The following is a 56043-nucleotide window of genomic DNA, read 5'->3' as shown; positions in this document are numbered from 1 at the left end:
GCCGAGCACGGCGTCGAGACCGCCGAGGCGAGCCAGCAACGGGGCGGCCCCAACAGCTTCAGCAGCGGCGACGAGGCGGCGATCGGACGCTTCAGGACGGAACAGGGACAGGTTCTCGCGCAGAGTCCCGGCGAAGATGTAGGCCTGTTGCGGCACGAGCACCAGATGCCGGGGCCGGTCTGCCAGTTCTCCGGCTCGCACGCCGCCCAGCCGGACTTCGCCGCAGTGCGGTGCCAGCAGACCGGTGAGCAGACCGGCGAGAGTCGATTTCCCGATTCCGCTCGGGCCGACCACCGCCAAATGTTCGCCCGGCAGCAGATCGAGGTCAAGGCCGCGGACGACGGGTTCCGGCGCCGCGCCCCAGCGAAACGTCAGGCCGCGCACGGTGAGTCCGATGCCGGCGGGACTTTCAGTCGCCAGGGGACGTTCGGGCGGGGCAGTGGTTTCAGCCAGCCGACGCAGCGCGACGAGCAACCGGAGGACAACCGTGGACGCGGTAGCGGCGAGCCCGCGCAACGCGGGTTGCAGGGTAGTGGCCAGGTAGACGAGCGCGCCCAGCGCGGCCCCCGCGGTCAGCTCGTCGCGCGCGACCATCGACGGCGCGAGGGCGAGCGCGAGCACCAGCGGGACGAACCCGCCGAGTGCCACGATCAGCGACCGCAAGGCCGCCGACCGAGCTACCCGTACTGCCGCCGCGGCTTGACGGTCCACCGCTTGATCCGCAGTCAGCGCGGCGACCGGCTCGGCTCCGCAGGCGACGACATCCCGCATCCCGGCGAAGATCGAACCGGTGGCGCCCGCGGTGCCTTCGTCAGCCAGCGTGAGCGCGCGTTGCCGCCGGGCGAGGGAGGGCAGCAGCGCGGCGAATCCGGCCAGTGCGAGCAGCACAGGGACGACGACCGGCAACGCCAGCGACCCAGCGACGGTGATCAACCCGGCGATCGCCGCCGCGGTCGTGACGATCATCCCGCGAGCCTGCACCAGGAGCCCGCCAGTGGCGTCGCGCACGACTTCGACGTGCTGGGTGATCCGTGCTACCCCTCGCGCGTCCGGCCCGCTCCGCGGCGGCGCGGGATCATGCAGCACTCCGCGGACGACAGCGGTCACCAGCGCGTCGCGGAGAGGCTCGACGACCTTGCCGAGCTGCCGCCACACCAGCCGGGACCCGAACGCGCCCGCGAGAGCGGCGAGGCCGAACACGCCGAGCCAGCCGAGGCCGACGCCGGGCTTGCCCGCGGCGAACCCGCTGTTGACGGCCAGTTCGACGAGCCGTCCGGAGAAGAACGCGGGCAGCCCTTCGAGGACGGAGCAGGCCAGGAGAACCAGTCCGCCGCGCCACTGCCCGGCGAGCGCGTTCCAGTAGAGACGGCCGACGCTCATGCTCGCCCCGTGGGGACGGCGCGGTGATGTGGGCGGATCAGACAAGCTTCATCGGCCGAGAAGCGGTCAGCGCGGCGTGTTTCTTGGGCACGGCGGAGCAAACTGGGTGCGGGAGTGCTTGAAGCCCGACGCGGCGGCCCCAGGCACGGGACCCGGCGTTGTCCGGCGAGAGCGTTCCACCAGCGCGGCATCACGTTTCCTCCGTGAACACCGCGCGATACCCCGGCAGCTGCCAGAGCCGCGCATGCGGCCCGACCGCGCGGACCTGTCCCGCCTCCAGCCACACCACCACATCCGCCCGCGCGGCCATCGCGGCCCGGTGCGTGACGACCACTCGGGTCCGGCGGCCCAGCTCCGCCGTCACGGCGCGTTCGGTGATCGTGTCCAGGCCGGCGGTGGCGTCGTCGAGCAGGAGCACCCGCGGGTTCCGCGCGAGCGCCCGCGCGAGGCCGACCCGGGCGCTTTCCCCGCCGGACAACGGAGTTTCGGAGAGCAGGGTGTCGTAACCTCGCGGCAATCGCACGAGGACGTCGTGAATGCGCGCAGTCCGGCAAGCCGCGTCCACCGCCGGGACGCTTGCCCAGGAACCATAAGCAACAGCATCGGAAACGGTCACCCCGAGCAGCGCGGGCTCAGCGGAGGCATACCCGACCACAGCCCGAAGTTCTTCCGGGCGCAGCACAGCGAGGTCGCGGCCGTCCAGCAGGACCTGTCCGGCGTCGGGACGACGGAGACCGGCCAGCAGACTGATCGCAGTGGACTTCCCTGAACCGGAACTCCCTACTACAGCGGCGAAACAACCACCGGGAATGGTGAGGTCGACGTCAGCCAGCGCGCCGTGCACGGTGGCGCCGCGGAGTTCCAGCGTGCCGTTCCCGGGCAGCAGTCCGAGGACGCCGCGAGGCGGTGGCTCGGTGTCGAGTACCTCGGTGATCCGGTGCGCCGCCGAGCGAATCCGGGAAAGCGTGGTGAGCAAGGGAATCTGTGTCACCAGACCGAGGCCGAGCGCGACGTAGCCGAGGGCGGCGAGGACGTCTCCGGCGCTCAACCGTCCGTCCAGGACGCCGAAACCAGCGGCGGCGAGGGTGACGATCTCGACCGTGGGAAGCAGCAGACCGGCCCGCCACACCATCCGGGCTTGGGTGCGCCACATGCCCTGGCCGGCGAGATTCAGCCGCGGCAACGGACGCAGCACCCGGGCGGCCTCGGCGTCAGCGGTGCCGGACGCAGCGATCGTCCGCAGCCCGGCGGCCGCGTCGAGCAGCCGGGCGGACAGTTCGCCGGAAACCTGCTGGTAGGCAAGAACATCCTTGGCCGTGCCCCGCAGGTGCGATCGCGCGAGCAGCAGCGCGAACGGCAGACTGCCGAGAAACACGAGCGCGAGCCGCCAGTCCAGAAGCGCGAGCAGGACCACCGCGCCGGACGACATCAGCCCGGTCGCGACCAGCTGGACCACGACCGCGGCGATGCCACCGGCCGCCGCGCAATCGCCGGTCACGCGGCTGACCGCGTCCCCGGCCGCGAACGGCGAATGGGTGCCCAGCGCGAGCAGCCGGTCGGTCACCCGGCGGCGCAGCCAGGCACTCGCGTTGCTGGTAAGCCGGGCGGGAAGGAGCATGGTGACGGCGTCCGCGGCGATCTCCGCGACGCCCACGACGAGCAGCCACACCACCGCACCCGCACTGCTGCGCCCGCCAAGCACCGCGTCAGTCGCGCCGGCGAGCGCGCCGGGCAGGAGCAGCCCGGCCCCGGCGGCGATCAGCGACGTCACGACGACCGCCGCCAGCCGGGGCCGGTCCAGCAGGGCGACCGAGCGCAGCAGGCGATCGGCGGATCCGGCCATGTCGCTCCTCTCGCGCGGTTGCCGTCGAATGCCAGCTCACCCGGCTGCTTTCGCGGGCATCCTGGGGTTGGTGGTCGGCGGCGAACGAGTCGAGGCGGTCGCCGCATCAGCGGTCATGGGATCGCCGACGTCCGCCTGATCGCCGACCGATGCGTGGTCGGCCAGGCCTCCGACAGCGAACCCCGTCGAGGCGACTCGCCCCATCGGCGGCTCTCGGATCGCAGACGTCCGCCTCACCACGCCCGATACGGCCGTCATCGGGCTCGCAGCAGGCCAACCCCTCGACGACCGAACCGCCAAGCCAACCAGCCGCATCAGCACCGCCGCATCACCAGCCTCGACGAGATCGGCGCCGGTCGCAGGGGGCAGAATGAACGGGGCGGGAACGGCGCACTTGGCCTGCGCCGTTCCCGCCCCGCCCGCGGTCAGTAGCAGAGGAGCAGGCTGAGCGTGCTGTCGCCGCAGTACGCGCTGTAGTGGCTGTGGCCGTGGTGGTCCAGTCCCTGGCCTTCGAGGGCTTCCGGGGCCTCCAACGCCTGCAGCTCCAGGACGTGTTCCATGGGTGTTCCCTTCTCTCGGGGTCCGCCGGCGCTCATCGGCCGGAGGTGTGCGGGGACGGCGCGGAGCCCAGGAAGGGCAGCAGTTCCGCGCGGTCCAGTAGTGCGGCGAGCGTGCGGAGGACCCCCGCGCTGCCGGTGCTGACGTCGGTCGACAGGCGAAGCAGCTGGTTCCCGGGGAAGGCGAGCCCGCCGTGGTACGGGACGCCGTGCCAGGCCAGCCGGGACAGGTGCAGGCCGATGGCTTCCCGGTCCGGCTCGTCGGCGAACGACAGCGCGGCGGCGAGTCCGCATCGGCCGTAGAGGAGGCCGGGGTGGATCACGAACTCCCCGCGGCACGCCGCCCGCAAGCCGGGCAGGCTCTGGGCGACCGTCGACTCCGGCAGGCGCCGGGCGACCTGCTCGGCGACCAGCAGGATTCCGGCGCTGCCGATCGCGGCGTACGGCAGGGTGCGCAGGGTTCCGTCGCGGACCTGCAGCGACCCGTCGGACGCCGGGGCGCATTCCTCCAGGTCGCGGGCCAGCACCCGGTCGGCGAGGGTGAGCCAGGACGGCTCGCCGGTGTGCTCGTACAGGCGCAGGAACAGCAACGCCGGCCCGGACCAGCCGCTCAGCAGGCCCGCCCTGGCGAAGCGGCCGGGCGGTTCGGCGGTCTCGAAAGCGGTCGCGAGCCGCAGGGCGATGTCCAGGGCTTGGCGGCCGAACTCGTTGTCGCCGCGGGACGTCGCGAAGTGCAGGCGGGTGAGGCCGATCCCGGCGAGCCCGCTTTCCAGGCCGTGGTCGGTGGTCTGGTCGGCCAGCGACTGCGACGCGGCGAGCAGTTCGTCCGCCTCCGCCGCGTAGCCGAATTCCTCCAGGACGTACGCGATCCCGTGACTGCCGTCGAAGAAACCGGGCCGGGAGGGAGGTTGCCGCCGGACCGCGGCCAGCAGCCACTGTTCGTACTCGGGATAACGGCCAGCTCCGGCGACGTGCAGCGAGTGCAGCACCCCCGCGGCTCCGACGCCGAATCCCGCCCCGCCGGAGCGGAACTGTTCGATGTCGCCGGGGAACAGCCGGTCGAGGCGGTCCGGCGTGGCGCTCGCGAGGATGCCTTCCGCGATCTGCTTGCGCACCAGCGACCAGTCCGGCCGCGGTTCGTCGAGCGCGGTGTGCGTCGCGGCGGGCGGGTTGGTGCGCGGGGCGAGCACGGAGACGACGCGGTCGGCGTACCCGTCCGGCAGGTCGAACCGCTGCTGGGCGAAGTCCGCGATCCCGCGCAGTTTGCTCGGCGCGAGTTCGAGCAGCATCACCAGCGGAAGGAAGAGCCACAGCCGGAGCGCGGCCAGGGCGTGCTCGTCGATCTCGAAACCGTGCCGGTCGGCGGGCGCGCGGAACCCGGGAGCGCCGAGCCCCGGCCGGTCGCCGGAATCGGCGTCGACGGCCAGCTCGAAGTCGATCAGCGACACCCGGTCCCGCTCGTCCACGAGGATGTTCTTCCCGTGCAGGTCGCCGAACACGATCCCGTGCCGGTGGATGTCGGCGAGGATGCGCTCGACCTGGGCCAGCACGGCCAGCACGCGGTCGCGGTAGGCCGCGAGATCGCCTTCGGCGCGGGAGCCGCTGGTGAGCGGGTAATGCCGGGCGAGCCAGCTGCTCAGCGCGATGCCGGGCAGGTGCTCCATCGCCAGGTAATGGTGCTCCCACACGGTGAACTGCTCGTACACCCGGGGGATCCCGGGAACGTCCGCGAGCCGTTCGAGGACCTCGCGCTCGTGGTTCAGCCGGGTGACCGCGTCGGCGCCGTCCCGGTCCAGCCCGGCGTGCGGGCGCGCCTCCTTCAGCACGACGGTTTTCCGGTCGGCCCCTCGTTCGGCCAGATAAACGCCGCCGCCGTTGGAAAAGTGCAGGGAACCGGTCACCCGGTACGGGAATCCGGCGCCGTTCTTGCGCGCGGCCAGGCTGTCGGACAAACAGGACGGGATCGGCACCCAATCCGGCGTGTAAAAGGACGGCTCGCGCCGGTCGGGCACGAGAGTGCCATCCGGATGGCGGATTGCGAGCACCCGCGTTCCGGCGTGTTCCGTCCACTGTTCGGCGAATCCGCCGTACCGGACGTAAAGCGGGCCCTCGCGGTAGCGGAGATCGCTCAGAATATACGCGCCGTGCTCGCCTTCCAGCTCGGCGGAAAGGTCGTGCAGTATCCGGCCGAGCGCATCCTCGGACTCCGGGTAAATCGTGACGAGCTTGCCGCTTCCCTCGCGCGGCGCGTATTTCGAATTGCGGCTGATCAAGATCGCCCGGGAGCGCAGGTGCTTGTACGCGACCCGACGCTCCACACAGTACTGATGCACACGAGTCAGCACTCCCGCCGCGTTGTCCAGACCTGCGGAGACGTGGATTTTCCAGCCCTGGGCGGGAATCTCCTGCCCAGTCGGGCGCAGCGAACGCCAGATCCCGCGGTGCTCGACCGTCCACTCGGGTCCTAGCCGCGGCAGGCCCGCGGCCAGGTCGCCTGCCGCGCCCGGGGTTTCCCGCGGTTCGTCGAAGAACAGCGGATCGGCGAAGCAAAAAGCCTCGTACCGGACGTCCATGAAAACGAACCCTTCCCTTTCCCTGGGAAAAACCGGGCGACTGCGATGTCGGACGGTGACACCATTCCCGCACGGAGGAGGTCCCCCGGCCAATCCGCCAACCCGGGGGTTCGCCGCGCCTCATCAGGGTGACGGAGGCGGGTTCGGGCCGCGTTGACGGAGACTGCGCGTGAGTTATCCCTACCCGATCGGGGTGTAACGATGTCGGTTTCCGGTCGGCCGCCCAGGTCGGCGCGGAAAGAGCCGGAGAAATTGGCGGAAGGCCATCAACCCGTTCCGGTGAGCCCGCTTCCACCCGTCGTCCGGCGCGAACCCGGTACCGGCTGGTCCGTTCGGGGTCGTGGTCGCGCATTCGCGTCGTTAATGTGGTGCGTTCGTTACCGGGGAAAGTGGGGTGGTCGTGATTCGTGGCTCTGGATTCCCGGGCTCGCTGCGTTTGCGGCCTGGTTGTGCGTGAGGGGCCCCTTGCGAAACCGTGGTTGCGTGGGGCACCCCGAAGCTTGATTGTGCTGACGGTCTGGGGGTGCTTGTCAAGGCGGGAAAGATGCCTTGACAAGCACCCCCGCGCCGCGTTTTTGGCTTCGTATCGGGGGCGGGGGAGGTGTGAACTGGCCCCTGAAAGTTGGACTGGCTGAGTAAAGGTTAGGCCGTGAGGGCCTGGGCTCGGTATTCGGCCGGGCTCAGGCCCTTGAGGGTGGTGGAGATGCGGGTGGTGTTGTACCAGTGGATGTAGTCGTGCAGTGCGGCGGTGAATTCCTCGATGGTGTCGAATCTGTTGTGGTGGAACAGTTCTTCTTTGAGGTGGCCGAAGAAGTTCTCGGCGATCGAGTTGTCGAGGCAGGTGGCGCGGCGTGACATGGACTGGGTCAGGCCGGCGTCGGCGAGCAGGGTGCGCCAGGAGTGGTGCCGGTACTGGAAGCCCTGGTCGGAGTGCACCAACGGGCTGGCTCCGGCGGGCAGGGTCGCGATCGCGGCGCGCAGCGAGGAATGGGTCAGCTCCAGCGACGGGGACGGCCCGCAGGAGTAGGCGACGACGGACCGGTCGAACAGGTCGACGATCGGCGAGAGGTAGAGCTTGCGGTCGCCGATGCGGAACTCGGTGACGTCGGTGACCCATTTGGTGTCCGGGGCGTCGGCGGTGAACCGGCGGTCGAGCAGGTTCGGCGCGGTCGTGCCGGGCTGCCCGAGCCAGGACCGGTGCCGGCGGGGCCGCCGGATCTTGCAGGCCAGGCCGAGGGCGTTCATGACCTTGAGCACGGTCTTCTTGGCGACGTGCCAGCCGTCGCGGGCCAGGACCGCGTGGATGCGCCGGTGCCCGTAGCGGCCGCGGGCGGCCGCGAAGGCCTCGGCGATCGCGGTCTTGAGCTCGGCGTGCGGGTCGGGCCGGTCCAGGCGGGCCTGGTGGTAGAAGAACGTGGACCGGGCCAGGCCCGCGGCCGCCAGCAGCGCCGGCAGCGGGTGGTCGGCCTTGAGGGCGGCGACGGCCTGGGTTTTCACCCTCGCCCCTGATCCCTCAAGGCCCGCAATTTTTCCAGGTAGGCGACCTTCGCCGACAACAGCTGGTTCTCCGCCCGCAACCGCTCCAGCTCGCCCGGCCCGCCCGGGTCGACAGGCTTGGCCGGTCGGCCTTTCCGCTTGGGCCGCAACGCGTCCTCGCCGTCGCGCCGGTACGCCCGCGCCCACGACTCGACCAGCTTGGGCGAGGACAGGTCGTGCTCGCGGGCCAGCTCGAGCGCGGTCGCCTCGCCGCCGACATAGCGGGCCACGACCTCGAGCTTGAACTCGAACGCGAACGACCGCCGGTCCGGTTTGTTCATCAGCGCCCCCGCGCTCCGCAGCGTCCAACGATCACGCAAGCGTTGCACCGCCGTCGCCGACACGCCCAACCGGGCCGCGACCGCCTTGCGGCCGTGCCCGGCCTCGAACAACGCCACAGCAGCCTCCCGCTGCCCCTCAGACAACGAACTGCACGAATACAACCAACACACTCCCCGCAAGCCGGAACTCGATTCCCAGTCCAACTCCCGGGGAGCAGTTCAGTCCCCCCCCTCAGGGTTCCCCTCACGTCATTGCGGGGCTTGACGGATTCAGAAGACGGTGGCGGGTGATCGTTGTGCGGGTGGCTGACCTGCGGTGATGGGCGTGGGTGCTCCGGTTTGGCATCCCTGGCCGGGTCGTTGTCCAACTTGCGCACTACCCGCCTGGGGGTGCGTCGCGCAGTCTTTGGGACACCGCTTCAAAGGGCCGGAGCGGAGGGAAGTTCAACGGTGAACTGGAGGTGCCCCGATGGGCACGTCGCTGCATCCGCCGCAGCTGGTGACGGGGTCTCGGACTCTCTACCTCGTTTGGGCGCCGGAGGATCCCGAGGGCGTCGCGGAGCTGGTTCCGGCCGGGCTCACGCCGGCCGCTGATCGGTCGTGCTACATCAATCAGTACGTGGTCGAGGGGGACGCTCAGACGTCCGCGGGCGACGGGGACGACGCGTTCGGTGCTTACTCGCTGACGTATCTCGGGGTGAATCTGTCCGGCTTGGACACTGAAGCGGGAGTCCCCGGGCGGTGGTGGACCGATTATCACAACAGTTCCGAGCCGATGATTCGTTACGCCCGGGAGCACGGCGTTCCGGCGGGTGCGCCGGGGGAGACGACGCTTGATCTCGACGGGGATCGGCTGGTCGCCACCACTTCCGTTGAGGGGCGGCCGATTATCCGGACTACCGCGCGTCTCTCGATCGGCACGCCGCAGCGGGTCACCGGGCAGCTGCGGTACATCACGAGGCGCGATGGCGAATTCGTCAGCGGGCGGTACGCCTACGTCGCTGACATCGCCGAGGAATTCGCGGTCGAATCCTTCGAGTTCCTCGACAAAGAACACCCTGCCTACCGGTTGCGGCCTGCCCACCCCTTGCAGGTGACGTTCGGGTTCTACTCCCCGGCCATGTCCTTCGTCTACCCCGGCGGCGAAGGGCCGCTGGGTTCCGAGCACGGCAGCTAAAAACCAACAAGGAGCACCGGCAATGGCTCTGCTGGACCGAGCACAGTGGTACGACATCGCCCGCGACACTCAATGGACTCCGCGTTACGTCAGCGAAGCTGAGTTGTTCCCGCCGGAGTTGTCCGGCGGCGAGGGGTTGCCCGACGAGGTGTGGGCGACCTATGACGAACCCTACAAGGTGAGTTATCGCGAATACGTCGACATTCAGCGGCAGAAGGACGCCGGGGCGTATTCGGTCAAGGCGGCGTTGGAGCGCGCGGATCTCTACAATAAAGCCGACCCGGGCTGGATTTCCATTCTCAAGGAGCACTACGCGGCCGTCGCGCTCGTCGAGTACGGGGCGTCGTTCCAGGAGTCTCGCTTCGTGCGCTGGTCGAAGGCTCCTGGCATGCGCAACATGGCGACCTTCGGGATGCTGGACGAGATCCGGCACGGCCAGATCCAGCTGTACTTCCCGCACGAGTACGTGAACAAGGACCGCCAGTTCGAGTGGTCGCACGCGGCGATGTTCACCGACAACTGGGTCACCCTCGGCGCGCGGCACTTCTTCGACGACGTGATGATGACCCGAGACGCCGTGTCGACCTCGATTTTCGCGAACTTCTCCTTCGAGACCGGTTTCACGAACCTGCAGTTCATCGGGCTTTCCGGCGACGCCGCGAAGGCGGGCGACTTCACGTTCTCCAAGCTCATCCAGAGCATCCAGTCCGACGAGGCCCGGCACGCGCAGCTCGGCACGCCGCTGCTGCAGATGCTGATCGAGAACGGCCAGAAGGACGTGGCGCAGAAGAAGATCGACATCGCGTTCTGGCGCTCGTACCGGCTGTTCACCATTCTGTCCGGAATTCCGATGGACTACTACGTCCCGCTGGACGTGCGCGAGGCGTCCTTCAAGGAATTCATGGAAGAATGGATCGTCACCCAGTTCATGCGCTCGCTGGAGGACCTCGGCCTCTCCAAGCCGTGGTACTGGGACATTTTCCTGCGCGACATCTCCGAGCACCACCACGGCCAGCACCTCGGCACCTACTCGTGGCGGCCGACGCTGTGGTGGGACCCGGCGGCGGGCGTCAGCCCGGAGGAGCGCGACTGGCTGGAGGAGAAGTACCCCGGCTGGAACGGCACCTTCGGCAAGGTGTGGGACGTCCTGATCGACAACTTCGCCCACGACCGTCCGGAAAAGACGGTGCCGGGCACGCTGCCGATCATCTGCAACGTCTCGCAGCTGCCGATCGTCGGCACGCCTTCCCAGACGCTGCGCGACATTTCGCTGGTCCACGAAGGACGGCGCTACCACTTCGCGTCCGAAGTGGACAAGTGGATCTTCGAGGACGACCCGGAACGCTACCGGCACCACAAGAACCTCGTCGACCGGTTCCTCGGCGGCGAGATCCAGCCCGCGGACCTCGGCGGCGTCCTGGAGTACATGGGCCTCGGCTCGGTCGGCCCCGGCGGCGACGACGCGCACGGCTTCGCCTGGGTCGACACCTACCGCAAGCAGCTCGTCAAGGCCGGCTGAAAGGAACGCTGATGGCCACCATTCCGCTCGCCGTGCACTTCGACGGCGACTTCGTGCTCAAACTGCTCCCCGCGGACAGCGAGCACACGATGGACGAACTCGCCGCCGCGGCGGCCGAGAACTCGGTCGGCATCCACGTGCCCGACCAGCCCGGCCGGACGCTTCGCGTGCGCCGCCAGGGCGACGCGCAGCCGTTCGAGCGTGCCAGCACCGTCGCGGCGGCCGGTCTCGGACCGACCGAATGCGTCGAAGTCTATTTCGAGTGAGGAGGACCGGATGAGCACCGCTGAACCCATCGCCGACCCGGTCGGCCCGGTCCTTCAGGTCGGCGAGGTGGCGCGAGCCGTCGCCGACGCCGCCGTGACCGACAACCCGGGCTGCCGGGTCGACATCCGCGACCGCGGCTCCTACGTACGGGTCGAGGTCGAGGGCGGCGAATGCGTCCTGCGCCGCGAGACCATCGCCGAGGAACTCGGCCGCCCGTTCAAGATGTCGGAGCTGGAGCTGATCATGCCCTCGTTCGTCGGGCGGATCGAGACCGGCGGCGACGTCTTCCGCTTCTACCTGGGCACCGCAGCCCGCAAGGAGGCCAGCTCGTGAGCACCCCGCTCAAGCCGCTCAAGACCTGGGGGCACCTCGCCGCCCGCCGGCGCAAGCCGAGCGAGTACGAGATCGTCTCGACCAACCTGCTGTGGCACACCCGCGACCCCGAGCAGCCCTGGGACGTCGGGCACACCGGGTTCATGGCGGACTTCTACCGCCAGTACCGCAACCAGAGCCCGATCACGCACCCGGACTGGAACGCTTTCCGCGACCCGGACGAGCTGGTGTACCGCACGTACAACATCCTCCAGGACGGCCAAGAGTCCTATGTGGACGGACTGCTCGACCAGCACGACGCGGAGGGCCACGACCGTGGCCTCTCGCCGGAGTGGGTGGCGATGCTAGCGCAGCTGTACACGCCGAGCCGGTACCTGCTGCACACCATCCAGATGGCCAGCGCGTACCTCGTGCACATGGCCCCGGCCAGCACCATCGCCAACTGCGCTGCGTTCCAGGCCGCCGATTCGCTGCGCTGGCTGTCCAATGTGGCCTATCGCACCGCGGAGCTGTGCCAGGCGCATCCGACCGCGGGGTTCGGCGAGCGCGAACGCGAACTGTGGGAGGAACTTCCCGCCTGGCAAGGGTTCCGCGAGCTGATGGAGAAGCAGCTGACCACCTTCGACTGGGCTGAGGCGTTCGTCGCGCTCAACGTGGTGGCCAAGCCCGCGTACGACGAGATCGTGCTGCGCCAGCTCGGCGTCAGCGCCCGGCGGCACGGCGACGTGCTGCACGCGCTGCTGGCCGAATCGGCGCTGCGGGACAGCGAGCGTTCGCGGCGCTGGACCGAAGCGCTGGTCGCCCAGATGTCCGAAGTGGACTCGAACGTCACGCAGCTGCGCGAGTGGGTCGCGAAATGGCAGCCGCTCGCGGTCGCCGCGATCGAGGCTTACGGCGCCGAGGTGGCGGAGAACGCCGAAGCGGCGGAGAACGCGATCGGCGCGGTCCGGGCGTTCCAGCGGCAGCTCGGCATCGGAGGCTGAACCGGCCATGACGACCGAACACCAAGTCCTCCTGCGGGGGACCGGCGTTCGCTTTCCTTGCGCGGAGGGCGACACGCTGCTGCGTGCCGCCCTCCGCGCGGGGGTCGGTCTCAGCTACGAGTGCAACAGCGGAGCCTGCGGAAGCTGTCGGTACGAACTGCTGGAAGGCGACGTCCGCACGCGCTGGGCGGACGCACCCGGACTCAGCGCCCGCGACCGGCGCAAAGGCCGCCGGCTGGCGTGCCAGAGCGAACCGGCCAGCGACTGCGTGGTCGACTTGAGCTCCGTGCCGGAACCCGCGCCGCACCGGCCGATCCGGCAGCGCGCCCAGCTGCGCGAGGTGCACCGGCTCACCCACGACATGGCCGAATTCGTGTTCACCGCCGAAAAGCACGCCGCGTTCAGCGCCGGCCAGTACGCGATGCTCGGGTTCCCCAGCGGGATCGAACGCGCGTACTCGATGAGCAATCTCGGCAACTGCCAGCGGGAATGGAAATTCGTCGTCAAGCGGTCGCCGGGCGGGAAAGCGACGTCGATCCTGTTCGACGGGCTCGATCTCGGCGAGACGATCGAGCTGGACGGCCCGTACGGACAGGCGTACTATCGCGCTGGCGACAACCGCGACATCGTTTGTGTCGCAGGAGGTTCCGGCCTCGGCGCGATGGCGAGCGTCGTGCTCGGCGCCGCCGCGCAGGCCGACGCCGGCGAGCGCACTGTCCATTTGTTCTGCGGCGGCCGTGCTCCGCGCGATGTGCACATCCCGGAAGCGATGGCGATGGCGCAACGACGCCTGCGCGCCCTCCATGTCCACACTGCGGTGTCCGAACCGGACACTGCGGATTCCGGATCGCACCAAGGATTCGTGCACGAGGCCGTGGTCGCGAAGCTGGGCGAGACGCTGACTGACTTCACCTACTACGCCGCCGGGCCGCCCGCGATGACCGACGCGCTCGCCCGCGCGCTGGTGCTGGACGGCGGGCTCGACGCCGACCGGCTCCATTTCGACCGGTTCAGCTGAGAAAGGAGCTTCCGCATGGGTTACGTGCGGGTGTGCAGCCTCGACGACGTCTGGGAAGGCGACATGGAGTCGTTCGAGGTGGGGGACAAGGAGGTGCTGATCGCCCACCTCGACGGCGGCGACGTCGTCGCGACCCAGGCGATCTGCCCGCACCAGCAGGTCGAACTGGTCGAGGGCGAACTGGACAAGAAGACCCTCATGTGCAAAAGCCACCTGTGGACGTTCGACCTCACGACCTGCCAGGGCATCAACCCCGGCCACGCGCGACTCGCCCGGTACCCGGTGCGGCTCGAGGGCGACGACGTCTACATCGACCCCGACGGGGACACCCCGAAGATCGCGCATTCCTGACGGATCTCCCGGAAGACCTCCTGAAAGACCGCCTGAAAGACAAGGAAAAGCACTCATGGTTGCCATCAACTGCGACATGGGCGAGGCCTACAGCATCTACCGCTGCGGCGACGACGAGGGCATCATGCCCTACATCACGGTCGCGAACGTCGCCTGCGGTTTCCACGCCGCCGACCCGGTCGTCATGCGGCGGACAGTCGCGCTGGCGCACGAGCATTCGGTGAAGGTGGGCGCCCACCCGTCGTTCCCGGACCGCGACGGGTTCGGCAGGCGGGAGCTGAAGATGGAGCCCGAGGAACTCACCGCCGCGGTGGTGTACCAGGTGGGCGCGCTGACCGGTTTCCTGGCCGAGCACGGCATGCCGCTCAACCACATCAAACCGCACGGCGCGCTGTACGGGTTGGCGTCGCGGGACGAGACGGTCGCGCGGGCGATCGCCGAGGCGGCCGACGTGTTCGACGTGCCGTTGATGGGCATGGCCAACACCATGCACGAAAAGGTGTGGGGCAAGCGCGGCCAGGGCTTCATCGCCGAGTACTACACCGACCTCGACTACCGGGCCGACGGTTCGCTCATCATCACCCGCGAGCACGTCGCCTACGACCCGGCGATCGCCGCCGAACGGTCCGTGCGCGCGGTGACCGAGGGGCTCGCGACCTCTGTGGACGGTCAGGACATCCCGATGCGCGCGGACTGCATCTGCGTGCACTCCGACACTCCTGGCGCGGTGGATCTGGCGAAAAGCGTGCACGACGCCTTGACGCCGTACCTGACCTGATTTCAACTGACTGTTCCTGCCGAACCGAGCGCGAGGTGACGCTGATGTCCCGTCTCGAAGTGGTTTCGCCCATCCCCGGGGTCTTTTACCGCAGGCCCGATCCGGACAGCCCGGATTTCGTGAAGCCCGGCCAGCAGGTCGGCGCGGACGACACGGTCGGGCTGGTCGAGGTGATGAAGTCCTTCTACCCGGTGCCCGCGGGCGCGGCGGGGACCGTCGTGGAGTTCTCCGCCGACGCCGAGGCGGTCGTCGACGCGGGCCAGCCGCTCGTGGTGCTCGAGGTGGACGCATGAAACGGGTGCTGATCGCCAATCGCGGCGAGATCGCGGTCCGGATCATCCGCGCGGCCAACGACCTCGGGATCGAGACGGTCGCGGTCGTCAGCGAGGCGGACCGGAGCGCGACGCACGCGCTGCTCGCCGACCAGGTCGTCCCGATCGGCCCGGCCCCGGCGACGAAGAGCTATCTGGTCGCGGACGCGATCCTCGCCGCGGCAAAGGAAACCGGCGCGGACGCGGTGCATCCGGGCTACGGATTCCTGTCCGAGCGCGCGTCGTTCGCCGCGGCGGTGGCCGACGCGGGGCTGACGTTCGTCGGCCCGGAGGCCTCGGTCATCGAGCAGATGGGGGACAAGGTCCGCGCGCGGCAGGTGGCGCAGGCGGCCGGGGTGCCGACGGTGCCGGGGACGCCCGGCGGAGTGTCCGATGTGGCCGAAGCCGTCGCGGCGGCGGGCGAGATCGGGTATCCGATCATGCTCAAGGCCGCGGCTGGCGGCGGCGGGCGCGGGATCCGGGTGGTCGCGAACGAAGCCGAGTTGAAAGTCGCGTTCCCGCAGGCTTCCGGCGAGGCGGCGAGCGCTTTCGGTGACGGGCAGATGTACCTGGAGCGGTTCGTGCGGGCCGCGCGGCACGTCGAGGTGCAGGTGCTCGGCGACGGTTCCGAGACGGTGCACGTGTTCGAGCGCGAGTGTTCGTTGCAGCGGCGGCGGCAGAAGGTGGTCGAGGAAGCTCCGTCGCCGGGGATCGACGAGCGGATCCGGACCGAGATGACGTCCGCGGCGGTGCGGTTGTGCAAGGAGGTCGGCTACCGCAGCGCGGGCACGTGCGAGTTCCTCGTGGACGACGACACCGGCGAATTCTTCTTCATCGAGATGAACACCCGGATCCAGGTCGAGCACCCGGTCACCGAGCTGATCACCGGGATCGACCTGGTCGCCGAGCAATTGCGGATCGCGGCCGGGGAACCGTTGCGGTTCAAGCAATCCGACGTGACCAAGCGTGGCCACGCCATCGAATTCCGCGTCTGCGCTGAGGATCCGGACCGCAATTTCCTTCCTGGTCCTGGGAAGATCGGCGACGTGCGGCTTCCGGGCGGCCCGTGGGTGCGTACCGACACCTGGCTCGCACCGGGCAGCCAGGTCCCGCCGTTTTATGACTCCTTGGTGGCCAAGGTGGTCGTGTGGGGCGAAGACCGGCCGACCGCGTTGCGGCGGGCGAAGCGGGCACTGTCCGAATTGGTCGTCGAAGGCGTTCCCACCACCACGACGCTGCTCATCGAACTCCTCGGGCAGCAATGGTTCGCCGACGGCGCGTTCACCACCGGGACGCTCGAAGAGTGGCTCGTCCGGCGAGCGGAGGCGGGCGCATGAGCGGCGCGACGCCCGCCCGGTACAGCTGGGGCGGGGACGAGCACATTTTCGTCGAGCTGGCCGAGGAAATGAGCCTGCAGGCCAACTTCCGCGCGATGGCGATCACCACGTCGCTGCGCGAGAACCGGCTGGACGGCGTCGTGGAGATCTGCCCGGCGAACGCGTCCTATCAGGTCCGGTACAACCCGGATGTCATCGAACCACGCACGCTGATGGCGCATTTGCGCGACATCGAGGAGAAGGTCGGCGACGCGGCGGACTTCAGTCTCGCCACTCGCGTGGTCGAAATTCCGGTGCTGTACCAGGATCCGTGGACTACCGAGACGCTGATGCGATTCCGCGACCGCCACCAGGACCCGGACGCGACGGACATCGAGTACGCCGCGCGGATCAACGGATACGCCGGCGCGGAGGAATTCATCGCGGCACACAGCGGCGCGCCGTGGTTCGTCTCGATGGTCGGGTTCGTCGCCGGGCTGCCGTTCATGTACCAGATGGTGCCTCGGGAACGGCAGATCGTCGTGCCGAAATACCTGCGACCGCGTACGGACACTCCTAAGCAGACAGTCGGCTACGGCGGCTGCTTCAGCTGTATCTACTCGGTCCGCGGGGCGGGCGGATACCAGATGTTCGGCATCACGCCCGCGCCGATTTACGATCCCGCGCAGGAACTTCCGGACTTCGGCGATTTCATGGTGTTCTTCCGGCCCGGCGACATCGTCCGGTTCAAGCCGATCGACCGTGACCAGTACGACGACTACGTCAAGGAGGTCGAGGCCGGGACGTTCCGGATCCGTTCGCGCCCGGTCGACTTCGGGCTGCGCGAGTACCTCGACGACCCGGACGGCTTCACCGCGGGACTGATGGAGGTGCTCGATGCCGATTGAGGTCCGCCAGCCCGGACTGGCCACGACGATCCAGGACTCCGGCCGCAACGGCTACTACGACGTCGGCATCCCGCCGTCGGGCGCGCTCGACCAGTACTCGTACTCGGTCGCGAACCGCCTGGTGGGCAACGATCCCGGCGAGGCCGCGCTCGAGTGTGTCTACATGGGACCGGAGCTGCATTTCACCGAGGAAACGGTCATCGCGATCACCGGCGCCGAACTTCCGCCGAAACTCAACGGCGAGGAACGGCCGTTGTGGGAAGCGTTCGCGGTGAAAGCGGGCGACGTGCTCACGTTCGGGTTCTGCAAACGCGGCGCTCGCGCGTACATCGCGGTAAGCGGCGGCATTGACGTCCCTTTGGTGCTGGGCAGCCGATCCACTTATGGGCTGGGCAAACTCGGCGGGATCAGCGGTGCGCCGCTGGTCGCCGGGGACGTCATCCCCGTCGGCACCGGCGCTGGTGTCCCCGGTCGTTCACTGCCGGAACCCTTGCGCCCGGCTTTGTCGAAGGAAATCGAAGTCCGCGTGGTGATGGGACTCTACGACCACGTGCTCACCGACGCGGGCCGCGCGACATTCCTGGACACCAACTGGACGCTCACCCCGGTCGCGGACCGCGTCGGATTCCGTTACCAGGGCGCGCAATTGGAAACGAAACCGCGCACGCCGCCGTTCGGCGCCGGACAGGACCCGTCGAACATCGTGGACGCGCCTTATCCGATCGGCTCGATCCAGGTCCCCGGCGGTGTCGAACCGATCATCCTGCACCGGGACGCGGTGTCCGGCGGCGGGTACATGATGGTCGGCACTGTCCTCAGCGGAGACTTGGACCTGGTGGCGCAGTCCGCGCCGAATACCAAGACCCGTTTCGTGGCGGTCGATCTGGACGAAGCGCTCGCCATTCGCCGCGATTACCGCACCCGTACTCAGCAGGCCGCTGATTCCCTGAGCTGACAAGGAGTTCTCATGCCCCACGTTCAGATCGACTGGTTCCCCGGTCGCACCACCGAGCAGAAACGCGAGCTGGCCGAGGTGCTGACCCGCGAGATCTGCCGCGTCGGAAACTGCGCCCCGGAATCGGTCGGCATCGTGTTCACCGACGTCGACACCGCGAACTGGGCGCGGGCGGGCAAGCTCTTCTCGGACAGCTGATGGCCGCCCTTCGCTCCCACGTCCTGCTCGACGCCCCCGCCGACGCGGTGTGGCAGGTGATCGGCGACGTCGCGTCCGTCGCCGACTGGTTCCCGTCGATGAAGTCCTCCACCGGCGATACCCAGCACCGCACCGTGGTCCTAGGGGACGGCTCGGTCCTGGAAGAAGCCGTCGTCACGCATGACCCGGTCCGACGGCGGCTGCAATACCGGGTGACCGGCGGCGATCTCCCCGTCACCGCGCACCTCGGCACCGTAGACGTGCTGGAGATCGATCCCGGCCGGTCGATCGTCGTATACAGCACCGAAATCGCGCCGGACTCGCTCGCCGACGCCTTCGACGCCGCGATCAGCGAGGCCGTCGCGGGCCTGCCCACCCATCTGTCCTGAGGTCCGTGAAGGACTCCTCGAAGGAATCAGATTCCGTCAAGGAGTCCTTCACGGACGTTCCGCGAGCCGGTAGCCGGAGCCGTGGGGGACCAGGCTGCCGCCGGTGGGCGGGGCGAAATGCGTGCCCAGCACGAGAGCGCCCGAATCGGCTAGCTCGGCCAGGAGGCGACGGCGGGTCTTCTCGGATTCCGCCGGGTCGATGTCCACCGAAGCACCGATCTCCGGATGCGCGAACTGCACTGGATGGTGCACCGCGTCCCCGGTGATCAGTGCGGTTTCGCCGGAGCTGGTCAGCTCGATCGAGACGTGCCCGGGGGTGTGGCCGGGCGTCGGCAGCAACCGCACGCCGGCCACGATTTCCATCCCGTCGGCGGGGACGTCGACCAGGTCCAGCAGTCCCGCACGCTCCACTGGCAGCACGGAATCCTCGAACATCTGCCGCCGCGGCGCGTCCATCTCGTAGGCCGCCCAGAACTCCCGTTCGGCGCGGGAGGTGACGTGCCGGGCGGAGGCGAACGTCGGCACCCACTCGCCGTCCTCCTCTCGGGTGTTCCAGCCGACGTGGTCGGTGTGCAGGTGGGTGAGCAGCACCAGATCGACCTCGTCCGGCGCGAACCCGGCGGCGGTCAGCGCGTCCAGGTACCCGGTGTCGAGGTCGTTCCACGCCGGGTTGGCGCGGGTTTTCCCGTTGCCGACGCCGGTGTCCACGAGGATCTTCATCCCGTCCTTCTCGAACGCGAAACTGTGGCTGTGCAAGCGAATCGCGCCGCCGTCGGCGAAATCCGGATGCAACCAGTCTTCGCCGGAGACGACCTCGGCCGTCGCGCCGGGAAGCAGCCACGGCCCGGTCGCGGCGGGGAATGCGATCTCGTCGACCCGATGGACCGTGACCTCGCCGATGGTCCAAGACATGAGCCCTCCTTAACGCAACAGGTTTGCTTTAAGCGACGGTAGCCGCTACCGTCGCTTAAAGCAAACATTTAGCTTTTAGGAGTCCCTGTGTCCGACCTGACCCCCGACGAGGCCGCGCATCTCGCTGCCCGAGCCGGATTGCCCCTGAAGGCCGCCAGGCATACCACCGTGGCCGCCGTCGCGAACCACATCCACTCCGTGGTGTCCGTCCTGCGCGACCTGGATTTCGGCGACACCGCACCGGCTTCCACCTACCGCGCGGAGGAGGACGTCCGTGTCGCTGGCTGACCTCACCCTCGCCGAAGCCTCCGCCGCGATCCGTGACCGGCGGGTGTCGCCAACAGAGCTGGTCGAGGACGTACTGACCCGCATCGACGAGGTGGAACCCCGGCTGCACGCGTATGTCTCAGTGGACGCAGAGCGGGCCCGTGCCGAAGCCACGGCACTCGGCCAGATCCGCAGCCCGCTGCACGGCATCCCCATGGGCCTGAAGGACCTGATCGACGTCGCCGGAACCGCGACCACCGCCAGTTCCCAGGTCCGCGCCGGACATCGCGCCGAGAAAGACAGCACCGTCGCCGCCCGGCTCAAGGCCGCCGGAGCGGTCCTCCTCGGCAAAACCCACACGCACGAATTCGCTTACGGCCTCACGACTCCGCAGACGCACAACGCCCGCAACCCGTCCCGCGTGGCCGGGGGATCCAGCGGCGGCTCAGCGGTAGCCGTCGCCGCCGGTGCCGCGACGTTCGCGCTGGGCACCGACACCGGCGGCTCGATCCGCGTCCCCGCCGCGCTGAACGGAGTCGTCGGCCTCAAACCGACGTACGGCCTCATCCCGCGAAACGGCGTGACGTCGCTGTCCTGGTCGCTGGACCACGTCGGCCCGATCACTCGCACCGTCGAGGACGCCGCGCTGGTGCTGTCCGTCCTCATCGGACAATCAATCCCGACCCGCGAGGACCTGACCGGACTACGCGTCGGAATCCCCGGCAACTACTACTTCGACCGCATCGACCCGGTGGTGGAAGCCGCGGTCCGCGAGGCCATCGACCACCTCGCCGAACTCGGGGCCGAACTGGTCGACGTCGAAATCCCGATGACCCGCTACCTCCAGGCAACGCACTGGGGCTTGATGGTCCCCGAAGCCACGGCGTATCACGAACGAAGCCTGCGAGCCGTGCCCGACCAGTACGCCGCCGACGTTCGTGTCCTGCTCGAAGCCGGCGAGCTGATGAGCGCGGGGGACTACCTGCGCGCCCAACGCGCCCGCACCCTCATGCGCGAAGAATGGACGCGGCTGTTCGAAAAGATCGACGTCCTCGCCGCACCGACCGTCCCGATGACCGCCGTCCCAGCCGGACAGGAGACGATCACCTGGTCTGACGGCACCGTGGAAGCGGTCTCGGACGCGTACGTGCGATTGTCGGCCCCCGCGAACATCACCGGCGCACCAGCGTTGACCCTCCCGATCGGCGACGACCCGGACGGGATGCCAATCGGCCTGCAGTTGATCGCCCGACCGCACGGCGAACCGGTGCTGCTGCGGACCGGCCACGCCCTGGAACGCACGCGGCTTACAGTGACAAGGTGAGCCAAAAGCGGATGGTGCGTCCGGGCGGGCGCAGTGCGCGAGTCCAGGAATCGGTGCACGCCGCCGTCCGCGACCTGATTGCCGAAACGGGCCGGGACGCGCTGACCGTGCCCCAGGTCGCGGCGCGCGCGGGCGTCACGCCGTCGACGGTCTACCGGCGGTGGGGAGACCTGCAGGAACTCCTGTCGGACGTCGCGGTCGAGCGGCTGCGCCCGGAAGCGCCGCCCGAGGACCACGGTTCGCTGGCGGAGGACTTGGCGGCGTGGACCGAACTGTTCCTGGACGAGATGTCGTCGCCCGCCGGCCGGGCCTACATCCGCGACGCGCTGCTCGGCGACCCGGACGGGAGCAACGCCGGACAGTGCTCGGCTTACGCCGCTGACCAGGTCGAAGTAGTCCTGGCCAGGGCGGTGGCCCGCGGCGAGGCGGCCCCTTCGGCGGAAGCGGTGATGGACCGGGTGGTGGCGCCGATCATGTACCGGATCCTGTTCCGTCCGGACGGTCTCGACGCCGCCTACGCCCGCCGGTTGGCCGCTGAGGTGCTGGCTTAGAACCAGTGCACGCAGTGCGGCGCACGATCGGATCGGAACAGCAGATCCGCCCGTCCGGCCGCCTCTTCGTGATGCGCCCGGACATGCCCAGCCCGGACCAGCACGCTCGGCAGGGTCCCGCCGAGGTAGACCGAACCCAGATCGCTCACATCCAGGGACAGGTCAGGCGCGAGATCCGTCCGCGTGCACTCGGCCTTCCCGTCCCGCACCGTCAGCAGATACCGGCCGTCCTGGTCGAGGAACGGGTCGGTCACGTCGAGGACCAGCGAACCGTCCGTGAACCAGCCACGCGCGGTCAGCGCGCGCGGGACGTCCAGGATCCGCACCCACAGCCAGTCCGTCCCCCTCGGCTCGGCCGCGCGCAGGTCCGCCAGCTGCCAGCGCAGCGGGTTCCCCGGCGGGAGGTGCTTGAACTCGATCTTCTTGACCAGGTCGTGCCCGAGCAGGAACTGCGTGAGCGCGGTGAACCCCGCGTCGTCGACCGCGATGACCTCGTCGACCGTCAGAGTGCTGGCCGTGACCAGGTAGCTCGCGTACCCGTTCGCGACACCGCCGGTGTCCCGGTGCACGGCGAGGTAGCGCGGCTCCGGTCCGGTCGGCGGGTGGCCCGCGCCCAGAGCCCACCAGCGGTGCGGCCGTGACAGCGCACCAGGCTGCGTCCGGCGGTACCGGTCGTAGATCTCCTCCAGAAGCTCTCCGCAGTCGACGCGCCGCAGCAGTTCGATGGAGCCGGTTTCGACGCCGGCCCCGCGCGGAGCGGCGAAATCGGTCCGGTGCCGCTCGACGGTCATCTGCTCCGTGTACGTCGCCGGTCCGTAGCCGAACCGCCGGTAGATCACCGCTTCGCTGCAGAGCAGGACGGACAGAAACTCGCCGCGGGCACGGACGTCGGCGAGCTGTTCCTGCATCATCGCGCGGAGCACGCCTTGCCGCCGGTGCGTCGGCAGCACGCCGACCGCGGTCACGCCAGCAGCGGGGACGAGGACGTCACCAGGCAGGGTGAGGTCGAAGGAGTGCGCGGCGGCGGTGCCGACCGGCTTCCCATCCGGGGCGAAGGCGACCAGACTCCGTTCGCGCTCGTAAGCGCCCAGGACACCGCTGCCCGCCGACTCCGGCCAATACCGGCCGAACGCGGCTTGGACGGTGCTGAAGTACAGGTCGTAGTCGTTGTCGTGCCGAATTTCCATCGCAGAAGTCCCCCGGGAGCTGACGGTGTCTCAACCGTATCCCAGCCGCGCTCCCGGGGGCAGGCAAGCGATTTACGCCTGAAGCGCGCCCGGCCGGACGCGCGCCTGGAACTTCCGCAGCAACGCCGCCGCGACGCTCACCGCGATCACCGCCGGTTCCTTGCCGGTCAGGTCCGGAAGCCCGATCGGTGTCGTGATCCGGGACAGCGCGGTCTCGTCGTGGCCGAGGTCGGTCAGGCGCTTCCGGAACCGCGACCACTTCCCGGCGGACCCGATCAGCCCGATCGACCCGCACGTCCCGCTGCGCAGAGCCGCGTCGCACAGCGCGATGTCCTCGGCGTGGTCGTGCGTCATGATCAGCACGTGCGTGCCCGCGGGCAGCTCCGACAGCACCGTCTCCGGCAGCAGCGGGACCTGGTGGACGTGCACGCTCGCCACCGCGTCGTCGAGCACAGCCAGCCGTTCCGCGGTCAGCTGTGCCGGCCGGCTGTCGATCAGATGCAGCGAAACCTCGTGCCGGGCGAGCACCCGCGCCAGCTCCAGGCCGACGTGCCCGACCCCGAAGACCGCCACCGCCGGACGCACCGGAAGCGGCTCGAACAACAGCGTCATCGTCCCTCCGCAGCATTGCACTCCGTGCTGGTAAGGAGCCTTGTCGGACAACGAAAGCGTCTGCAGCTCGGGCGCGGTGGCGTTGTCCCGCAACAGTTCCCGGGCTCGCTCGATCGCGACCGCCTCGGCGTTGCCGCCCCCGATCGTGCCGTGGGTTTCCGAAGACCCCACCACCATTTTCGCGCCGCCCTCGCGCGGGGTGTGCCCGCGCGAGGACGTCACCGTGACGAGCACGCCCGGCAGCCCCGCGTCCCGCAGGTGCTGCACCGCGCTGAGCCAGTTCACGGCTGGCCCACCAGATCCGGTACCTGCGCCTCGATCACCGGAGCGGCGGTGACGGCGCGGTCGATCGCCCAGAACACCGCCTCCGGCGTCGCCGGGGAAGCCAGGTCGACGCTGTGCCCGGGCTCGCCGAACGCGGCGACCGCCTGCCGCAGCGCTTCCCGCACCGCGAAGGCCAGCATCAACGGCGGTTCGCCGACCGCCTTCGACCCGTAGACCGCGCCTTCTTCCGCGGCGTCGGTCAGCAGCGTGACGTTGAAGACCTCCGGCATCTCCGACAGGCTCGGCAGCTTGTACGTGCTCGCCGCCTGGGTCGCGAGCCGTCCGCGCGAGGGCCGGTCGGATTCGTCCCAGCGCAGGTCTTCCAGCGTCAGCCAGCCCATGCCCTGCACGAAGCCGCCCTCGATCTGGCCGATGTCGATCAGCGGGGACAGGCTGTCGCCGACGTCGTGCACGATGTCGACCCGCCGCGTCCGGTACGCGCCGGTGAAGTCGTCCACCTCGACCTCGGCCAGCGCCGCGCCGTAGGCGAAGTACTTGAACGGGGTGCCGCTCATCGTGGCGGAATCCCAGCTCAGGCCCTCGGTCCGGTAGTACCCGGCGGCCGACAGGTGCACCCGGTCGAAGTAGGCCGCGTGCACGAGTTCGTCCCAGCCGAGTTCCTCGCCGGACGGGGTGCGCGCGGCGCCGCGGACGATCCGGACGTCGCTTTCCGGAACGCCGAGCTTGCCCGCCGCGACGGGGAGAAGCCGGTCTCGGATCTGCTCGCAGGCGTTCTTGACCGCACCGCCGTTGAGGTCCGCGCCCGAACTCGCCGCGGTGGCCGAGGTGTTCGGCACCTTGTCCGTCCGGGTCGGGGCCAGCCGCACCTTCTCCGGCGGCACGCCCAGCGCGGTCGCGGCCACCTGCAGCATCTTCGTGTGCAGGCCCTGGCCCATTTCGGTGCCGCCGTGGTTGATCAGGACCGAGCCGTCCTTGTACACGTGCACCAGCGCGCCGGCCTGGTTGAACGCGGTGAGGTTGAAGGAGATCCCGAACTTCACCGGCGTGATCGCGAGGCCGCGCTTGGAATGCGGATGCTGCGCGTTGTACGCCGCGATCTCGGCCTGCCGACGCTCGGCGTCGCCCGAGTCGAGGAGCTGCTGCCAGATCCGGTGGATGCGCTCCGGGTGCCGTACCGGCATCCCGTACGGCGTGTCCTGGCCTTCGGAGTAGAAGTTGCGCCGCCGCAGCTCGATCGGGTCGATGCCGAGCATGGGTGCGCAGCGGCCGAGGATGTCTTCGATCACCAGCATGCCCTGCGGCCCGCCGAATCCGCGGAACGCGGTCTGCGACGTCTTGTTCGTCTTCGCGATCCGCCCCATCGCGCGGACGTGCGGGATCCAGTACGCGTTGTCGACGTGGCAGAGCGCGCGGGCGAGCACCGGCTCGGACAGGTCGAGGCTCCAGCCGCCGTCCGCGGTCAGCACGACGTCCAGCGCCTGAAGCTTGCCGTCGGAGTCGAAGCCGACGCTCCATTCGGCGTGGAAACCGTGCCGTTTCCCGGTCATCGTCATGTCCTGGGTGCGGGTCAGCCGCAGCCGCACCGGACGTCCGGTGAGCGTCGCGCCGAGCGCGGCGACCGCGGCGTAGCCGTGCGGCTGCCATTCCTTGCCGCCGAAGCCGCCGCCCATCCGCAGGCTCTGCACGGTGACCTCGTGGCTGTGCTTGCCCAGCACGTGCGCCACGATGTCCTGCGTTTCCGACGGGTGCTGCGTGCTGCTCTGCACGAAAATCTGGTCGGACTCGTCCACGTGCGCCAGCGCGCACTGGGTTTCCAAGTAGAAGTGCTCCTGGCCGGCGAAGTCGAACTCGCCGCGGAAAACGTGCGCTGAACCGGCCATCGCCGGGTCGACGTCCCCGCGCGCCACCACTCGCGGCTCGCCCTGGAAACTGCCCGCGGCGATCGCCTCGCCGACCGTCACCAGCGACGGCAGCGCTTCGGTGTCCACCTCGACGGCCGCCGCGCCCAGCCGCGCCGCTTCCAGCGTTTCGCCGAGCACCCAGGCCACCGCGTGGCCGAAGAACATCACCTCGGACGGGAATAGCGGTTCGTCGTGGTGCACGCCGGAATCGTTGACCCCAGGGACATCCGCCGCGGTGAGGATCCGGACCACGCCGGGCACGCCCTCGGCTGCCTCGGTGCGGATCGCGAGCACCTTCGCGTGGGCCTCGTTTACCTGTACGGGGTATGCGTGCAGGACGTCTTTGGTGCGGGCGACGAGGTCGTCGGTGTACAGCGCGGTGCCCCGGACGTGCGCCGCGGCGGCTTCGTGCGGCCGGGCGATCCCGATGGACGGGCTTTCCGGGCGTTCGGACAAGGCGCTCATGCTCGTGCCCCCTCAAGAGAGTCGGCGTGCAGTTTCAGCAGGCTTCGGCCCAACGTCGCGGCGCGGTAGGCCGCGCTCGCGCGGTGGTCGTCCATCGGCGTGCCCTCGCCGCGCAGGATTTCCGCGGCGGCGCGGACGGTTCCCTCGCTCCAGGACTGCCCGACGAGCGCCGCTTCGGTGTCTTTGGCCCGGATCGGCGTCGCGGCGACCCCGCCGAGCCCGATCTGCGCGGTGCGCACGAGACCGTCTTCGATGTCGAGCGCGAACGCGACGGCGACGCTGGAAATGTCGTCGAACCGCCGTTTGGCGACCTTGTGAAACGCCGTGGTTCCGGCCAGCGGCAGGGGAATCCGGACAGACCTGATCAGCTCGTCGGCCCGCCGGACGCTCTGCCGGTAGCCGGTGAAGTACTCGTCGAGCGGCACCTCGCGGTCTCCGTCTACAGAGGACAGCACGACGCTCGCGCCGAGAGCGAGCAGGACCGGGGCGGAGTCGCCGATCGGTGAGCCAGTGCCAAGGTTTCCGCCGAGTGTCGCGGCATTCCGGATCAGCCGCGACGCGAACTGCGGGATCAGCTGGCTCAGCAGCGGCACCCTTCCGTCGAGGCGGCGGTCCATTTCGGTGAGGCTCAGCCCGGCCCCGATTTCGATCGTCTCCGCGCCGATGTCCAGCATCTGCAGCTCGGGCACGCGATCGATGGCGACGACACAGTCCGCCCGGACGCCGCGGATGTTCACCTCGACGCCCCAGTCCGTCGACCCGGCCACGAAGGTCGCGTTAGGACGGTCGTGGCGCAGCTGCAGTGCTTCGGTCCAGCTGGCCGGTCGGAGGTAGTCCCGTCCGTCGCCATGCAGTTGTGTCGCAACGGGTTCCGGCGCACCGCAGGCCCGTCGCTGTGCCAGCGGATCCGACGCCGGGGGAGCGCCGAGCGCGTGCGCGGCGTCGCGGATCGGCCGGTATCCGGTGCAGCGGCAGAGGTTTCCGCTCAGCGCGTGGATGTCGAAGCCGTTCGGCGCGTGGTCGTCGCCGGTCGCGTCGCGGTCGCCGCGGTAGTACTCGGCGGCCATGCTGCAGACGAAGCCGGGAGTGCAGTAACCGCACTGGGATCCGCCGCGCACGGCCATTTCGTGCTGCACCGGGTGCAAGTCCTCGGCGGAGCCGAGACCCTCGGCCGTCCACACCTCCTGCCCGTCCAGCGAGCCGACCGGGGCGAGGCACGCGTTGATCGCGACCAGGTCCGTCGGGGATTCGACGCCGGGGCGCGCGACCAGGATCGCGCACGCGCCGCATTCGCCTTCGGCGCAGCCCTCCTTGCAGCTGGTCAGGCCCTGTCCGCGGAGCCAGTCCAGTGCCGTGGTGTGCACGGGAACGGCGCCGATCGCGGTGCGTTTCCCGTTGACGGTCACCTCGGGGTCGACCATCGGAGTTCCTCTCGTCTTTTCTCGGCTGGGTCCACGGCCGCCGACGCGCCGCAGCGGCGCGGGTCAGGGGACCGTGGGGAGGTTCGCGGCGACGGGACTCGGGCCCGTGCGCGAGCGCGTGCCGAGCGGGGAGACCGCTCAGCGGCGCGTTGGCCAGCCGTGCGCGACGCGCCCCTTGCTCCAAGCGGACTGGCGCGTGCGCTGACGGAGGTCGGCGAGCTGACCGGAGGTCAGAAGCATCGCGCACCTCCTCGAGAGCGAACGGAACGGGCGGTGCGGGCGCACCACCGTCGACGAAGCGTAACGCCGGGCACAGCGCGAGACAAGGGTCGGCGTCGCCCGAAAGGAGACCCAGGACACACTTCCAAATACCCCCAGGGGGTATAAAGTTCGTCCCGTCGCCAGCGAACGAAGGAGAAACCGATGAACGTCAACGGCACCGCACTTTCGACCGGCGAGGTCCAGCTCGGCGTGGTGCGCGCCCCGGCAACGGCGGGGGAGGGCGGCGAGCTTTCGTTCGCCGTCGCCGCCGCCGACGGGCAGCCGGTAACCAAGTACGAAGAGGCGCACGGCAAGCAGTTACACCTGATCGTGGTTCGCAACGACGGCGCGTATTTCCGGCACCGCCATCCGGTGCTGGACCCGGAAACCGGCGTCTGGACGATCCCGTGGACTTGGGAAGCGGCAGGCACTTACCGCGTCTTCACCGACCTGGCTCCGGCGGGTGGCGAGAGCGTCACGCTGTCGCGGACGGTCGAGGTAGCGGGTGACTACCAGCCGCAGGCCGCGGAACCGGTCGCGAAGAGCGTGGTGGACGGCTACGAAGTGACCCTCGAAGGCACGCTCGCGGCCGGTGCCGGAACGCTGCTGACCGCCCGCGTGACCCGCGACGGACGGCCGGTCACCGACTTGGAGCCGTACCTGGGTTCGTTCGGCCACCTGGTCGCGCTGCGCCAGGGCGACCTCGCCTACCTGCACATCCACGCGCTCGACGACGGGGAGCCCGGACCGGAGATCCGCTTCCACGCCGAGGCTCCGACGACCGGCCGGTACCTGCTGTACCTGGACTTCCAGGCCGAGGGCGTCGTGCGCACCGCCGCCTTCGTCCTCGACGCCGCCTGAGCAGCCGCCCGCATGCCGTGCTGCCGTTCCCCTTGAAGAGAAAGCGAAAAACGATGACCACCGCACAAGAAACCCGGCCGAACACGCTCCGCTGGCGGGCGCTCGGACTGATCGCCCTGGCCCAGTTCATGGTGATCATGGACACCTCGATCATCGGCGTCGCGCTGCCGCGCATGCGGGACGCCCTCGGATTCACGCCCAGCACGTTGTCCTGGGTCTTCAACGCCTACGTGATCGCCTTCGGCGGCCTGCTGCTGCTCGGCGGGCGACTCTCGGATTTGTTCGGCGCCAGAAAGCTTTTCGCCGCCGGATGGGCGATCCTCCTGGCCGGTTCGGTGCTCGCCGGAGCCGCCGGGAACGTGCCGGTCGAACTCGCCGGCCGGATCGTGCAGGGCGCGGGAGCCGCGCTCATCGCCCCGTCCGCGCTGACGTTGCTGATGATGCTCTTCGGCAGCAACCCGAAGGAACTCACGAAAGCCCTTGCGCTGTACGGCGCGGCGGCACCGGCTGGCGGTACCGCCGGAGTGTTTCTCGGCGGGGTGATCACGGAGTACCTGTCGTGGCCGTGGGTGTTCTACCTCAACGTGCCCATCGCCGTGCTCGCACTGTTCGCCGCCCGCGCCGTCCTGCCCGGGGGAGCGACCGGAACCCGTGGCACGGTTGACATCATCGGCGCGCTGACTGTCACGCTTGGCCTCGGAACACTGGTGTACGGGATCGTCCGCGCTCCGGAAGCGGGCTGGGCGGCCGCGGAAACCTGGATCGCGCTCGGCGCCGGTCTCGTGCTGCTGGCCGGTTTCGTGGTCCGGCAGGCGAAAGCCCGCACCCCGCTGATGCGGCTGTCGATCTTCCGCGCCCCGCGACTCGGCGCGGCGAACCTGGCGCAGGTTTTCCTTGGCGCGGCGTGGATTCCGATGTGGTTCTTCCTGAACCTCTACCTGCAGCAGGTGCTCGGCTTCCGCGCCTTCCCGGCGGGTGCGGCGCTGCTGCCGATGACCGCGCTGATCATGCTGGGCATGATCGCCTTGGCCCCGCGAGTGATCGGCCGCTTCGGACCGAAGCTGCCGATCGTCGCCGGACTGCTGGTGCTGGCGGCCGGGCTGGGCTGGCTCGCGCTGGTGCGGGCGGACGGCAGCTTCTGGGCGGACGTCCTGCCCGCGTCGCTCGTCGCGGCGCTGGGAATGTCGCTGGCGTTCATCCCGTCGCTCAGCACGGCGATTTCCGCGGCCCGGCCGGAAGAAGGCGGGCTCGCGTCGGGGATCGTGAACACCGGCTACCAGGTGGGCTCGGCGCTGGGGCTGGCCGTGATGACCGCGCTGGCGGCCGCTTCCGGCGCGGGTGCGCTCGGTGACCCGGCGGCGCTGACGAACGGCTACTCGGTCGCCTTCGTCGGCTCGGCCGTGATCGCCCTGGCAGGTGCTGGCCTCGCGGCTCTGACCTTCCGCCGCCAGTAAGTCCGTGAAGGACTCCTTGGGGGAATCAGATTCCCTCAAGGAGTCCTTCACGTCACGCCTTTGTCTCGGCGGGCTTCCAGATGCGGCCGTGGAGGCCGACGAACAACAGGACGAACGCGACAGTCAGCAGGATGTGCCCCAGCCCGGCGATCCCGGCGATCGCCGCGCCGGATTCCTTGCCCAGCACGGTGAGCGTGCCGTGCGCGACCATCCCGCCGACCGTGACGAGCATCCCGGCGTGGTAAATCCAGAAGAACGGCGCGAACGACCTCGTCGCCGACAGCGTGAACACCTTGTCCAGCACCAGCACGATCAGGAACACGAGCGTCCCGAGCGCGAGCAGGTGGGTGTGCACAATGGACAGCTGGGTGTCGCCGGTGAAGTTCTCCGCCTTGGTCAGCTCGCGGTAGTACAGCCCGCCGAGCAGGCCGAGGATCGTGTAGATCGCGGCGGCCCAGTAGATCTTCTTCGTCATCGGTTCTCCTCGGCTCCGGCCCGGGCCGGCTGGTGGATCCGTCCGTCGACGACCTCGTGCACCGAGTCGACCCCTTCGAGGTGGGAGCGGTCGTGGGTGACCAGTACGGTTGCCGTCGCCTGTTGGTGCGTGATCGTAGTGAGCAGATCGACCACCGCCGCGCCGCGGTCCTGGTCCAGCGCGCTCGTCGGCTCGTCGACCAGCAGCACGGCGGGCTCGTTCATCAAGGCGCGCGCGATGTTCACCCGCTGCTGCTGCCCGCCGGAAAGCCGACCTGGCCGGTGCGTCGCACGATCGGCGAGCCCGACGGCGTCGAGCAGCTCCTTCGCGCGTTTCGCCGCCTCGCCGCGCGGTGTTCCGCTCAGGTGCGCCATGACTTCCAGCTGTTCCATCGCGGTGAGAGACGCGAGCAGATTCGGTTGCTGGAACACAATTCCGATCTTGGTGCGGCGGAGCTCCGCGAGCGCGGCCCGGTCCAGTTCGGTGGTGTCGACACCGCCGACGACCACGCGTCCGCGATCGGGCCGGATGAGCGTCGCGGCGACGGCCAGCAGGCTCGATTTGCCGGACCCGGACGGCCCGGCCACCGCCGCGACGCTCCCGGCCGGCACGTGGAGGCCGACCTGGTCGAGGGCGGTGAGGCGGGAATCGCCGTCGGGGTAGGTGAGGGTGATGCCGGACAGGTGCAGGCTCATCAGTGCGCTCCGGAGGTGAGGGCGGTCAGCGGGTCGACGGAGGTGATGCGGCGGACCGCCAGCGCGGCGCCGAGCACGCCGAGGACCACCAGCACCGCGGCCGGGCCGAGCAACGTGCCCGCGCTGAGCACGAACGGCACCGTTCCCGACGCGACCGCTCCGAGCGCGGCGGCGAGTCCGGTCCCGAGCGCCGTTCCGCCGACCAGCAGCACGACCACTTGGCCGAGCGCGTCGCGGAGCAGGTACTTCGTGGTCGCGCCGAGCGCTTTCAGCACCGCGATGTCGCGGCTGCGCTGGATCGTCCACACGGTGAAGAACGCGCCGATCACCAGCGCGGAGATCACGAACAGGAAGCCGCGCATCAGCTGGAGCGAGCCGTTTTCGGCCGAGTAGGAGCCGATCGCGGACAGCGCGTCGTCCTTCGTGACGGTGCGGGTGCCGAGGCGTGCGTCCGCTGCGGCGAGGTCGGTGGATTTGTCGGTGGTCACCGCGAGCACTGTCGCGTTTGGACCGGCGAAGTGCGTCCACACGACCGGGAGATGGCTGTACGACGCGTCTCCGTTGATGGCGGTCACGGTGACTTTCTGGCCTTGCAGGGTGAGCTGGTCGCCTTCGTGAGCCTTCAACGCGTCCGCCGCACCCGTGGACAACACGGCTGTACCGGGGCTCGAGTTCCGGACCCCGAACGCCGCCAACGTCGCGGTTCGCTCGCCGACCGCCGCGCTGGCCGTGCTGATCGCGATCGGTTCCGCATTGGTCACTCCCGGAACACGCGCGTACTGGTCGGCCTGCTCTCGGGTCACTGTGGACTGTCCAAACGAGAGCGACCCGGTGCCGGGTTCGGCGAAGACGAGGTGGTCGGCCTTCAACCCGGTGATCGCGGACGTGCTCTGCGCGGCCAGCCCCGCGGTGAGCCCGGACAGCAGCCCGACCAGCAGCGTCATCAGCACGACGACAGTCCCCATCAACGCGAACCGCCCTTTGGCGAAGCGCAGATCCCGCCACGCGACGAACATGTGCGTACCTTCCTTCTCGGTGTGCCTTCCAGCCTCGTCCGGCCGGCGCGCGGGGACATCGCGCCGCGGATGGCCTCCCGGGAATCGATGGACGCACTCGCCGCTCAACCTTTCGATTGATGCGGATTCCCGGCGGAGCACGGACAATTGACCCAGGAGGCTTTTTGGTGAACCCGCACACCCTCGACCGGCCGTTGCGCGTGCTGCGCGTCTGCCTGCACCTCCTGCTGGCCGGGCTGCTGGTGCTCGCCGTCGCGCGCGCGTTCGCCGGCGGCCTCCCGCACGCGCCCGCGGTGCTCGCGGGCGCGCTGGTGATGGGCGGTGTCTACACCGCGGGCCCGCTGCTGCCGCGCGTCGGCCGGTTGCCGGTCGCGACGGCCGGATGGCTGGCCGTCCTGGGCGTCGCGTGGCTAGTCCTGTTGTGGCTCACTCCGGACGGGGTGTGGCTGGCTTTCCCGCTGTACTTCCTGCAAATGCACCTGCTGCCGACCCGCTGGGGCCCGGCCGTCGTCGCGCTCACCACGGTCCTGGCGATCGCCGGTTTCACGCGCCACCAAGGCGGATTCAGCGTCGGCGTGATCATCGGCCCGGCCCTCGGCGCCGCGGTCGCGATCGCCACCGTGCTCGGCTACCAGGCGCTCTACCGCGAAAGCGAACAACGGCGGCACCTCATCGAGGAGTTGCGCGAGACCCGCAACGACCTCGCCGCGATGGAACACTCGGCTGGCGTCCTGGCCGAACGCGAACGCCTCGCCCGGGAAATCCACGACACGCTCGCGCAAGGCCTCTCGAGCATCCACCTGCTGCTGCGCGCCGCCGAACGGGCGCTGCCAGACCGTCCCGACGCCGCCGTCCCGCATGTGACGCAAGCCCGGCAAGCCGCCCAAGACAACCTCACCGAAGCCCGCCGCCTCGTCTATGCCTTGGCCCCGGTGGAGCTGGAAGGCGCCTCCTTGCCCGCCGCCCTGGAACGGCTCTGCGCGACCACGGCGCAGCGGTCCGGCCTGACCGTCCACTTTCACCTCAGCGGCACCCCGTTCGACGTGCCGACCGCGTACGAGGTCGCCTTGCTGCGCATCGCCCAGTCCGCTCTGGCCAACACCGTCCGGCACGCCGCGGCCGGCCGGTCGGAGCTGACCTTGAGCTACATGGACACGAGCGTCACCCTGGACGCCGTGGACGACGGCATCGGCTTCGACCCGCAAGAAGTACGCGGCGGCAGCGGCTTCGGCCTGCCCGCGATGCGCGCCCGCGCCCGGTCCCTCGGCGGCTCGTGGACAGTGGAATCCTCACCAGGCAACGGCACCGCTTTGGCCGTCAGCTTCCCCGTGGACCCGCGATGATCCGCCTCCTCCTCGCCGACGACCACCCAGTGGTCCGCGCCGGTTTGCGCGCCGTCCTGGAGACCGAGCCAGACTTGGAAGTGGTCGCCGAAGCCTCCTCCGCCGAGGAAGCCGTGCGCTTGGCGGCCGAGGTGGACGTCGTGCTGATGGACCTCCAATTCGGCTCCGGGATGCACGGCTCCGAAGCCACCGCGGAGATCACTGCTTCGTCGGATGCGCCGAAAGTCCTGGTCCTGACGACGTACGACACCGACGGCGACATCCTGGCCGCCATCGAAGCCGGTGCGACCGGGTATCTGCTGAAGGACGCCCCACCGGAGGACCTCGCCGCCGCGGTGCGGAACGCGGCCACTGGACAGACCGTCCTGGCCCCCGCGGTCGCGCATCGCTTGATGAACCGCATGCGCACCCCGGCGGCCGCCTTGTCGCCGCGGGAGATCGAGGTGCTCGGTCTGGTCGCGGATGGATTGTCGAATCTGGAGATCAGCAAACGGCTGTTTTTGAGCCAGGCGACGGTGAAATCGCATCTGGTGCACATTTACACGAAGCTCGGGGTGGATTCCCGGACCGCGGCGGTGGCGGCGGGGAAGGAACAGGGGCTGATCCGCCGCTGACGCGCGCGGGGTGCACGGGGCAGGACGGGCAGCCGTGCGACGAGTCGTCGCTGCCCGGTCAGCGTGCGCCCGGACCGCAGTTGTCGGCTGGTCTTCGTCAGCTTTCCGGTGCCGATCCTGTCGGTCGCCCGATCCAGAAGACCGCATTATGCGGCAAAACCGACGTCCTCGAATCCGAGCGACCCGGCCGCTTCCCACCGCGGCAAACGTCCCGGCAGGAGCCGGCCGCCCCGTCGTGATTTCCCGTCCCTCGCCGCAGCCGGGTGACGGGAGTAGCCCGGCCACCCGAGCCCGGCGACAATACCCAGCGGGAGGAGGCGCCGATGACCCTGTTCGCGATGGCCGTAGTCCTCCTCGCCGGACTGGCCGGACCGCTCCTGGCCACCCCGAAACGCGCTCGCGTCCCGATCGTCGTCGGGGAAATCCTGCTCGGCGTGGCAGTCGGCCGGACGGGGCTCGGCTGGGTGAAGGCCGACGACCCGATCCTCTCGTACGTAGCCTCCGCCGGGTTCGCGATGGTGATGCTGGTCGCGGGCAGTCACGTGCCGTTGCGGGACGCGGCGTTGCGGGTCGCGGCGGGGCGGGGGACGTTGCTGGCCGCGTTGGTCGGCGTGTTGTCCGTGCCGGCCGGGTTCGGGGTGGCGGCGCTCGTCGGCACCGGGCACGGGCTGCTGTATGCCGTGCTCCTCGCGTCCAGTTCCGCAGCGCTCGTGATGCCGGTGCTGGACGAAACGAAGCTCGCCACACCGCCCGCGCTGGCGTTGATCGTGCAGGTCGCGATCGCGGACACGGCGTGCATCGTGGCGCTTCCGCTGGCGGCCGCGCCGCAGAAGGCCGGGCGGGCGGCGCTGGGGGCGCTCGCGGTCATCGCGGCCGGGGCCGTCTGGTTCGTGGTGCTGCGCTGGCTGCATGCCCGCGGCCTCGTCGACAAAGCGCACGATCTCAGCAAGTCCCGGCACTTCGGCCTCGAACTCCGGATCGCGTTGATTGTCCTTTTCGGACTCGCGGGGCTGGCTCAGCTGGTCGGGGTGTCGGTGATGCTGGCGGGGTTCGTCGCGGGGCTCGCGCTGGCCGCGGTGGGGGAGCCGCGCCGGCTCGCGCGGCAGCTGTTCGCGGTGACCGACGGGTTTCTCGGGCCGGTGTTCTTCGTGTGGCTGGGCGCTTCGCTCGATTTGCGCGCGCTCGGCCAGCATCCGGTGATGCTCGTGCTGGCGGCGCTGATCGCGGCCGGTTCGGTCGTGGTCCACGGTGCGACGCGGCTGCTGGGGCAACCGTTGCCGCTGGCGGTGCTCGCGGGCGCGCAGCTGGGAGTGCCGGTCGCGGCGGTCACGATCGGCACCCGCGAACAATTGCTCGCTCCGGGCGAGGGCGGGGCGATTCTCGCCGCGGCGCTCATCAGCGTCGCGGTGACCGCTTGGGCCGCGTCCCGTGCGGTCAAAGATCGAACCGACGAATCGAGGGAGGCGTCATGAAGGAACACTGGAAAGACGAACCGGACGATCACGATTATCCGGCAGCATTCGACTATCTCACCCTGATCACGTCCGAGGAGGTCGCGAAGAAGCTGGTCGATCAGCTGAAGGAAGCGGAACTGACCCACCGCAAGGCGAAGGACATCCTGCGGGCGAGCAGGCTGAAGCTCCTGCCCGAGGGCAACGCGCACGTCGCCAAGGACCTCGACAAGGTCAAGGACGGCAAGGCGCTCTCGCCGATCCTGCTCGTCCGCGGGCACGGCCACCCCGGTTTCGCGACCGCTGAGGACCTGGTCATCGCGGACGGTTACCACCGCGTGTGCGCTTCGTATCACCTCGACGAAAATGCCGACATTCCGTGCAAATTGATTTAAACCCCGTTCTGGATTCCAAAATGATTGCGAAGGCCCGCCGCTCGTAACGCCTGCTCCCGGCTGTCGATCTTTCGATGCGAGATCGACGAGACAGGCGGAGCGAGTGGACGACCACAACATCGAGAGCCACCCGGACCTGATGGATCCGGAGTGGCAGCGGCATGCCGAGAAAGAAGCCTGGACCGGCCTGCGCCGCAACCGGCGACGGGCGCGGCGGCGCAGGCTGGTGACCATCGTGGCCGCGGTGGTGATCGTCGTGGCGGCGGCCGGGTTCTACCTGTGGAAGCAGGGGACGCGCCCGGAGGAGATCGCCGGGAGCGGCCCGGCCGTGCTCACGCCGACCACCACCGCACCCGCGCCGACCGACCTTCCCGACTCCGGGCACGTCGACCTGAAGCGGCCGTTCGACAACACCCCGGCGCAGAACTGGCCCGAGGGCATCGCCGGGCTGACCGTCCCGGCCCCGGCGAAGGTCGGCTCGTTCTCGGAGAAGCAGGTCGGCGACGCGCAGGAACAGGTCAAGCACGCGGTCGAGGTGGCGCAGTTCGACAAGGACGTCCTGGAGGGGCACCACCCGGACGGCTACATCGGCCTGTTCGCGCCGGACGTCCGGCAGGACCTCCAAGCCAATCCTCAGGCCTACCTGATCTACCTTGAGGACGGCAATCGCCTCCTGCCCGTGCAGCCGAGAATGTCCGGGAAGATGACCGTGGCGCCGGGCAAGGCCGGGGAGCTGTACCTGCACGTCTCGTACGTGGTGGCTTACGCCTTCGACCCCGGCAGCCACGTGATCGAGGGCCCGGCCGACCTGGAGCCGTTCGTGCGGACCGACTCCGACTACGTCATGCGCAGCGGCACGGGCTGGGGGCCCGGGAGCCGCGGCCTGTGGCTGGGCGAGGGCGGCGAGTACACCACCGCCGCCTCGTGCGACGCCGCCAAGAAGCGCCTGCTCGCCCCCGCGTTCGCCGATCCGTACTTCACCGGTCCCTCGTTGACGCCGGAGCCGGGGCAGTTCGATCCGAGCAAACCCGCTCCGGTCAAGGGAAACTGCAAAGAGTAGCGACGTCCGGAACCGATCGGGGATTCTCCTGACAGCCGCCGGAGCCCGGACCGGTACCATCACTCCCGATGATCACGAATGTGTCTCGGCGGTCCGGGTCCGGCGCCGTCGCCCCGTGGCGGGTCGACGAGGTCGGGCGCAAAGTGCGGCTGCGCGAGGTCCGCCCCGGCGACCAGCGCACCCTCGCCGGATTCGACCGGGATTCCGTGCGCGTCCGGGATCCCCGGGTCGGCGGCTACCGGCACTGGGCGACGCACCGCGGGCACGCCTCCCCGGACGGGTTCCACTTCGCGATCGAGACGCTGCACAACCGGACGCTGGTCGGCTCCGTCTGGGTCGAAACGGACCCGTACTCCGGCCGGTTCAGCTACGGCGTCGGGATCGGCCCGCAGCACCGCCGCTGCGGTTATGCCGCCGACGCCGTCGCGCTGCTGCTGGCGTTCATGTTCGAGCGGTGCCGGTACCGGGCGTGCGAGGTGAGCGTCAACGGCAGCAACTTCGCGTCGTTGTCGCTGCACGGCGAGCTGGGCTTTCGCGAGGCTGCTCGGCTCCGCGACGCCGAATTGCTGCGCGGGGAGATCAAATACCCGGTCCTGATGAGCATTACCGCGGAGCAGTTCGCCGCGCGGAACCTGGCGCTGGCGGCTCGCGGTTCAGGCCGGTCGTCCTCGCGTGGACGCCATTGGCGGGTCCAACGCCCCGGACGGCACCGCCGCATCGCCTACTCCGCGGGCAGCTAGCTCCCATTTCTCCAAGCCCCAAGCGCACCGATCTGCGACGCTGAGCGGGTGATCAAGCGCATCATCACCTACGCCGAAGGTTCCGACGACGCCGCGACCCGCGACTTCTACGTAAACGTTCTCGGCCTCGACGTCGCCATGGACGATCCCGTTCTCGGCCTCCGCAGCGGCGACGACCCGGCCGCGCAGGTGCTCGTCCTTCCGCCCGGCAGCACCGATCCCTTGCCGCGCTTGGGAATCGACCTCGGCGAACCGGAGGCGGTCGAGCGAGCCCACGCCGAGGCGGTCCGGCGCGGGCTGCGCGTCGTCTATCCGCTCACCGACGAATCCTGGGGCGTGCGGCGGTTTTTCGTCGAGGATCCGGGCGGCACGGTCGTCAACGTGCTCGCCCACTTGACGGGCAGCTCGCGCACGGAGTAGAAGATCGCGTTCTCCTTGAACTCCAACCGATCCAGCGGCACAGCCAGTTCCAGCGTCGGCACCCGTCGCCGCAACGTCGTGTACGCGATCTCCAGCTCCAGCCGCGCGAGTGGTGCGCCGAGGCAGAGGTGCCGTCCGTAGCCGAACGCGACGTGGTGGCGCGCGGACCGGCGGAGGTCGACCCGGTCGGGGTCCGGGAAGGCCAGCGGATCCCGGTTCGCGGTGCTTTTCACCGCGACGATGCCCTCGCCCGCGCGGATCAGTTGCCCGCCGATCTCCAGATCCGCCAACGCCACGCGGCGCGCTTCGGTGTGCGTGATCGATAGATACCGCAACAGTTCTTCCACCGGATCGGCTGACGCGTCGTGGAGCTGCTCGCGGTGCGTCACCAGCACCGCCGTGCCCAACGCGATCATGGCGGCGGTGGTGTCGTGGCCTGCCACCAGCAGAAGCTGACCCAGCACGGCGATCTCGCGCGGGGTCATCGCCTCGCGTTGTTCGACGGCCAGTTTGCTCAGCAGGTCATCGCCCGGTTCCGCGGCTTTCGCGGCGACGAGGTCCTCCAGATACGCGTTCAGCTCCTCGCTGGCGGCCACCGCGCGCGCCGGGTCGGGGTCGTCCATGACGAGCGTGCGGGCCACGCCCTGGAAGAAATCGCGATCCGCGTACGGGACGCCGAGCAGTTCGCAGATCACCAGCGAGGGGAGCGGCATCGCGAACGCCTCGACCAGATCGGCCGGGTTCGGTCCCGCGAGCATCCGGTCGAGAAGATCGTCGACCAATTGCTGGATCCGCGGCCGCAGCGCCGCCATTTTCCGCACGGTGAACTCCGGGGCCAGGACGCGTCGCTGCGCCGTGTGCTCCGGAGGATCCATCTGCATCAACGTTTTCATCTGCGCGTCGCGCGCCTTGCTGACCGCGTTGGTGTGCGGGAAACCGGGCTGCGTGACGTCGACGCCGACACGCGGATCCGCCAGCACCGCACGGACCTCGGCGTACCGGGTGATCAGCCACGGCTCGCTGCCGTCCCACAGCCGCACCCGCGACACCGGCGCCCGGCTCGTCAATCCGGGTGCGGGGGCGAAGGGGCACCCCGCCGCCCGCGCCATGGGGAAGGTTTCGCCGTCGGTCATGTGAGCTCCTCACGTTCAGGTTCGGAGCTGAAGCATGGCTTCGCGGGCAGTCCCGGTAATCAGACAAAACAGACGTGACCTGCATCACAATGGGAAAGGTACGTGAGGGGAACCCTGAGGGAATCAGATTCCCTCAGGGTTCCCCTCACGTACTTCGGCATCGCGCGCCGACGACGCCGCGAACCCCCGTGCGCTACAGAGAAAACGTCAACCGGTGCGGTCAGTCCTCGGCGGACTCGGGCCGCTCGACCACGCTCCACAGAAACGAATGCCTGCGCCCAGTCGGCTCCTCGCGCGCGACGAACTCGTCCAGCAGCGCGTCCAATCGCGACTGCAGTTCAGCCGCTGCCTCGTCGCTGAGCCGGACCACGCCGCGCCGGGTCTGCTGGATCGACGCGGGGGCGCTTTCGATCATTTCGGCGCGGTGCGCGTCCAAAGTGGCGAGTTCGACGCGTGCGGTCAGTGCGGGATCGCCCGCCTGGTCGAGGTCGAGGTGCCAGGTCCGCCGCGTCGTCCGGTAGGGGCGTTCCCAGGCGCCGAGGTCGCTCCGGCGAGCCGGTTCGGCGACGAGGAATCCGGCTTCCGCGAGTGCGTGCACCCGGCGCAGCACGGTGGCCGGCGACTCTTCGAGCCGCTTCGCCAGCTGCTGGTTCGTCCGCGCGGTGTCCAGGCACAGCCGGAGAATCCGCCAGCTCAGCGGGTGGGCGAGCGCGCGGAGGTCGTCGGCGGTCGCCTGGCGCGGGAGCGGGTCGTCCATTGACAGCAGCTTAGCCGATTTGCTTCGATGGTATCGATATCAGAAAGTGAAATCACTGGAGGCCGGGTGCGCCGCATCGAGTCGTACGTCGAGCAGTACCGGGAGCGGCACGAGGCGGAGCTCGCCGAGTGGATCGGCGTTCCCAGCGTGAGCGCGACCGGCGAGGGCATGGCCGACGCGGCCGGCTTCGCGTGCGCGCTGCTGCGGCGCAGCGGACTCGAAGCGCGGCAGGTCGAGACTGGCGGCTGGCCGTTGGTGGTGGGGCGCGCGGAAGGCCCGGCGGGCGCTCCGCACGTGGTGATCTACGGCCATTACGACGTGCAGCCGGCCGGACCGCTTGCGGCCTGGGACAGCCCGCCGTTCGAGGCCGCCATCCGCGACGGCCGGATGTACGGGCGCGGCACGGGCGACAACAAGGGGCAGCATCTCGCGCAACTGCTCGCGTTGCGGGCGCTCTCCGAAACCGGCGAACTGCCGTGCGGCGTGACCGTATTGCTCGACGGCGAGGAAGAGATCGGCAGCCCGAATCTGGAGTCGGCGCTGGCGGGTCTGCGCGACGAATGGAACGCGGACCTCGTGTTGTGGAGCGACGGTCCGGTGCACGACAGCGGCGAGCCGACGGTCAGCCTCGGCGTGCGCGGTGCGGTCCGGTTCGAGATCCGAGTGCATGGCGCGCCCGCGGCGCTGCACTCGGGAAACTGGGGCGGTGTCGGACCGAATCCGGCGTGGGAACTGGTGTGGCTGCTGTCGACGATGCGCTCGCCGGAGGGCGAGATCCTGGTCAAGGGAATCGCCGACGGCATGGTCCCGCTGAGCCCGTCGGAACGGGACGCGCTGGACGCGCTCCCGGTCGACGTGCCCGCCGCGCTCGCGGAAGTCGGGCTGGACCGGATGGACGTGCCGGAAGGCGTGGGTTTCAACGACCGTCTCGCGCTGCCGACGTTCAGCATCAACTCACTGTCTTGTTTGGACGAAGGCGACCACCGCACGGTCATCCCGGCCACCGCGGTCGCTCGCTGCGACATCCGGACGGTCGGCGGCCAGCGTGCCTCGACGGTCATCACGGCGTTGCGCGCGCACCTCGCCGAACACCTGCCGCACGCCGAATTGCACGTCCCGGGCGGGCTGATGGAAGCGTCGCGGACGCTGCCGGAATCGCCTTACACCCAGGTGATCACCGACGCGGTCAGCGCGGCCGCCGGACGTCCGGCGCTGCTGGTGCCCGCGATGGGCGGCAGCCTGCCGATCGCCGCGCTGTCCGACGGGCTCGGGCTGCCGTGCTACGGAATCCCGCTGGCGAACGTCGACGAGCACAACCACGGTCCCAACGAGAATTTCGAACTCGCTCGTTTCCACGCCGGGATCACCGCCGCCGCGAACGTATTGCTCGAATTGGGCAACCTGCGCTGACTTCCCGCACATGGTTGTTCCGGGCCGCCGTGCTCGGAGCCGCGATTCACCGATGACGCCGAACCGCTGACGCACCGCCTCGGAGGCGACCATGTCGATTCCCGCCCCGGATTCCCCGGCCACCAGGGAAAATCCACCCGAAGAAGTCCCCTCGCCGCGCTCGTCCCGGATCGTGCTGGCGGCCACGATCGGCAACACCCTGGAATGGTTCAGCCTCGGGGCCTACACATTGTTCGCCGACGTCCTGGCGAAACAGTTCTTCCCCGCGACCGATCCGGCGGTCTCGCTGATGCTGGCTTTCGCCAGCGTCGCGGTCGCGTATGTGATCCGCCCGTTCGGCGGGATGATCCTCGGGTCCTACGCCGACCGGGCGGGCCGCAAAGCCGCGCTGGTCGTGTCGATCCGGATCATGGCGGTGGCCTCGCTGCTGATCGCGATCATGCCGAACTACGCGACGATCGGCATCGCGGCCCCGCTCGGGCTGGTGTTCGCCAACCTGCTGCAGGGCTTCTCGGCGGGCGGCGAATTCGGCAGCGCGACGGCGTATCTGGTGGAGAGCAACCGGAAACGCCGCGGGTTCATGGGCAGCTGGGGCGCGGCGAGCCAGGGGCTGAGCACGCTGCTGGGCATCGTGTTCGCCGCGGTGCTGAGCGCGGTGCTCACCGACCAGCAGCTCGGGTCGTGGGGCTGGCGGATCCCGTTCGCCTTCGGCCTGCTGATCGCCCCGGTCGGCTCTTACCTCCGGCGGCACATGGCGGAATCGCCCGCGTTCGAGGAGGCGGCCGCCGAGGCCCCGCTGCGGGAGGTCCTGCGCTCGCAGAAGACCCGGATCCTGGTCGCGATGGGCGCGATGGCGGTGTCCACCGCGATCAGCTACCTGATCATCTACATGCCGACCTTCGCCATCCGGAACCTCGGCCTGCCCAAATCGCTGGCCTTCACCACGACGATCGTCACCCAGATCGTGCTGACCGTCCTCGCGCCGGTCGCCGGGCGGCTCTCCGACCGGACCGGCCGGATCCCGCTGATGGCCGCGGCCTGCTCGGTGCTGCTGCTGTCGATCTTCCCGCTGTTCCTCGCGTTGAACAGTCAGCCGACGTTCGCGGTGATGACCGCGGTGATGGCCGCGATCGGGCTGGTGAAGGTCTGGTATGTCGGCCCGCTGGGCACGATGATGGCCGACGTCTTCCCGGCCAGAACCCGCGCGACCGGGCTGTCGGTCAGTTACAACATCACGGCTTCGCTTTTCGGCGGTTTCACGCCGTTGGTGGTGATTTGGCTGATTCACCTCACCGGGAGCAATGTGGCGCCGAGCTATTACGTAATGGCGCTGGCGGTGCTGAGCCTCAGCGCGCTGGTTTTCGCCCGGCGGCGGCTGCGGGTGCGCTGACTGTCCTTTGTGGACCTCAAGGGCGAGTCGAATGGGCGCGCAACCTCTCGGCGGGTTGCGCGTCATTCTCTCCATAGCCGGGCCGCGGAGGTCCGGATTGGGAGGGGATTTGTCATGACTGACTTGATAATCCGAAGATCGGTGCTGGGTGCGGGGGCGCTGGCGCTGATCGCCGCGGCGGTGACGGCCTGCACGTCAGGCTCCGCGGACCTGCCGGTGGCTTCGGGCTCTTCGTTGACTCCGACCGCCAGCGAAACCGCGACCACGTCACCGGTCGTCTCGATCGCACCGTCCGCAACACCCGCGACTGCCGCCGCGAGCCATGCCGCTGTGCTACCGCCAGCGAAACATCCGGACATTACTCCTAAGCCGTCACCAACCATCTATCTGTGCGAGGGCAATGCTGTTGCCAAACCTTCGTGGCTGAACCTGGCTTGCGCGGACCAGAAAATGGGGCTCGACCGGTTGCGCTGGTCGGGGTGGGGCTCGGCGACCGCTCACGCCACCGGCAGATTCTGGCAGTACGACTGCATCCCTGATTGCGCGTCCGGGAAACTCGTTTCGGTCCCGACCCGGGTGACCGTCAGCGAATTGGCCAACGGTCATTACGGCCGGTTGCGCGTGACAGTGCGGCCGGTGCCCGAGGATCCTCGCGACTACGTTCTGACGAAGGCCGGGCCTGGCGCCGCCTAGGAAAAGCGGGTGCCGTGCGCGCACGGCACCCGCTTGCGGAATGCCTACGGATGCGTCCGGAAAGCATCCACGATCAAATAGCTGCCGTTCTTCATCGTGCCGGTGATCGTGTGCACCCCCGGCCGCAGACCGGAAACAGTCGCCACCGTCGCCTGGTACTGCCGGGTCGGCGTCACGAAACTGACCGTCCGGTAAGGCGCGCCGTCGAGGGTGAGGTCGACGTCGCCCTCGTCGGTATTGGTTTCGGAGATGATGTCGATTCCCGTTCCGTAGAAAGTCAAACTCCACGAATCGCCGACGTTCTGGGTGGCCCAGATGTCGTCGAGGTACGAATTCGCGCCTCCGGCCGAGCTGCCGCGCCAGATCCATCCCGACGAGGGAGCGCCGGTGTTGGTGTAGACGACGCCGGAAGTGTTGTTGAGGACTTCGGACTCTTGCGTTTTGGCGAGGCGCACGGTGACGTCGGCCTGCCCGCGCCGCACGGTCAGCGTGATCGGCGCACCCGGCGCGAGTTTGTTGTAACTGAGCCAAAAAGTGTTGCGATCGTCAGTCACCGAGGTGCCGTTGACGGCCGTGATGTCGTCACCGGTCTTCAACCCGTTCTGCGCGGCGTAACTGCCCTGCGGCACTGTGGGGAGGTAGAGGCCGTACGGCTTGGTCAGGCCGAGGGACGACTGCACGGCGAGAGACGGGATGTTGGTCGCGGTGGCTCCCATCAGCGTTTCGGGCTGGACGATCATCCCGTTGGCGGGCCCGCCGGATCCGGGGCCGTAGGCGAAGACTGCCTTGGGCGGAAGCGGTCCGCCGGCGGAGCCGAAGCCGGTCATCGGGAAGTTGGCGTACCCGAGGCCGGTCGCGGGGGAATCAGCGGCGACAGTGAAGTCGTAGCTGCCGAGCGGGTCGGCTGCGGAGAACTTCGGGTCGGCGACGAGCGAATGCGGATCCATGCCCGCACGAACCCAAGCCGACTGGGTGTTGATCGTGGCGCCGTCCGCGGAAAGCGCCTCGTTGCCGCTGCCGTCGGGATTGACGTAGACCGGGTAGTGGTCGTTCCAGAAGAGGTTGCGGTCGACGCCGTACTCGGCGGTGACCGGGTTGTTCAGCACGTTGTTGTACGCCTGCGGGCCGAGGGTGATGTTGTGCTCGATGACGTCGCCGCAGTCGGAGTGGCTGACCTGTTCGTAGATCGAGCCGTCCACGAGCAGGTTGTTCCGCACGGTGCGCTCGTAGCCGTCGCGCAGTTTGATGCCGCCCTTGAGGATCAGATTGTCCAGCAGCCGGAAGCGGGACGATCCGTCGTCGAGGTCGATGGCCCAGTCGCCCGCGTGCCAGAACCGGTTGTGCTGGATGGTGATCGGCCGGACGACGTCGAGCTTCATCAGGTGCCGGGCCTGCGCGTCGCTCAGCGCGGTGCCGGTGGAGCCTTCGAAACTCGTGCCCGGTGCGAGGGTGTTGTTGCCGGAGCTGGCCCAGAACCGGCCTCGGCCCCAGACGTTGACGGACCCGTTGTCGCCGGTTTCCTCGACGCAGTTGAAGAGGTCGTTGTTCTTGATGTCGTGCCCGCCCCAGGTGCCGTCCTCGATGTTGAGGCACGCGCGCGGACTGTCGGAGATGGTGTTGCCGTCGACCGTCACGTCCGCGCTCATGGAGATGTTGACGCCGGAGGACTGCTTCTCGAACCGGCCCATGTTCTGCATGAGGTTGTTCCGCACGAGGATGTCGCGGGGATAGTCGTCGGTCTTCGGCCCGGGTGCGGTGTCGGTGACGGCGACATTGTCGTAGTAGTTGGCGGAGTAGTCGCGGACCGCGCTCGGCGAGCCGACGATCTGGACGTCCGTGGCGCCGCCGGACTCGAACTTGTTGTCGCTGATCGTGTTGTGCCGGTTGTAGCTGTCGAGGAAGACGCCGTTGCCGCCGAGCTGGTCGAAGAACGAACCGGTCACTGAGATGTCAGCGGCGTTCTTCAGCGATACCGCGCCTTCGCGGACCACCGCCCAGTCGCCCTTGGCGTCGGCTTCGAACGGGCTGGTGAAGAGCGTGCGGTGAGTCGCGGTGAAGTGCAGCCCGCGCAGGGCGATGTCGTGGACCGGGTTGGCCGCCGCCGTCCCGGTCATCGTGATCAGCTGGTTCTGTTCCGCGGTTTCGACCGTCGCGGCGGAAAGGTCGGTTCCCTCCGGCGGGTAGTAGAGCAGCTGGCCGCTCGCCCGGTCGTAGTACCACTCGCCGGGCGCGTCCAGTTCCTCCTTGACGTTCTCGGCCATCGCGGGCCCGATCCGGCCGGGCCCGTTGCCCTTCGTCAGCCCGCAGTCCTGCGGCCGGTTGTTGTCGCCGACGTAGTGCAGAGCGAGCCCGTCGCCGGTGCGCCCGCTGACGGTGAACGAGACAGAACCCCAGTCGCCGCAATGCATCGCGCGCACGAGTGCGGTCGACGGGTCCGACCATTTCGCCGATTCCCGCTCGAGGTCGGCCAGCGAGGTCGAGCCCTGGAGCCGGGCCGCGTTCGGGTCGTAGTTCGGGTAGCGGGCCAGGACCTGGCGCTGCCCGTTGACGAACAGACCGTCGAAGTCCAGTCCCGCCGGGACGGTCGCGGTCACGATCTTGCTGCCGGGCGCCGTGGGTTGCCACGCCGGACGCAGTGGTCGGCCGCCGCTGATCGTCACGGCCGCGCCGGTCGCCGGTTGCCAGGTCACGGTGTGGCCGTTGCGCCCGGAGTCTTGCGGTCCGAACGCCAGGGGAGCGGCGAGGTAGTAGGTGCCGCCAGCCAGTTGCACGACGATGTCCCGGTGGTTGCCGACGCCGGTGTCGAGCAGGTGCCGAACCCGTTGCTGCGCCTGAGGAAGCGAGCACGGCCGCGGCCGGGTGCAGGGATTTCCGGGCGGAGCGGCAACGCCTGGAGCGGCGTAAACCGCCATCGGCGGCGGCCCGCTCGCGGCGGCTGGCGGGCCGAGGGCGAGCGTTCCGCCTAACCCGGCGACGGCGGACAGGACGATGCTCAGAAGCCGGCGGTTCGCCATTCAGGTCCTCCTTGACCAGGCATCGCAGGCCCTGAGCGCCAGGACATCCGATGTCTAGGAGACTATGCAGGAGGGTGCAGCGGCCGTCAAGGAGGACTCCGGGTGGTGCTTGGCGGTGAGGAAGTGACTGTTGGTAAAGCAATCCAGGGCGGATCTGCCCGTTCTCGGCGAGGTTCGGGAGCGGTTTCCCTGAGCCGTCTGGGGTGAACTTTACATCTGATCTTTTGCCGGGGCGAATGGCTCACTGCCGTGTTCGGCATAGTAAGGGTTGCCTCACTCCATCGCCTCGGCTACCGTCCAAGTCCTCAGATGACATGAGGAGTTGGGATGACTGATCTGACGCTGGCCGCGCTGGCGGCGGCGGTGCGGGCGCGCGAGGTGTCCCCGGTGGAGCTCGCCGAGGAGTACCTGGCCCGGATCGACCGCGACAACGACCGGATCGGCGCTTACCTCGCCGTGGACCACGAGGGGGCGCTCGCGGCCGCGCGCGAGGCGGAAGCGCTGGTCCGGTCCGGCGTGCGGGACCTGCCGATGTTGTGCGGGGTGCCCGTTTCGGTGAAGGACACGTGCCCGGTGAAAGGCCTGCGGTACACGGCCGGATCGAAGGTCTTCGCGGACCGGGTGGCCGAGGTGGACGCGGCGGTCGTGACGCAGGTGCGCCGGGCGGGCATGGTGGTGCTGGGCAAGACCAACGCGGCCGAGTTCGGCTGCTCCTCCTACACCGAGACAGTGTTCGGCGCGGCCCGCAATCCGCACGACCTCACCCGTACCGCGGGCGGGTCCAGTGGCGGGGCCGCCGCCTCGGTCGCGGCGGGACTGGCCCCGGCGGCGCACGGCAGCGACGGCGGCGGCTCGGTGCGGATCCCCGCCGCGTGCTGCGGGCTGGTGGGGATCAAGCCGACCAGAGGCAGGGTGAGCCCCGCTCCCGGCCCGGATTCGGCCGGGCTGGCCACCGCGGGTCCGATCGCCCGGACGGTCGCGGATGCCGCACTGCTGCTGGACGCGATGAGCACCGTGCGCCCCGGCGACACGCATCAATTGCCGCCGGTGCCGGCCGGGCACTTCGCGAACAGTGCCGAACGGGACCCCGGCCGGTTGCGAATCGGCGTAATCCGGGGATCGGCGAGCGACGACCCGTGGTGCCGCCGGGCGTGCGAAGACACCGTCGCGCTGCTCGCGGATCTGGGACACGACGTGGCGTACGCCGCGCCGACCGATCCGGACGACTATCGCGAGGAGTTCGCCGTCGTGTGGTCGCTGCTCGCCTGCTCGGTGCCGGTTCCCGCCGAGCGGGAGCAGGACCTGCTGCCGCTGACCCGCTGGCTGCGGGAGAAAGCCCGGGGCTACGACGCGGTGACCTTCATGTCCGCGCTGGTGTCGATGCAGGCCACCGCTCGCCGCATCGCCTCCCGCTACGACCGGTTCGACGTGGTCCTCAGTTCCGCCACGGCCGCGTTGCCGCCGCTGGTGGGCGGCCTCGTCGACGACGATCCCGCGCAGACCTTCGAGAACATGCTGGAGTTTCACCCGCTCACCCCGCTGGCCAACATCACCGGCCAGCCGTCGCTGACCGTCCCGGCGCTCCGGACACCCGGCGGGCTGCCCGCCGGCGTGCTGCTCACCGGACGCTACGGCGCCGAGACGACCCTCATTTCCGTTGCGGCACAACTGGAGCGGGCGAAGCGATGAAGAAGGCTCAACTGGGTTTCCTGACCGGGACCCATGTCGTCAACGACCTGTACCAGGGCGCGGTGCCCGCGCTGCTGCCGTTCATGATGAGCGAGCGCCACTACAGCTACGCGGCGGTGTCCGGAATCGCTTTGGCCGCAACGGGTTTGTCCAGCGTGGTGCAACCGGTGTTCGGGATGATCGTGGACCGGTCCGGACGCTCCTGGCTGGCGCCACTGGGTTTCCTCGTGGCTGCCGCCGGAATCGCCGGCGCCGGTTTCGCGAACGGGTACCTGGCCACCTGGATCTGCGTCGCCATTGCCGGAATCGGGGTGGCCGCCTACCATCCGCCCGCCACCAACCAGGCCCGTGCGGCGGGCGGCAGGTCGCAGCGGGCCATGAGCCTGTTCTCGGTGGGCGGCACGCTGGGCAGCTCGCTCGCTCCCGCGCTCGTCACCGCGGTCGTCGGCTCGCTCGGCCTGTCGGGGACCTACTTGCTGGCGGTCCCGGCCGTGGTGATGGCGTTGCTGTGGCTGCTCAACCGTCGCAATGCGCTTGGCGCTCCCGGAAGTGCGGCTAGAGCGTCCACAGTAGACATTTCGGATGACTGGCGGGCCTTCGGCAGACTCGTCGCGGCGACCGTCGGGTGGTCGATCCCTTACGTGACAGTGAGTTCGCTGCTTTCGTTGTACGCGATCCGCGAACTGCACGCCTCGACCGCGGTCGCGGCGGTCACGCTGACCTCGTTCACGCTGGCCGGTGCGGCGGGCACTGTCCTCGGCGGTTGGCTCGGCGACCGGTTCGGCCGCCTGACGCCGATCAGGGCCGGATACCTGCTGGGCGTTCCGGCGCTGGCCGGAGTGGTGTTCAGCCCGAACTATCCCGTGCTGGAACTCAGCACCGTGCTGCTGGGGCTGGCCATGTTCCTGCCGTTCGCCAACCAGGTGACTCTCGCGCAGGACTACCTGCCCACGCGGCCCGGCACCGCCAGCGGGCTGACTCTCGGCCTGGCCATGTCGGTCGGCGGGCTGACCTCGCCGCTGTTCGGCTGGCTGGCCGACGCCGAGGGCCTGCGGTTCACCCTCGGTTCGGTGCTCGCGGTGTTCTGCGTCGCCGTGGTGTTCGCCATCCGGCTGCGCGACCGTGTCCTGCCTGTTCAGCCGGCTGAGAAGTCATCTGAGGAGCTGGTGACCTGATATATTGCCGGGCACCAGGCGGAGAGGAGAATGCGACATGACGGTCCGGTCGGTGCAGCGAACCTCCTTGGTCGACGCGGCGACGGCGGAACTGCGCAGGCTGATCGGCGAGGGCGAGTGGCCGGTCGGGGCCAAGCTGCCCAACGAGGTCGAGCTGAGCAAGCTGCTCGGCGTCGGCCGGTCCACCGCGAGGGAGGCAGTACGGGCTCTGATCTCCGCCGGTCAGCTGTACTCCCAGCAGGGCTCGGGCACCTACGTCGCGTCCGCGACCCCACTGTCCGATTTGGACCGCAAGCTGCGCACGGCCGCGGCGATCGACGTGTACGAGGTCCGCGTCGCACTGGAGGTCGAGGCGGGAAGTTTGGCAGCGACCCGCCGCACCGCCGCCGACCTGAAGGCGCTCCGCAAGGCGCTGGCGGCCCGCGACCGAGCCGATTCACTCCCGGAACTGCTCGACGCGGACCTCGCCTTCCACCGGGCAGTCGTGCTGGCCGCGCACAACCCGGTGCTGATCGACGTGTTCGACTCTTTCCTGGACGCCATGCGCGCGGTCTCCGCCGACGTCACCACCCTGGACACCGCCGAGACCAGCGCGGACGACCTGCACCAGGCCCACCACGGCCTGCTAGCCGCCATCGAGGCCGGTGACGCGGAGGCCGCCGCGCTGGCCACTCGCCGCAACGTCGAGCGCACCTTGGACCAGTTGCGCTAGCAGTGACCCTGCGATTGAACGGCCGTTTTCGGACGGCCTCGCGGGAGCCAGGACTGCGAATAGATCAGAGCGGCGAAGAGGATGAGGCCGCCGATCTCGACCAGGAATTTCGTGTCGTCGGGCACGAGTCGCAGATTGAGCGCGATGTAAAGAAAGGCAAGAACGCCGACGAGAAAGCGTCGGATATCGCTGCGCTGATTGTCGAGGGTAACCGCGACCACGCCGATGACCAGGGGCGCGAGCATGACGAATACCCGTTGCGTGTCGGTGGCGACCATCCGCCCGGCCAAGCAGCAGAGTGCCAGGTAGACGCTGGATACGAGCAGCGGGTTGAGCGGGCCTCGCTGGCGGTACAGCCGGTAGAGCCCGTAGCCGAAGATGATCCAGAAGAAGTGGAACGTATCGAAAAGCGCGGCGTGCTCGCTGCGTTTGTTCGACGACAGCGCGAAGACGATGTTCGAGGCGAGGCTTTGGTTGCCCTGACCGCTGCCGAAGCTGTAACTGCCCCCGATGAAATTCTGTGCCCACAGGCGGAAACCGGCATACGCCAGCGCCGCGACTGCCGTTGCGAGCACGCCGAACAGCACTTGGCGATCACGCAGTGACCGCGACCGTGTCCAGGCCAACAGCGGGTACAGCGGGGCGAGCAGAAGAGTGGTCTCCTTGTTGATGGTGCCGACGATGATGACGAGGGTGAACAGCGGCAGTTTGCGCTTGAACAACAGCCACAACGCGATGAGGTAGAGCAGATTGTTCAGCGGGTCGACAAGGAAAGGGTTGCTGAACGCGTAGGGGGCGTACCAGAACGTGCAAGAGAGGGCGATCGCCGCGAGCACTGAGGTGAACAGGTGCAGGTTGAGGTGCCGCCAGCAGAATTCGAAGAACACCACGGTGCACGCGAGCGTGACCACGGCGGTGAACCCGAGCCACAACACATCGAGCGAAAGCCCTGTCACCTTGTTCGCCAGATGCACCAGCCAGGGGCTGAGCATCCTGAGCGCGAACGGGTTGTCGACCTGCGCCCCGGTGTGTTCGGACATGGCGTAGTAGCTGAGCGCGTCGCCCCAAGCTTTCTCGTGCGCGCGCACGTCGAGCGGCGCGTACGAGATGAAGTTGATCAGCGACGCGGTCGCCAGCGTCAGATACACCGCCGCCCGCCGGACAGCAGCGCTGCGCGGGGCGGCGGTCTTCCGCGAGACAGGAGCGGACGGCTCGATCCCTGTGGTCACCTGCGAAAGCGTAACCAAGGGCGGCGGCCGCCGATGAGGGGACTCGTCGGCGCGCGACCGAGTCTGCCGGGCCGTCCTGGCGAGGTTTGGCGGATACGCACGGTCGGCCCGCCGTTGACTCGCTGTGTTGTGACCGCCGATGTCGCCTCCCGAGGTTGCATCCGAGGGCTGCGCCGTTATCCTGCGACTAAGCGGCCGCTTAGCGGTGGCTGTCCAGCGGCGGACAAGGAGACGGTGTGGTGGAGTCGTTCAAGGATCGCGTTGCCCTGGTCACCGGGGCCAGCCGGGGGATCGGGCTGGCCATCGCGAAGGGGCTTGTCGAGCGCGGGGCCAAGGTGGTCATCACGGCGCGCAAGCCGGAGCCGCTCGCCGAGGCCGTCGAGTTGCTCGGCGGGCCGGACGTCGCGGTCGCGGTGCCCGGCAAGGCCGACGACGCCGCGCACCAGCAGGAGGCGGTCGCCGCCGCGGTCGAGAGGTTCGGCAGTCTCGGCATGCTGGTCAACAACACCGGCATCAACCCGGTTTACGGCCCGATGGTGGACATCGACCCGGCCGCGGCGGCCAAGATCTTCGCGGTGAACGTGGTCGCGCCGCTGTCGTGGATCCGCGTCGCGCGGGACGCGTGGATGGGCGAGCACGGCGGGTCGGTGGTCAACGTCGCCTCGATCGCGGGCATCCGCACCTCGCCGGGCATCGGCATGTACGGCGTCAGCAAGGCCGCGCTGATCCGGCTCACCCAGGAACTCGGCGGCGAACTCGGCCCGAATATCCGGGTGAACGCGGTGGCTCCGGCGGTGGTCAAGACGCAGTTCGCGACCGCGCTTTACGAAGGTCGTGAGGAAGAGGTCGCGGCGTCGTATCCGCTGAAGCGGCTCGGCGTGCCGGAGGACATCGCTGGCGCGGTGGCGTTCCTGCTGTCCAGCGAAGCGGGCTGGATGACCGGGCAGACGGTCGTTCTCGACGGTGGCGTGACGCTCGGCGGCGGCCTGTGAGCGCCGGGGTCGTCATCACCGGCGGTGGTGGCGGGATCGGAGCGGCGCTGGCACGTCGGTTCGCCGCGGACGGTGCCCGCATTGTCGTCGCGGACCTCGACGGCGACCGCGCGGCCGGGGTCGCGGCGGAGGTCGGCGGTACGGCGTTCGCCGGGGACGTGGCAAGCGAATCCGGCGTGGCGGACCTGATCACGGCCGCCCGCGAAACGCTGGGCGAGATCGACGTTTTCTGTGCCAACGCCGGGGTCGCGCCGTTCGGCGACGCCAACGCGGACGAGGACGCGTGGTCGCTGGCGTGGGACGTCAACGTGATGGCGCACGTCCGCGCGGCCCGGTTGCTGCTGCCGGCGTGGCTGGAGCGCGGCGAGGGCCGGTTCGTCGCGACGGTGTCCGCGGCGGGCGTGCTCACCAGCCTCGGCTCGGCGCCGTATTCGGTGACCAAGCACGGTGCGCTGGCGTTCGCGGAATGGCTGTCGGCCACGTACCGGCACCGCGGGATCAGCGTGCAGGCGATCTGCCCGCAGGGCGTGCGCACCGCGATGCTGGAGGAGACCGGCGAACGCGGCAAACTGCTGATGGGCGCGTCCGCGATCGACCCGCCGCAGGTGGCCGACGCGCTGTTCGCCGCCATCGCCGAGAACCGGTTCCTGGTGCTGCCGCACGCCGAGGTCGCCGAGTTCTATGCCTTGCGCGCCACCCAAACCGACCGCTGGCTCGGCGGGATGAACAAGCTGCAGCGGAAAATGGAGGAACTGCCCGGCGACGCGTGACCCGATATTCTCCCCGGGGCGGCACGGAGCCGCAGGGGAGAACAGGGAGCCGGAATGACCGCACCCGCGCGGGCCGACGTGTCGCGCATCGCCACCGCCAGTTTCATCGGCACCGCCACCCGAGTTCTACGATTTCTACATTTACGGAACCGCGGCGGCGCTGGTGTTCGGGAAGGTGTTCTTCCCGACCTTCTCCTCGACCGCCGGGGTGCTGGCCTCGCTCGGCACCTTCGCGGTCGGGTTCGTCGCGCGCCCGGTCGGCGCGGTCCTTTTCGGACACTGGGGCGACCGGATCGGCCGCAAGTCCATGCTGGTCACGTCGCTGCTGGTGATGGGACTGTCCACAGTGGCCGTCGGACTGGTCCCGGGATACGGCACGCTCGGCCTCTGGTCACCGATCCTGCTGGTGGTACTGCGTTTCGTGCAAGGCATCGGCCTCGGCGGCGAATGGGGCGGCGCGGTGCTGATGTCGACCGAGTACGCGCCGCCGGGCAAACGCGGCTTGTACTCCGCGTTCCCGCAGCTCGGCCCGGCCATCGGATTCGTGCTGGGCAACCTGCTGTTCCTGGTGCTGGACGCGGTGCTCCCTCCCGCTGAGTTCTTGTCCTGGGGCTGGCGGCTGCCGTTCTTGTTCTCCGCGGTGTTGCTGGCAGTCGGTTTCTGCATCCGGATCAAGATCGCCGAGACGCCGGTTTTCCAAGCTGCTTTGGACAAGGCCGAACAGGCGAAAGTCCCGTTGTTCGAGCTGCTTCGGAAACAGCCGCGAGTTCTGGTGCTGTCGACGCTGTCGTTCGTGCTCGCGCACGCGCTTTTCTATACGGTGACGACTTTCTGTCTTTCACTGGCGACGACCACCCTCGGCATCCCGCGCAAGACTGTCCTGATCGGCCTGCTCATCGCGGCCACGGTGATGGGCGTGGCGACGCTGGTGTTCGCGATGAAGTCCGACCAGTGGGGCCGCCGACGGCTGAGCGCGGCGGCCGCGGTTTCCGTTGTGGTGTGGGCATTTCCGCTGTTCGCTCTGCTGCAGACGGGAAACCCGGTCCTGCTGACGCTCGGCTTTGTCGGCGGCCTGGCGTGCTTCGCGATGCTGTACGGGCCGATGGGCGCGTTCCTGCCGGAGCTGTTCCGGGTGCGGTACCGGTATTCCGGTGCGTCCATCGCGTACAGCGTGGCGGGGGTGATCGGCGGCGGGGTGGTGCCGTTGATTTCGACGAACCTGTGGGCGTCGACCGGTTCGACAGTGCCGGTTTCGCTGGTGCTGGTGGCGCTCGGGGTGCTGAGCTTCGTGTGCGTGCTGGGCCTGCCGGAAACCCGGGACCACGACTTCTCCGACGGGCTCGGCGAGGGGACCGCCGCCGGCCGGTCCTGACTTTCGGACCCACCCGGGCGGGGGATAAACCCGGCGCGGCGCACCGTTTCCCGCTCGGTGCGCCGTTCGGGCTGTGGCTCTTGACACGCTGATTTGGTCTAGTCCAGTGTGTGACGGCACCCTTCCGGGTGCACTCCTCCCGGGTTGATCCCGCCGCCTCAAACCGGAGGTGTTCCGTGGTGCCCGTGGGAGGAACACGATGAAATCAGTGCGTCGGCTGGCCGCGCTCGCGGCGGCGGCAGGGGCGGCTCTCGCGACCGCAGCCGGGGTGGCCACGGCCGCGCCCGCGTCTGCCCCGCAGCTCGCGGCGGCTCCGGACCCGGTTCTCGCTTCGCCGTACCTGTACCAGTGGGCGGGGCAGACCAGCGCGTCGGCGGCGATGTCCGCGACCGGGATCAAGACGTTCACGCTCGCCTTCATGCTGTCGGACGGTTCGTGCAACCCGAAGTGGGACGGCGACCGTTCGCTGACCGGCTCGGACAAAACCCTGATCAAGAGCATCCGCGACGCGGGCGGCGACGTCATCCCGTCCTTCGGCGGCTGGTCCGGCACGAAACTGGGCGCGAAATGCTCGTCGGCCAGCGCGCTCGCGGGGGCGTACCAGAAGGTGATCGACGCGTACGGGCTCAAGGCGATCGACCTCGACATCGAGAACACCGACGAGTTCGAGAACGCGACGGTGCAGGATCGGATCCTGAACGCGGTCAAGATCACGAAGCAGAAGAACCCGGGCGTGCGCGTCGTGATCACCATCGGGACCGAGACGTCCGGCCCGAACGACTGGGGCAAGCGGCTGATCAAGCAGGCGAAGGCGATCGGCGCGCCGGTGGACGTGTGGTCGGTGATGCCGTTCGACTTCTCCAGCGGCGGCGACATGGCGGGCAAGACGAAGTCCGCGGTGGACGGTCTCGCGGGACAGCTGAAGTCGACGTTCGGCTGGGACAGCGCCACGGCGTACCGGCACGCGGGCCTGTCGTCGATGAACGGCAAGGCGGACAACGCCGGCGAGGTCGTCTCGGTGGCCGACTTCACCGCGATCCGCGACTACGCGACCAGCCACCACCTGGGCCGGTTCACCTTCTGGGCGACCAACCGGGACTGCTCGGGCGGCGGGGAGTGCAGCGGAATCTCGCAGCCGAAGTACGCGTTCACGAAGATCGTGGCCGGATACCACGGCTGACCGGGTCCAGGTCGGCGACGAGGCCGCCGTTCCGAGGGGTGCGGCCTCGTCGGCCCCCGCAGCCCGGCCCCGGGGGTTTGGAAGCCGGGCCGGGCGGGGGGCCCGACGGGCACGAAGTACAACAGCGGTGCCCCCGCAGACCCC

The 56043-nt window shown here is 69.2% G+C and carries 53 protein-coding genes and 1 pseudogene (1 of these 54 only partly in view); 36 read left to right on the top strand and 18 right to left on the bottom strand.

Annotated elements, in window-relative coordinates; genetic code table 11:
• The 6 genes from ABZX37_RS23060 to ABZX37_RS23035 all read right to left on the bottom strand — a co-directional run.
• Window positions 1–1380: the 5' portion of an ABC transporter ATP-binding protein gene (locus ABZX37_RS23060; RefSeq protein ID WP_354742613.1), read on the bottom strand. It extends 342 nt beyond the left edge of the window; 1380 of the gene's 1722 nt are visible here — the first part of the coding sequence; the start codon lies at window positions 1378–1380; the stop codon falls past the left edge of the window.
• Window positions 1381–1570: 190 nt separating this feature from the next.
• Complete coding sequence (locus tag ABZX37_RS23055) at window positions 1571–3223, bottom strand: ABC transporter ATP-binding protein (RefSeq protein WP_354742611.1); 1653 nt, start codon at window positions 3221–3223, stop codon at window positions 1571–1573.
• Window positions 3224–3648: 425 nt separating this feature from the next.
• The gene (locus ABZX37_RS23050; RefSeq protein WP_158242558.1) at window positions 3649–3783 is read right to left on the bottom strand and encodes a class III lanthipeptide; all 135 of its coding nucleotides are present in this window, start codon (window positions 3781–3783) and stop codon (window positions 3649–3651) included.
• 32 nt (window positions 3784–3815) lie between these two features.
• Window positions 3816–6353 (bottom strand): class III lanthionine synthetase LanKC, encoded by a 2538-nt coding sequence (lanKC, locus tag ABZX37_RS23045; RefSeq protein WP_354742609.1) that lies wholly within the window; start codon window positions 6351–6353, stop codon window positions 3816–3818.
• Between the two features lie 642 nt (window positions 6354–6995).
• A complete protein-coding gene (locus ABZX37_RS23040) occupies window positions 6996–7850 on the bottom strand; it encodes an IS3 family transposase (RefSeq protein ID WP_354742607.1) in 855 nt (284 codons plus the stop codon).
• Complete coding sequence (locus tag ABZX37_RS23035; protein WP_354742605.1) at window positions 7847–8287, bottom strand: helix-turn-helix domain-containing protein; 441 nt, start codon at window positions 8285–8287, stop codon at window positions 7847–7849. Before ABZX37_RS23035 ends, ABZX37_RS23040 begins: the two co-directional genes overlap by 4 nt.
• A 352-nt stretch (window positions 8288–8639) precedes the next feature.
• On the opposite strand from ABZX37_RS23035, the gene ABZX37_RS23030 reads away from it, so the two are divergent.
• From ABZX37_RS23030 to ABZX37_RS22965, 14 genes are read left to right on the top strand one after another with little or no spacing between them, the layout of a single operon-like run.
• Window positions 8640–9347, top strand: coding sequence for a hypothetical protein (locus ABZX37_RS23030; RefSeq protein WP_354742603.1), 708 nt, complete (start codon window positions 8640–8642; stop codon window positions 9345–9347).
• 22 nt (window positions 9348–9369) lie between these two features.
• The gene (locus ABZX37_RS23025; RefSeq protein WP_354742601.1) at window positions 9370–10866 is read left to right on the top strand and encodes a YHS domain-containing protein; all 1497 of its coding nucleotides are present in this window, start codon (window positions 9370–9372) and stop codon (window positions 10864–10866) included.
• Between the two features lie 11 nt (window positions 10867–10877).
• Window positions 10878–11132, top strand: a complete 255-nt coding sequence (locus ABZX37_RS23020) for a toluene-4-monooxygenase system B family protein (RefSeq protein ID WP_344278492.1) — start codon at window positions 10878–10880, stop codon at window positions 11130–11132.
• 10 nt (window positions 11133–11142) lie between these two features.
• Entirely contained in the window at window positions 11143–11466 is a 324-nt protein-coding gene (locus tag ABZX37_RS23015; protein ID WP_116202779.1) for an MmoB/DmpM family protein, read from the top strand.
• Complete coding sequence (locus ABZX37_RS23010; RefSeq protein WP_354742598.1) at window positions 11463–12449, top strand: toluene monooxygenase; 987 nt, start codon at window positions 11463–11465, stop codon at window positions 12447–12449. The genes ABZX37_RS23015 and ABZX37_RS23010 overlap by 4 nt, the downstream gene beginning before the upstream one ends.
• Window positions 12450–12456: 7 nt before the next feature.
• Window positions 12457–13467, top strand: coding sequence for a 2Fe-2S iron-sulfur cluster binding domain-containing protein (locus ABZX37_RS23005; protein WP_354742596.1), 1011 nt, complete (start codon window positions 12457–12459; stop codon window positions 13465–13467).
• 15 nt (window positions 13468–13482) lie between these two features.
• The gene (locus tag ABZX37_RS23000) at window positions 13483–13818 is read left to right on the top strand and encodes a Rieske 2Fe-2S domain-containing protein (protein WP_354742594.1); all 336 of its coding nucleotides are present in this window, start codon (window positions 13483–13485) and stop codon (window positions 13816–13818) included.
• Window positions 13819–13873: 55 nt separating this feature from the next.
• A complete protein-coding gene (gene pxpA, locus ABZX37_RS22995; protein WP_354742592.1) occupies window positions 13874–14596 on the top strand; it encodes a 5-oxoprolinase subunit PxpA in 723 nt (240 codons plus the stop codon).
• A 44-nt stretch (window positions 14597–14640) separates the two neighbouring features.
• Complete coding sequence (locus ABZX37_RS22990) at window positions 14641–14889, top strand: acetyl-CoA carboxylase (RefSeq protein ID WP_354742590.1); 249 nt, start codon at window positions 14641–14643, stop codon at window positions 14887–14889.
• The gene (locus tag ABZX37_RS22985; protein ID WP_354742588.1) at window positions 14886–16244 is read left to right on the top strand and encodes an acetyl-CoA carboxylase biotin carboxylase subunit; all 1359 of its coding nucleotides are present in this window, start codon (window positions 14886–14888) and stop codon (window positions 16242–16244) included. The genes ABZX37_RS22990 and ABZX37_RS22985 overlap by 4 nt, the downstream gene beginning before the upstream one ends.
• A complete protein-coding gene (locus tag ABZX37_RS22980) occupies window positions 16241–17131 on the top strand; it encodes an allophanate hydrolase subunit 1 (RefSeq protein ID WP_354742586.1) in 891 nt (296 codons plus the stop codon). Before ABZX37_RS22985 ends, ABZX37_RS22980 begins: the two co-directional genes overlap by 4 nt.
• Entirely contained in the window at window positions 17121–18086 is a 966-nt protein-coding gene (locus ABZX37_RS22975) for a biotin-dependent carboxyltransferase family protein (protein WP_354742584.1), read from the top strand. The genes ABZX37_RS22980 and ABZX37_RS22975 overlap by 11 nt, the downstream gene beginning before the upstream one ends.
• 12 nt (window positions 18087–18098) lie before the next feature.
• Window positions 18099–18284, top strand: coding sequence for a tautomerase family protein (locus ABZX37_RS22970; protein WP_354742583.1), 186 nt, complete (start codon window positions 18099–18101; stop codon window positions 18282–18284).
• Window positions 18284–18673, top strand: coding sequence for an SRPBCC family protein (locus ABZX37_RS22965; protein WP_354742581.1), 390 nt, complete (start codon window positions 18284–18286; stop codon window positions 18671–18673). The genes ABZX37_RS22970 and ABZX37_RS22965 overlap by 1 nt, the downstream gene beginning before the upstream one ends.
• A gap of 48 nt (window positions 18674–18721) precedes the next feature.
• Here the strand turns inward: ABZX37_RS22965 and ABZX37_RS22960 are convergent, their stop codons facing one another.
• Window positions 18722–19585 (bottom strand): MBL fold metallo-hydrolase, encoded by an 864-nt coding sequence (locus ABZX37_RS22960; RefSeq protein WP_354742579.1) that lies wholly within the window; start codon window positions 19583–19585, stop codon window positions 18722–18724.
• 87 nt (window positions 19586–19672) lie between these two features.
• Between ABZX37_RS22960 and ABZX37_RS22955 the strand changes: the two genes are divergently transcribed.
• From ABZX37_RS22955 to ABZX37_RS22945, 3 genes are read left to right on the top strand one after another with little or no spacing between them, the layout of a single operon-like run.
• Window positions 19673–19873 (top strand): hypothetical protein, encoded by a 201-nt coding sequence (locus ABZX37_RS22955; protein ID WP_354742577.1) that lies wholly within the window; start codon window positions 19673–19675, stop codon window positions 19871–19873.
• The gene (locus ABZX37_RS22950) at window positions 19860–21176 is read left to right on the top strand and encodes an amidase (RefSeq protein ID WP_354742575.1); all 1317 of its coding nucleotides are present in this window, start codon (window positions 19860–19862) and stop codon (window positions 21174–21176) included. Before ABZX37_RS22955 ends, ABZX37_RS22950 begins: the two co-directional genes overlap by 14 nt.
• A complete protein-coding gene (locus ABZX37_RS22945; RefSeq protein WP_354742573.1) occupies window positions 21173–21727 on the top strand; it encodes a TetR/AcrR family transcriptional regulator in 555 nt (184 codons plus the stop codon). The genes ABZX37_RS22950 and ABZX37_RS22945 overlap by 4 nt, the downstream gene beginning before the upstream one ends.
• On the opposite strand, the gene ABZX37_RS22940 is transcribed toward ABZX37_RS22945, so the two are convergent.
• The 4 genes from ABZX37_RS22940 to ABZX37_RS22925 all read right to left on the bottom strand — a co-directional run bounded on the left by ABZX37_RS22940 (window position 21724) and on the right by ABZX37_RS22925 (window position 27598).
• Window positions 21724–22914, bottom strand: a complete 1191-nt coding sequence (locus ABZX37_RS22940) for a GNAT family N-acetyltransferase (RefSeq protein ID WP_354742571.1) — start codon at window positions 22912–22914, stop codon at window positions 21724–21726. The two genes, ABZX37_RS22945 and ABZX37_RS22940, sit on opposite strands and share 4 nt — an antisense overlap.
• Before the next feature lie 72 nt (window positions 22915–22986).
• Window positions 22987–23811: a xanthine dehydrogenase accessory protein XdhC gene (xdhC, locus tag ABZX37_RS22935; RefSeq protein WP_354742569.1), complete on the bottom strand. Its 825-nt coding sequence runs from the start codon at window positions 23809–23811 to the stop codon at window positions 22987–22989.
• Entirely contained in the window at window positions 23808–26177 is a 2370-nt protein-coding gene (gene xdhB / locus ABZX37_RS22930; protein WP_354742567.1) for a xanthine dehydrogenase molybdopterin binding subunit, read from the bottom strand. Before xdhB ends, xdhC begins: the two co-directional genes overlap by 4 nt.
• The gene (locus ABZX37_RS22925; RefSeq protein WP_354742565.1) at window positions 26174–27598 is read right to left on the bottom strand and encodes an FAD binding domain-containing protein; all 1425 of its coding nucleotides are present in this window, start codon (window positions 27596–27598) and stop codon (window positions 26174–26176) included. The genes xdhB and ABZX37_RS22925 overlap by 4 nt, the downstream gene beginning before the upstream one ends.
• 423 nt (window positions 27599–28021) lie before the next feature.
• Between ABZX37_RS22925 and ABZX37_RS22920 the strand changes: the two genes are divergently transcribed.
• Together ABZX37_RS22920 and ABZX37_RS22915 are read left to right on the top strand one after the other, a co-directional pair.
• On the top strand, window positions 28022–28720 hold the full coding sequence (locus tag ABZX37_RS22920) for a hypothetical protein (RefSeq protein WP_354742563.1): 699 nt from the start codon (window positions 28022–28024) through the stop codon (window positions 28718–28720).
• 53 nt (window positions 28721–28773) lie between these two features.
• Window positions 28774–30174 carry an MFS transporter gene (locus ABZX37_RS22915; protein ID WP_354742561.1) on the top strand — a complete coding sequence of 467 codons (1401 nt, stop codon included), beginning with the start codon at window positions 28774–28776 and terminating at the stop codon, window positions 30172–30174.
• A gap of 52 nt (window positions 30175–30226) precedes the next feature.
• On the opposite strand, the gene ABZX37_RS22910 is transcribed toward ABZX37_RS22915, so the two are convergent.
• The 3 genes from ABZX37_RS22910 to ABZX37_RS22900 are packed head-to-tail and all read right to left on the bottom strand — an operon-like array spanning window position 30227 to window position 32360.
• Window positions 30227–30649 carry a DUF2871 domain-containing protein gene (locus ABZX37_RS22910; protein WP_354742559.1) on the bottom strand — a complete coding sequence of 141 codons (423 nt, stop codon included), beginning with the start codon at window positions 30647–30649 and terminating at the stop codon, window positions 30227–30229.
• A complete protein-coding gene (locus tag ABZX37_RS22905) occupies window positions 30646–31344 on the bottom strand; it encodes an ABC transporter ATP-binding protein (protein WP_354742557.1) in 699 nt (232 codons plus the stop codon). The genes ABZX37_RS22910 and ABZX37_RS22905 overlap by 4 nt, the downstream gene beginning before the upstream one ends.
• Window positions 31344–32360, bottom strand: coding sequence for an ABC transporter permease (locus ABZX37_RS22900; RefSeq protein WP_354742555.1), 1017 nt, complete (start codon window positions 32358–32360; stop codon window positions 31344–31346). Before ABZX37_RS22900 ends, ABZX37_RS22905 begins: the two co-directional genes overlap by 1 nt.
• 167 nt (window positions 32361–32527) lie before the next feature.
• Between ABZX37_RS22900 and ABZX37_RS22895 the strand changes: the two genes are divergently transcribed.
• The 7 genes from ABZX37_RS22895 (at window position 32528) to ABZX37_RS22865 (ending at window position 38383) form a co-directional block, all read left to right on the top strand.
• On the top strand, window positions 32528–33703 hold the full coding sequence (locus tag ABZX37_RS22895) for a sensor histidine kinase (protein WP_354742553.1): 1176 nt from the start codon (window positions 32528–32530) through the stop codon (window positions 33701–33703).
• Window positions 33700–34317, top strand: coding sequence for a response regulator transcription factor (locus ABZX37_RS22890; protein ID WP_354742551.1), 618 nt, complete (start codon window positions 33700–33702; stop codon window positions 34315–34317). Before ABZX37_RS22895 ends, ABZX37_RS22890 begins: the two co-directional genes overlap by 4 nt.
• A gap of 323 nt (window positions 34318–34640) precedes the next feature.
• Window positions 34641–35789, top strand: coding sequence for a cation:proton antiporter (locus ABZX37_RS22885; protein WP_354742549.1), 1149 nt, complete (start codon window positions 34641–34643; stop codon window positions 35787–35789).
• Complete coding sequence (locus tag ABZX37_RS22880; protein ID WP_354742547.1) at window positions 35786–36163, top strand: hypothetical protein; 378 nt, start codon at window positions 35786–35788, stop codon at window positions 36161–36163. Before ABZX37_RS22885 ends, ABZX37_RS22880 begins: the two co-directional genes overlap by 4 nt.
• Window positions 36164–36266: 103 nt before the next feature.
• Window positions 36267–37223: a hypothetical protein gene (locus ABZX37_RS22875; RefSeq protein ID WP_354742545.1), complete on the top strand. Its 957-nt coding sequence runs from the start codon at window positions 36267–36269 to the stop codon at window positions 37221–37223.
• A 143-nt stretch (window positions 37224–37366) separates the two neighbouring features.
• Window positions 37367–37963: a GNAT family N-acetyltransferase gene (locus ABZX37_RS22870; RefSeq protein WP_354742747.1), complete on the top strand. Its 597-nt coding sequence runs from the start codon at window positions 37367–37369 to the stop codon at window positions 37961–37963.
• Between the two features lie 48 nt (window positions 37964–38011).
• The gene (locus tag ABZX37_RS22865) at window positions 38012–38383 is read left to right on the top strand and encodes a VOC family protein (protein WP_354742543.1); all 372 of its coding nucleotides are present in this window, start codon (window positions 38012–38014) and stop codon (window positions 38381–38383) included.
• On the opposite strand, the gene ABZX37_RS22860 is transcribed toward ABZX37_RS22865, so the two are convergent.
• Together ABZX37_RS22860 and ABZX37_RS22855 are read right to left on the bottom strand one after the other, a co-directional pair.
• The gene (locus ABZX37_RS22860) at window positions 38272–39516 is read right to left on the bottom strand and encodes a cytochrome P450 (protein WP_354742541.1); all 1245 of its coding nucleotides are present in this window, start codon (window positions 39514–39516) and stop codon (window positions 38272–38274) included. The genes ABZX37_RS22865 and ABZX37_RS22860 overlap by 112 nt on opposite strands.
• Before the next feature lie 220 nt (window positions 39517–39736).
• Window positions 39737–40273, bottom strand: a complete 537-nt coding sequence (locus ABZX37_RS22855) for a winged helix-turn-helix domain-containing protein (RefSeq protein WP_354742539.1) — start codon at window positions 40271–40273, stop codon at window positions 39737–39739.
• Between the two features lie 66 nt (window positions 40274–40339).
• Between ABZX37_RS22855 and ABZX37_RS22850 the strand changes: the two genes are divergently transcribed.
• From ABZX37_RS22850 to ABZX37_RS22840, 3 genes are all read left to right on the top strand, one after another.
• Window positions 40340–41683: a M20/M25/M40 family metallo-hydrolase gene (locus tag ABZX37_RS22850; protein ID WP_354742537.1), complete on the top strand. Its 1344-nt coding sequence runs from the start codon at window positions 40340–40342 to the stop codon at window positions 41681–41683.
• Between the two features lie 91 nt (window positions 41684–41774).
• Window positions 41775–43073, top strand: a complete 1299-nt coding sequence (locus tag ABZX37_RS22845; RefSeq protein WP_354742535.1) for an MFS transporter — start codon at window positions 41775–41777, stop codon at window positions 43071–43073.
• Between the two features lie 114 nt (window positions 43074–43187).
• The gene (locus ABZX37_RS22840; protein WP_354742533.1) at window positions 43188–43766 is read left to right on the top strand and encodes a hypothetical protein; all 579 of its coding nucleotides are present in this window, start codon (window positions 43188–43190) and stop codon (window positions 43764–43766) included.
• A gap of 44 nt (window positions 43767–43810) precedes the next feature.
• Here ABZX37_RS22840 and ABZX37_RS22835 read toward each other — a convergent pair whose 3' ends face one another.
• Window positions 43811–46780 (bottom strand): PDZ domain-containing protein, encoded by a 2970-nt coding sequence (locus ABZX37_RS22835; RefSeq protein WP_354742532.1) that lies wholly within the window; start codon window positions 46778–46780, stop codon window positions 43811–43813.
• 327 nt (window positions 46781–47107) lie between these two features.
• On the opposite strand from ABZX37_RS22835, the gene ABZX37_RS22830 reads away from it, so the two are divergent.
• From ABZX37_RS22830 to ABZX37_RS22820, 3 genes are read left to right on the top strand one after another with little or no spacing between them, the layout of a single operon-like run.
• On the top strand, window positions 47108–48469 hold the full coding sequence (locus ABZX37_RS22830; RefSeq protein WP_354742530.1) for an amidase: 1362 nt from the start codon (window positions 47108–47110) through the stop codon (window positions 48467–48469).
• A complete protein-coding gene (locus ABZX37_RS22825; RefSeq protein WP_354742528.1) occupies window positions 48466–49644 on the top strand; it encodes an MFS transporter in 1179 nt (392 codons plus the stop codon). Before ABZX37_RS22830 ends, ABZX37_RS22825 begins: the two co-directional genes overlap by 4 nt.
• A 37-nt stretch (window positions 49645–49681) precedes the next feature.
• Complete coding sequence (locus ABZX37_RS22820) at window positions 49682–50356, top strand: FCD domain-containing protein (RefSeq protein ID WP_354742526.1); 675 nt, start codon at window positions 49682–49684, stop codon at window positions 50354–50356.
• On the opposite strand, the gene ABZX37_RS22815 is transcribed toward ABZX37_RS22820, so the two are convergent.
• Window positions 50353–51585 (bottom strand): hypothetical protein, encoded by a 1233-nt coding sequence (locus ABZX37_RS22815; protein ID WP_354742524.1) that lies wholly within the window; start codon window positions 51583–51585, stop codon window positions 50353–50355. The genes ABZX37_RS22820 and ABZX37_RS22815 overlap by 4 nt on opposite strands.
• A 239-nt stretch (window positions 51586–51824) precedes the next feature.
• Here ABZX37_RS22815 and ABZX37_RS22810 point away from each other — a divergent pair, with 239 nt between their 5' ends.
• From ABZX37_RS22810 to ABZX37_RS22795, 4 genes and pseudogenes are all read left to right on the top strand, one after another.
• Window positions 51825–52577 (top strand): SDR family oxidoreductase, encoded by a 753-nt coding sequence (locus tag ABZX37_RS22810; protein WP_354742745.1) that lies wholly within the window; start codon window positions 51825–51827, stop codon window positions 52575–52577.
• Window positions 52574–53347 (top strand): SDR family oxidoreductase, encoded by a 774-nt coding sequence (locus tag ABZX37_RS22805; RefSeq protein WP_354742522.1) that lies wholly within the window; start codon window positions 52574–52576, stop codon window positions 53345–53347. Before ABZX37_RS22810 ends, ABZX37_RS22805 begins: the two co-directional genes overlap by 4 nt.
• Before the next feature lie 54 nt (window positions 53348–53401).
• Window positions 53402–54719 (top strand): annotated as a pseudogene (locus ABZX37_RS22800) (MFS transporter).
• A 199-nt stretch (window positions 54720–54918) separates the two neighbouring features.
• The gene (locus ABZX37_RS22795; protein ID WP_354742520.1) at window positions 54919–55899 is read left to right on the top strand and encodes a chitinase; all 981 of its coding nucleotides are present in this window, start codon (window positions 54919–54921) and stop codon (window positions 55897–55899) included.
• Window positions 55900–56043: the final 144 nt, after the last annotated feature.

Origin of the sequence: Amycolatopsis sp. NPDC004079 (assembly GCF_040610415.1) — a bacterium.
Classification (GTDB): Bacteria; Actinomycetota; Actinomycetes; order Mycobacteriales; family Pseudonocardiaceae; genus Amycolatopsis; species Amycolatopsis halotolerans.
The sequence above is the reverse complement of the archived record's forward strand: the minus strand, read 5'-3'. Positions and strand labels throughout refer to the sequence as shown.

What these genes read in the sequence shown, in the direction of transcription:
- ABZX37_RS22795 (WP_354742520.1), top strand. Translation starts at nt 54,919, where the DNA reads ATGAAATCAGTGCGTCGGCTGGCCGCGCTCGCGGCGGCGGCAGGGGCG.
- pxpA (WP_354742592.1), top strand. Translation starts at nt 13,874, where the DNA reads ATGGTTGCCATCAACTGCGACATGGGCGAGGCCTACAGCATCTACCGC.
- ABZX37_RS22905 (WP_354742557.1), bottom strand. Translation starts at nt 31,344, where the DNA reads ATGAGCCTGCACCTGTCCGGCATCACCCTCACCTACCCCGACGGCGAT.
- ABZX37_RS22890 (WP_354742551.1), top strand. Translation starts at nt 33,700, where the DNA reads ATGATCCGCCTCCTCCTCGCCGACGACCACCCAGTGGTCCGCGCCGGT.
- ABZX37_RS22860 (WP_354742541.1), bottom strand. Translation starts at nt 39,516, where the DNA reads ATGACCGACGGCGAAACCTTCCCCATGGCGCGGGCGGCGGGGTGCCCC.
- ABZX37_RS23020 (WP_344278492.1), top strand. Translation starts at nt 10,878, where the DNA reads ATGGCCACCATTCCGCTCGCCGTGCACTTCGACGGCGACTTCGTGCTC.
- ABZX37_RS23005 (WP_354742596.1), top strand. Translation starts at nt 12,457, where the DNA reads ATGACGACCGAACACCAAGTCCTCCTGCGGGGGACCGGCGTTCGCTTT.
- ABZX37_RS22980 (WP_354742586.1), top strand. Translation starts at nt 16,241, where the DNA reads ATGAGCGGCGCGACGCCCGCCCGGTACAGCTGGGGCGGGGACGAGCAC.
- ABZX37_RS22940 (WP_354742571.1), bottom strand. Translation starts at nt 22,914, where the DNA reads ATGGAAATTCGGCACGACAACGACTACGACCTGTACTTCAGCACCGTC.
- xdhB (WP_354742567.1), bottom strand. Translation starts at nt 26,177, where the DNA reads ATGAGCGCCTTGTCCGAACGCCCGGAAAGCCCGTCCATCGGGATCGCC.
- ABZX37_RS22920 (WP_354742563.1), top strand. Translation starts at nt 28,022, where the DNA reads ATGAACGTCAACGGCACCGCACTTTCGACCGGCGAGGTCCAGCTCGGC.
- ABZX37_RS23000 (WP_354742594.1), top strand. Translation starts at nt 13,483, where the DNA reads ATGGGTTACGTGCGGGTGTGCAGCCTCGACGACGTCTGGGAAGGCGAC.
- lanKC (WP_354742609.1), bottom strand. Translation starts at nt 6,353, where the DNA reads ATGGACGTCCGGTACGAGGCTTTTTGCTTCGCCGATCCGCTGTTCTTC.
- ABZX37_RS22885 (WP_354742549.1), top strand. Translation starts at nt 34,641, where the DNA reads ATGACCCTGTTCGCGATGGCCGTAGTCCTCCTCGCCGGACTGGCCGGA.
- ABZX37_RS22970 (WP_354742583.1), top strand. Translation starts at nt 18,099, where the DNA reads ATGCCCCACGTTCAGATCGACTGGTTCCCCGGTCGCACCACCGAGCAG.
- ABZX37_RS22825 (WP_354742528.1), top strand. Translation starts at nt 48,466, where the DNA reads ATGAAGAAGGCTCAACTGGGTTTCCTGACCGGGACCCATGTCGTCAAC.
- ABZX37_RS22990 (WP_354742590.1), top strand. Translation starts at nt 14,641, where the DNA reads ATGTCCCGTCTCGAAGTGGTTTCGCCCATCCCCGGGGTCTTTTACCGC.
- ABZX37_RS23015 (WP_116202779.1), top strand. Translation starts at nt 11,143, where the DNA reads ATGAGCACCGCTGAACCCATCGCCGACCCGGTCGGCCCGGTCCTTCAG.
- ABZX37_RS22880 (WP_354742547.1), top strand. Translation starts at nt 35,786, where the DNA reads ATGAAGGAACACTGGAAAGACGAACCGGACGATCACGATTATCCGGCA.
- ABZX37_RS22840 (WP_354742533.1), top strand. Translation starts at nt 43,188, where the DNA reads ATGACTGACTTGATAATCCGAAGATCGGTGCTGGGTGCGGGGGCGCTG.
- ABZX37_RS22985 (WP_354742588.1), top strand. Translation starts at nt 14,886, where the DNA reads ATGAAACGGGTGCTGATCGCCAATCGCGGCGAGATCGCGGTCCGGATC.
- ABZX37_RS22820 (WP_354742526.1), top strand. Translation starts at nt 49,682, where the DNA reads ATGACGGTCCGGTCGGTGCAGCGAACCTCCTTGGTCGACGCGGCGACG.
- ABZX37_RS22845 (WP_354742535.1), top strand. Translation starts at nt 41,775, where the DNA reads ATGTCGATTCCCGCCCCGGATTCCCCGGCCACCAGGGAAAATCCACCC.
- ABZX37_RS22830 (WP_354742530.1), top strand. Translation starts at nt 47,108, where the DNA reads ATGACTGATCTGACGCTGGCCGCGCTGGCGGCGGCGGTGCGGGCGCGC.
- ABZX37_RS23050 (WP_158242558.1), bottom strand. Translation starts at nt 3,783, where the DNA reads ATGGAACACGTCCTGGAGCTGCAGGCGTTGGAGGCCCCGGAAGCCCTC.
- ABZX37_RS23055 (WP_354742611.1), bottom strand. Translation starts at nt 3,223, where the DNA reads ATGGCCGGATCCGCCGATCGCCTGCTGCGCTCGGTCGCCCTGCTGGAC.
- ABZX37_RS22925 (WP_354742565.1), bottom strand. Translation starts at nt 27,598, where the DNA reads ATGGTCGACCCCGAGGTGACCGTCAACGGGAAACGCACCGCGATCGGC.
- ABZX37_RS22900 (WP_354742555.1), bottom strand. Translation starts at nt 32,360, where the DNA reads ATGTTCGTCGCGTGGCGGGATCTGCGCTTCGCCAAAGGGCGGTTCGCG.
- ABZX37_RS22855 (WP_354742539.1), bottom strand. Translation starts at nt 40,273, where the DNA reads ATGGACGACCCGCTCCCGCGCCAGGCGACCGCCGACGACCTCCGCGCG.
- ABZX37_RS22910 (WP_354742559.1), bottom strand. Translation starts at nt 30,649, where the DNA reads ATGACGAAGAAGATCTACTGGGCCGCCGCGATCTACACGATCCTCGGC.
- ABZX37_RS22835 (WP_354742532.1), bottom strand. Translation starts at nt 46,780, where the DNA reads ATGGCGAACCGCCGGCTTCTGAGCATCGTCCTGTCCGCCGTCGCCGGG.
- ABZX37_RS22965 (WP_354742581.1), top strand. Translation starts at nt 18,284, where the DNA reads ATGGCCGCCCTTCGCTCCCACGTCCTGCTCGACGCCCCCGCCGACGCG.
- ABZX37_RS22975 (WP_354742584.1), top strand. Translation starts at nt 17,121, where the DNA reads ATGCCGATTGAGGTCCGCCAGCCCGGACTGGCCACGACGATCCAGGAC.
- ABZX37_RS23030 (WP_354742603.1), top strand. Translation starts at nt 8,640, where the DNA reads ATGGGCACGTCGCTGCATCCGCCGCAGCTGGTGACGGGGTCTCGGACT.
- ABZX37_RS23025 (WP_354742601.1), top strand. Translation starts at nt 9,370, where the DNA reads ATGGCTCTGCTGGACCGAGCACAGTGGTACGACATCGCCCGCGACACT.
- ABZX37_RS22915 (WP_354742561.1), top strand. Translation starts at nt 28,774, where the DNA reads ATGACCACCGCACAAGAAACCCGGCCGAACACGCTCCGCTGGCGGGCG.
- ABZX37_RS22960 (WP_354742579.1), bottom strand. Translation starts at nt 19,585, where the DNA reads ATGTCTTGGACCATCGGCGAGGTCACGGTCCATCGGGTCGACGAGATC.